Genomic DNA, 57671 nt, shown 5'->3' on the forward strand with positions numbered 1-57671 from the left:
TGGCCAGTGGCTTCTGAAAGGCCACATCAACAGGCCTTACAGAAGACCGCACACGATCACACGTCAATATGGGTCAGAAAACTCTTGCATAACGGACGGCAACCACAGAAGTCTTCCGGTTCATCCTGAACGATTTTCCGGGCATCACGATACCGGCTCAGCACACGAGAACTGACCGGCACGATAGCTGCATCAAGCTGCTGTTGCGTTGCTTTCGGATTTGTCAGGATACGGGCCACCCGATCCACTTCAGGCTGATCGTACAGCCCGGCATCATCCAGTTTGTGGCGCAGGTTCACCACACAGTTCGGATCACTGAGATCTGCTAGTTCGGCCTTCGTGTAATATTGCTGGAAAGCCTTGAGGATGTCTTCGGGATCATTCTCGAAGTCGACCACGAAGGTCATGTCCTTGCCCGGATAGCAGCGGTTCAGCCGCGAAAGCGTCTGCACGGCCTGAATCCCACCGAGCTTCCGGTCCACATACATGCCGCACAGCAATGGCTGATCGAAACCCGTCTGGAACTTGTTCGCCACGATCAGAATTCGCCACGGATCTTCGGCAAAAACCTCCCTCAGGTCGCGTCCTTTCAGCGCCGGATTGATGTTGCTTTCCGTAAATGGCTCCGGACCACTTTCCGGGTCATCTACCTCGCCCGAGAATGCTGCAAGAAGCCCGAATGGATAATGCTTTTCCTTCACGTAGCGATCCATGGCCAGCTTCCAGCGCACGGCCTCCTTGCGGCTGGCCGTCACGACCATAGCGCGCGCCTTACCACCAAGGAGAGGCTGCACATTCTGGCGGAAGTGCTCCACCACAATCTGCACCCGTGCCGCGATATTGGTGGGATGCAGGCGCACCCACTTCATCAGCGCCTTTTTTGCTTCCGAAGCCTCCACTTCCGTGTCATCCAGAATCTGTCCATCTTGGCTCAGGCGGAACGCCTGTTTCCAGGACACATAATTCTGCAAAACATCAAGAATGAAGCCTTCCTCGATAGCCTGCCGCATGGAATAGACATGGAACGCCTCAGGCTTGTTGTCCTCTCCTTTGGGCTGATCTGGATGCGGCAAACGCCCGAACAGTTCCAGTGTTTTGGCCTTTGGCGTAGCCGTGAAAGCAATAAAGGAAATGCCCGCGTCTGCGGCAGTCCTTTGCGCCATTTCCGCCGCCAGCAGGTCTTCCGTGCTGATCTCCCCACCATCTGCAAGTTCTGCCAGTTCACCGGATGAAAGGGCTGCCTTGAGCTTGCTGGCGGATGTCCCGGTCTGTGAGGAATGGGCCTCATCAGCAATCACGGCGAAATGCTTGCCCTCGGTTGCCGCAAGCTGGCGGATTTCCTTCAGCGCGAACGGGAAAGTCTGAATCGTGCAGATAATGATTTTCTTGCCCGTATGCAGGGCTGCTGCAAGTTCCTGGCTCTTGCTGCCACCATTGCCGGAGATCGATGCCACCACGCCGCGCGTACGCTCGAAACTTTCGATGGTTTCCGAAAGCTGCCGGTCCAGAACCGTACGGTCTGACACCACAATGACAGTATCGAACAGCTTGTGATTGTGCGCGTCATGTAGATCGGACAGAAAATGCGCCGTCCACGCGATGGAGTTTGTCTTGCCCGACCCGGCAGAGTGCTGGATCAGATAACGCTGCCCCGGCCCCTCCTTCAGAATGGTGGAGACCAGCAGCCGTGTGGCGGCAAGCTGATGATAGCGCGGAAAGATCCAGCCTGAGATCTTCCCCTTTTTCTTCACCGGAATGACGTAGCGGCCCAGAATATCCAGCCATGAGTCCGGCTGCCAGACCTCCTGCCACAGATATGCCGTGGTGCCGGGATTGCCCGCACCGCCAGCGTTCCCCTGATTGAACGGCAGAAAGCGGCTGTGCGCGCCATCCAGATGGGTGCACATCATCACGTCACTGTTGCTGACAGCAAAATGCACGACCGCCCCACCAGGCACCGAAAGCAGCGGCTCCGCAGGTTTGCCAGGCGGTTTCGGCAGCCGGTCGGTGCAATACTGCTCCACCGCATCCTGAACTGACTGCGTGTAGTTTGATTTCAGCTCGGCTGTCGCAACCGGCACGCCATTCAGAAATAGCACCAGATCCAGCTCATTGCCGTTACTGGCCGAATAACGCACCTGCCGGACAGCGCGCAGGCGATTGGCGTCATAACGGTGCTGCAAATGCGGATTCATCGTCAGGGTCGGGCGGAACTGACAGATCTTCAGCGTTTTTGTCAGCCCGATAATGTCCAGACCATCACGCAGGACGACGAGCGCACCCCGCGTGTTCAGCGCGTCCCTTACCCGTTGGCATAAAACTGCGCTAGCCGAGGCTCCATGCGTTTTTTCCAGCGTTTCCCACGCCTCGGGCTCGCATTCGCGCACCCACGCCAGCAGATCTTCGGGGAACAGGGCCTGCACCACGTCATACCGCGCGGCAGAGCCATCTTCATAAAGCCAGCCGGAACGTCCGAGGTAATCGCAGATTTCTGATTCCAGATGATACTCCTTGTGAAGATCGGTCATTCACCAGTGCCTTTTTCTGTTACGGCATCAAGCTGATGCGCCTGCCAGTCCCGAAACGAAATGTCCGGGTTGCTCTCCAGCTTCCACGCCGCAGGGCCACTTACGGAATGACCGAATACAACCGCAGCGGCTGCACTCGGACTTCTGAACGCGTAGTCCTTGGTAAACACACGATGCGTTCCCGCCATTTGCAGGATGCCGGATCGCACCAGTTCGTCATGCAGCGGCTTATAGGAACTTGCCTGTGCGCTGTCCTCTCTCTGCCAGTCACTCCGGGCCTGCGATCCGGCTTCAACAATAAATTCGCCGTCCTGAAAAACAGCTTTTGCCGTCAGATCAATGCGCGGCTTGTGCAGGACAAACCGAACAGTCTCCGGCGCCGCATCGGTCCTCTCTCCTTCCGACGCTTCAAAGACCGGAACAGGCCGCGATGACCCCGCCGGACGGCTGCGCTGGATGAACATATCCACCCGGATGGCGGGCAGAACCACCATCAGGCTGGCAAGAAACGCCTCCATCTTGGCAATATCCGCTTCCGTCAGACCCGGCAGCTTTGGGGAGTTGCCATTATGCAGCGGCGTATGCCCGATCTCCCGCGCCATGACGATCAGCCGCGCTTCCAGATACTTCACATGCGCCTTGTTGAGCCGGTTCGCGCTGGCGGAAACCAGAACAGCGGTTTCCCACCAGTCCTTGTCGCTCGCCGCCGCGTGCTGTTTCAGCCTGACACCAAGATCCTCGGCTTCCCCGATATAGGCGAAGTCCTGCCCGTCCTTCTCGCCCAGCAGTAGATAGACCCCGGCATAACCGGCCTCTTCCCGTCTGAGCGCTTCGGTCAGGCGCGTGCGCGGCGTGACGAACACATGCCCCGTCCAGTTGAAGAGTTCGGCGGTGATCATGCCGTCCGGATGACCGTCGATATAGAAAAGCTCCAGAGAGCGGCCCTTGGTGTCGATCATGCTGCGAGGGCCTTGCTCTGGGCACGAACGTCGATCTTGCCGGTGACGGCGGCGGAGATGAGTGCGGCACGGCGTTCTTTGAGCAGGGTAATAGCGTTAGTCGCTGTTAAAATAAGGCTTTCAAATTCGGTAATCGCTCTAGCTAGGTATGTAACAATTTCATCTTGAATTTTGCGAGAAGGAAGGCAAATGGGAAAAGATGCGATTTGCGAAGGGCTGATATGAGGAACGCTAACTCCTGTCATTTCCGGAGCAAGAAAATGCATAAATTTGGCAATGAATATTGATACATTAGAAAAGAACTATTTAAATATTTGCTTGATCGCAATAACCCTACCCGCTGCAAAAGCAAGCACGGTAAGTCTTTCTTATATATCTTTGAAATTCGTAGACCTGAAGAAATCCATGGGCGATCCATGCCAATTACAATATCACCCTCTTTTAATTCATAAATATCAAGTCCATCGTCAATTTGACGTTTCCAATATACTACATCGTCCCAACGTAATTTTCCAACTCCGACATTAACACCACGAAGTAGAGGTACGCCCTCGCCATATTTCAAAAACTTGTCAGATGGAAACGCAAAACCGGATATGACTCTCACCACACGGCCTGCTGTCACAACATCCCACCCTTCCGGCACCATCCCGATCCACGGGATGCCTGAGTCCTTCATGGGGGCGTTGGGATTCAGGCCTTTTGTGACGGCGTGGGAGATGACGGCTTGCCGCTTTTCCGCAAGGAGGGCAATCAGCCGCTCCTGTTCGGCGATCAGGGCGTCAATCTTCCCGCACTCACGGTCAAGAAAGCTGGCTATTGCCTGCTGTTCGGGGAGTGGTGGAAGCGCGAGATAGATCAATTTCATTTCATTATAATTAGTGCTCCAAAGGTCAGCGACGATGCCTTTTCCATATTTATAATACTCTTCCTGAAAGGCTGTTGATCTAAGAAGATAGTGACAAAAATGTCCATAAATTCTTTCAGAAGGGGAAATTACCGTATTTATTAAAGAGACAGACCCATCGTGGGGAGAAACTCCAGAGGAACCCCTTCTGTCTGATCTACTATTAATAACAAAATCTCCTGCAATTACACACTTTCTATTGTCATTATCATCAGTTTTAGCTGCAGTTTCTAACTGAGGCACAATACCATTTTTGGTTACAGACAACGGGGGATAGTCCGCATCACTGACCTTCTGTCGACGTTCTGCAAAACACGAACCGATACGAGAAAGTGTCCACTCCGCAGGAACTCTCCCAATCCATTCAACCCCACTGTCCTTATAAGCCGGATACTTTGGGAAACTCATGCCGAAAGCTCCCCAAGCACCCGCATGATTTTCGTAGTCACCTCTTTCAGATCCGCATCAATCTCCTCAAGCGGTCGCGGTGGCTCGAACACATAGAAATACCGGTTGAAAGGAATTTCGTAGCCAATCTTTGTCTTGTCCTCGTCAATCCACGCATCAGGGGCATGGGGCAGGACTTCGCGTTTGAAGTAGGTGTGAATATCCTCATTCAGCGGCACGTTTTCCGTGTCCCGCAGGCTGCTGTCAGGCACGGGCTTGCCCTTTGCCTTTCCGCGCTGACCGAGGACGATATTGCCGTCCTCATCACGCTGCGGACGCTCCACGGTGATGGTCTGGTAGCCAAACGCCTCATTGCGGAAGATGCGGCTCAACGGCGCAAGCCTGACTTTGCCGCTTTCAGGCCCTTCCGGTGGTTCCGCGCCCTTCATCACAACCTCACGCGTCTGCGTGCCATCGGCGGCGGTTATGGTGGCAAGCTGTGCTTCCTGCGCATCGCGGAACAGGCGCGTAACGAGGGTAATGTCGTCCTCCCCCATTTCCTTGCGCTTGGAGCCGAGGCTTTTCCGCATCTTCTGCCAGAAGGACGAGGCGTCGATCAGTTGCACCTTGCCCTTGCGGTTCTTTGGCTTGCGATTGGTGAGCACCCAGACATAGGTAGCGATGCCGGTGTTGAAGAACATATCGGTCGGCAGCGCGATGATAGCTTCGACCAGATCGTTTTCCAGCACAAAGCGCCGGATTTCGGACTCGCCGGATCCAGCTGCGCCCGTGAACAGGGGTGAGCCGTTCAGGACGATACCAAAGCGCGCGCTGCCATCCTTCGCCGGACGCATCTTGTGGACCAGGTGGAGCAGGAACAGCATGGAGCCGTCCGAGATGCGCGGCAGGCCGGGACCAAAGCGCCCATCATAGCCCAACTTGTCATGCTCAGCGCGGACGGCTTTCTCGACCTTCTTCCACTCCACGCCAAAAGGCGGGTTGGAGAGCATGTAATCGAATTTATAATCCGCCAGTTCATCATCGGACAGTGTGTTGCCAAGGCGGATGTTGCTGACGTCCTGATTGCGGATCAGCATGTCAGCCTTACAGATGGCATAGGATTCCGGGTTCAGTTCCTGCCCAAACATGGTCAGGCGGGCGTCCGGGTTGTGGTCAAGCAGGAACTCTTCCGCGACGGAGAGCATACCCCCGGTGCCAGCCGTCGGGTCATAGATGGTGCGAACGGCGGCATTACCGGGGGTCAGCAGGCTGTCATCCTCGGCAAAGATGAGGTTCACCATCAGCCTGATGACTTCACGCGGGGTGAAGTGCTCACCGGCTGTCTCGTTAGAGGCCTCGGAGAACTTGCGGATCAGTTCCTCGAACACCTGCCCCATCTGGTGGTTATCGACGGCTTTGTCGCTGAGGTCGAAGCTGATAAATTTTTCGAGCACCAGATAGAGCAGGTTGGCCTTTGCCAGACGGTCTGTCTGCTCGGTGAAGCGGAAGTGGTCGAAGATGTCACGGGCAGCGGGTGAGAAGGCGTTGATATAGGCGGAGAGGTTCTGGGTCAGGTTATCCGGATCGCCCAGCACGCCTTTCAGAGTGAAGTCGGATGTGTTCACGAACTTCAGACCAGCGGCTTTCTCCATGAAAGGCATGGGGTCGATGCCTTTACTCTCCCACTTCTCCTTTTCCTTTAGCACTTTGGCTCGGGTAGGAGCCAGAACGGCATCAAGGCGGCGCAGAACGGTAAAGGGCAGGATGATCCGACCGTATTCGGCTGGCTTGAAGTCGCCCCGCAGGAGATCGGCGACCTGCCAGATCATGGAGGACAGGGAGGCGGTCCGGGGTGTCGTGCTCATAAGAAAATCTGGTCCGATGTCGAAAATGTGGAATCACTGGTTTTGAAAATGTTGCCGGAGCCAAGCCGCGAACGCGTCTTCCTCCATTGCGCCAGACGCAAGAGCCACCATGGCTTCGACAGCTTCCGGAGCGCCGACCTGCACACGAGTGCCGTTCAGCCGCAGGAAAAGGACGCAGCAACTCCAGGCTGTCCGCTTGTTGGCGTCGTTGAAGGGATGATTGCGCGCGATGCCATAAGCGTAGGCCGCAGCCAGAGTCGCGGTGTCCGGCGGATCGGATTCCGCATAGTGCCAGCGGTTTTCTGCGCGGGCTAACGCGCTATGCAGCAGATCTTCGCTTTTGAGCCCGTGGGTTCCGCCGTATTCTTTCAGGACCTGATCGTGCATGAACAGCACCGCGTCAGGTTCCAGAAACTCAGGCACATCCGGCATCAGCGCTTGGCCAGTTCCTGAAGAACGTCTGCCTGCTCACGCAGTGTCTCACGCGCCATCTGCATCTGGCGCTCAAGCTTGAGATTGCGCTTCACCAGCTTGATTCCGTCGGCCATTTCGACCAGCGTGAGTTCCTGTCCGACCTCCAGACCAAGGCGGATACGTGTTTCCGCTGGAAGGGTAACACCGACAGAATTGCCCTGTTTGCGAACGACAACCGTTTCCATGGGCCCATCTCCATATTACATGTCGTAATACGTAACAGGACCGCATCAGGGGTGACAAGCGCAAATGCCCCTTTAGCAATGCTGATCAGACAGAATTGCGAGTCAGATGGTTCCCCAGCCTTTGATGATTTCGATCCACTCGCTTGGTGAAAGCTGGCTTGGACCATGCGGTTCCGGGTATCGACGCCCTGAAGGCAGCCGTTTCTCCTGAATATGTATATCTCTGGACGCCTTCTGCGCCATCCTGTCACTTACAACCTGCACACCACGGAAAATGGCGCGGGCCATATGCTTTCCGGCTGCGCGAACCTGATCGGTGGCCTTGATAAGCAGCCTGTAGGTATTGCTGGTTCTTACCCATCGACTACCAACCAGCTTCCTGCGGCAGGTCCGCTCGACCAGCCCGAGTTCGTAGGCACGTTCAAGCGCTCGGATGACCGTTCGCACGGAATACCGACAGGCCCGAGCAATGGCATCGTGGCTTGGATAGAGCCCATCCGCACCCAGAAAGGTGGCGAGCGTCATAAGCACAGATTTTTCGGATGGTTTCAGCTGGTGGTCAAAATAGAGCCCCAGAACCTGCTTGCGGAAAGCCGCCTTGACGGAAGCATGGCGGCTCATCGCTCTGCACTCCCGGTCGAAACCAGAATACGATGAAAAAAACTTGCCTGAAAGGTCCGGAGATCCGTGACAACAGAGTCAGTTTCTAGTACGCTGCTCACACGCATTGCACGATTTTTCCTTGATCGTGCGTGCCGTTTTTGAACGTGTTTGACTCTGTAAGTCTCTGATTTCGTTGGGGTCAGCCGGTTTTGACATGGTAGGGCTCACAGATTCAATCCCTGTTGCGCCCACCATCCGGTCGGTGGAATCTGTAAATTTTTTGTTCTGATGCCGGCTGGCTGGATTGTTTTTCCCAGAAGGCTTCGTCCTGTGCTTTTCGTATCCTGACAAACAGTGCGACAAGGGCCGCATTAATGGCTGTTACGATAACGGCGGTCGCCGCGCAGTAAGAGATGATTGCCGACATCAGAGGTATCTCTTTCTGTCGGCAATATTTGTTTCGGGCATAGCGACGCTTTCCTGTCTTCAGCTCTGACAGGATGATGTCATACGTGTCCTGAGGGATATTCAGGGATGAATACTCAGTCGCCTTTCGGGAGCACGAACAGATCCGGAGAGGCGCTGCCTCCGGAGACGAGCTGCGACAGTGTCACCTGTGTCTGACGCCCCTGCGCGTCCACAACGACCCAGCCACGCAATACAAGCGACTGCTCGTCAAACGCCATAACGAGCGTACCTTCTCCGGGTGACGCCGTTCTGACGGCTGCGATCTGGATGATGCCGTTTTCGTGGCGAAAACTGGTGACCGTTACATCGCCCGAGAGAGAGATGTGGGCGCCGAGCAGAAGGCTCAGAGGAGTCCGTTCGAGCGGAATTTCGGTTGTCTGATCCAGCTGCGAGTCACGAAACACGACTTTCCCGTCATTGGCGACAAGAAGAAGCGGGCTGGGTTTATCATACTGAAAACGCATACGGCCTGGTCTTACCAGCCAGACGTCTCCGGTTGTCTTCTGGCCATCAGCCGCGGTCTGTTCGAAGCGTCCACGCAGGGTCGTCACGGCATTCATTCTGTCCTGCACGCGATCGACCCAGCCCTGGTCCGCAGGAGAGAGAGCCGCTGCGGCCGCCTGCGTGGGTGATATCCCGTTACAGCCGGCGAAGAGAAGCAGGGCACCGACTGCCCATCTCCGGCAAACGGAAAAGCGGAAAAACATCCGGGAACCTTCCACGCAGACAAGAATGAAATGGTCGGGTCAGCCCATGACAGCCGCTGAAAAAATCAGCGGCCGGTCACGATCCGGTCGACCAGTTCTTTGACGGTGGGAACAAAACCGTTGGAATAGAAGGGATCCGTGGCGAACCGCCAGGCGTTTGTCCCGCCGAACATCAGATTATGATCCGCCACCGTTTCCTGATCGGGACCGTGGGCATGGGCGATGGTCTGAAGTGTTTTCTGGATACAGTATGACCGCGGATCCGCCTTATGCCCGTTACTGAAATCAGGCGGGTTCTGGCTCCAGTTCGAGAAGCGGCATTCCGACAGACAGCCCATGCAGGCGACCTGGTCGGTCAGAATCTCGCGTGAACGCTCGGGCGTCACGAAAATCAGCGTCGAATCCGGTGTCCGCATTGCTTCCGTGAAGCCTTCTGCTTCCCAGCCACGGGCACGAAGCAGATCGGCCTCAGTGACAAACACTTCCCGTTTACGGGCGCCGACGCCATAGGGTGCCGTATGCTCTCCTACAGGCTCGGGAGAAAACGCAATCTGCCGGTCCGACCGTTCGCGCAGTTCTTTCAGGAAACTGTTATTCACCGCGGAGGAATAAAATCCGGTGGGAGAGAACCGGTTGAGAAAAACGTCGCCTTTCTCAAGAGTTTTGAGGCGCTGTTTCCATGCCTCGGGGATCGGGCTCTCTTTTGTCAGCAGCGGCCGGGTTCCGAACTGAAAAACGACAGGCCCCAGCTCAGGGTTATCGATCCAGTCCTGCCACTCCTCCAGCCACCAGACACCGCCTGCCATGATAATCGGTGTATCGCCGAGGCCGAAACTGTTCATCAGTTTGCGCAGCGCGGCGACACGCGGATAAGGGTCTTCGGGCTTCAGGGGATTTTCCGTATTGGAAAGACCATTATGGCCGCCAGCACGCCATGGATCTTCATACACCACGCCGCCGAGAAGATTCGCTGTCTTGTGATAGGCGCGTTTCCACAGCGCATTGAAGGCGCGTGACGACGAGACAATCGGGTAATAGTGAACGCCGAATTTCGCGGCGATTTCTGACAGGCGATAGGGCATGCCGGCACCACAGGTCAGGCCGTGGATCAGTCCCTTCGCACCTTCCAGCACGCCGGTGATGACCCGTTCGGCGCCACCCATTTCCCACAGGATATTGGCATGAATGCGTCCGCGCCCGGACGCCGTCTCATGCGCTATCTCAGCCTGGGCGATTCCTCCGCGAACGGCGTAGTCGATCAGCTCTTCATGCCGCTCGCGGCGTGTTTTTCCGCGATAGATCTGCGGAACAACCTCACCGTTTGCGTCGTAACTGTCGGCGTTGACGATTGAGATTGTCCCGGCCCCTCCGGCCGCAGCCCAGGCGCCGGCGGACTGACCGGTCGAGACGGCGACGCCCTTGCCGCCCTCGACCAGCGGCAGGACTTCTGCGCCACTCAAACTTACTGCGTTAATCGCCTTCATGCCTGTCCTGTCGCCGTCACTGTTCCTGTGAATTCCGGTGCCTCTTAACGCGGCGCCGGAGCTTATGCCATACACAAACGGGCGTTGCGACCCTTTGTCGCAACGCCCGTTTGCTGACTCTCATTTAACCGATGTCAGTCTTCGCGGCGCGGTGCGCGGGCGGGACGTTCGCCCACCTCTGCCGTTATGTCGGCACCGGTTGCCTGATCTACAACCCTCATCGAGAGCTTTACCTTGCCGCGGTCATCGAAGCCGATGACCTTCACCTTCACGGCATCTCCCTGCTTCACGACGTCGGTGGTGCGGGCTACGCGTCCCTGAGCAAGCTCGGAGATGTGTACAAGACCGTCCTTAGCGCCCAGGAAATTCACAAAGGCTCCGAAATCGGCGGTTTTTACGACTTTACCGTCATAGATGCGACCGACCTCGGGTTCGGCGACGATGCCGTTGATCCTGTCGATGGCCTTCTTCGCCTGATCGTCGGATGAGGCGGCGATGGTGATCGTGCCGTCGTCACCGATATCGACCTTCGCCCCTGAATATTCGACGATCTCACGGATAACCTTGCCACCGGATCCGATCACGTCACGGATTTTTTCCTTCGGCACGCTCATCGTCGTGATTTTCGGCGCTGTGGACGAAACGTCGGTACGTCCTTCCGTGAGGGCTTTGGACATCTCACCGAGAATATGGAGACGACCGCCACGCGCCTGTTCAAGGGCGATTTCCATAATTTCCGGCGTGATGGACGTGATTTTGATGTCCATCTGCAGAGCCGTTACGCCTTTCTCGGTGCCGGCCACTTTGAAATCCATGTCGCCCAGATGGTCTTCATCGCCGAGAATATCGGAGAGCACCGCAAAGCCGCGATCTTCCTTGATCAGACCCATGGCGATACCGGCTACCGGGCGCTTCAGCGGCACACCGGCATCCATCAGCGCCAGCGATGTGCCGCAGACGGTTGCCATTGACGAGGAGCCGTTGCTCTCGGTGATCTCGGAGACCACGCGCATCGTGTACGGGAACTCAGCCTTCGTTGGCAGCAGCGGATGGACAGCGCGCCATGCCAGCTTGCCGTGACCGATCTCGCGACGTCCGGGCGATCCTACGCGACCGCATTCCCCGACAGAGAACGGAGGGAAGTTGTAGTGCAGCATGAAATTGGTGCGATATTCGCCGCCAAGTGCGTCGATGACCTGCTCGTCCTGACCTGTGCCGAGGGTAGCCACGACCAGCGCCTGCGTCTCGCCACGTGTGAACAGGGCAGAGCCATGAGCGCGCGGAAGGATACCGACTTCGGAGACAATCGGGCGGACCGTTACCAGATCGCGGCCATCGATGCGCAGGCCTGTGTCGAGCACGGAGCCACGGACGATGCTGGCCTCGAGATCCTTTAGCATCGGCTTCGCGGCTTCGGCGTCCAGCCCGGCATCCGTCAGTTTGTCGAGCACGGCTTTTTTGGCGGCCGCGATCTTTTCATATCGCGCCTGCTTAGCCTTTTCCTTGTAAGCCGCGGTCAGAAGCTTCCGGCCAAGGGTGTCGACCTTTTTACGAAGCGCGATGGCTTCCTTTGACGGGCCTTCCAGATCCCAGGGGGCCTTCGCCGCATGTTCGGCCAGAGCGATGATCGCCTCGATGACCGGCTGGAACGCTTTATGACCGAAAGTCACCGCGCCAAGCATGACGGCTTCGGATAACTCGCTGGCTTCGGATTCGACCATCAGAACACCTTCTGTGGTGCCTGCGACGACGAGATCAAGCTCGCTGTCTTTTGCCTCTTCAATGGTCGGGTTGAGGACATATTCGCCGTCAGTGTAACCGACGGAACAGGCGCCTACCGGTCCGAAGAACGGGATACCGGACAGGGTCAGCGCCGCCGAGCAGCCGATCAGCGCCGGGATCGCCGGATCGTTCTCCATGTCATGGCTGAGAACCGTGGCGATAATCTGAACTTCGTTGCGGAACCCTTCCGGAAACAGCGGACGCAGCGGACGGTCGATGAGGCGGGAGTTAAGCGTTTCCGCCTCGGAGGGGCGACCCTCGCGCTTGAAAAAGCCGCCCGGGATCTTGCCCGCTGCGTATGCTTTTTCCTGATAGTTCACGGTCAGGGGGAAGAAATCCTGCCCCGGCTTGACGCTCTTCGCGCCGACGGCGGTGCAGAGCACGACGGTGTCGCCGTAGGTGACGACAACGGCTCCGTCCGCCTGGCGGGCGATCTTACCGGTTTCGAGCACGAGCGTGCGACCGCCCCACTCGATCTCTTTACGGAAATAATTGAACATTCTGCATCAGACCTTTCGGGCCGACACCGCATCTCGCGTCCCGGAAACGGATCACGGATGTGATCCCGGTTCCGTCTGACAGGGGCCGGTGCAGACAGCGTCTCGGACGGCATGGTGACTGGCGAAAAACGCCAGGGCGCCATGTGGCCTGAAACGCCGTGGCTGGCCGGAGAGCCCCACGATAAGCCGGTTCGGCTCCAGATTCGTCCGGTATTTTCCGGACAACAAAAAAACCCGGGCACCTGCTGAACAGGTGTCCCGGGGGCATCCCTTACAGGATTACGGACAACGGGGAAACAGGCGGGGTGCCAGAGATGTGATCTCCCGCTCTTTCCACGTCATGCCGGTGATCAGCGACGCAGGCCCAGACGACCGATCAGCGTCTCGTAACGGGTCTGGCTCTTGCGCTTCAGATAGTCCAGGAGACCACGACGGTTTCCGACCATGACCAGCAGACCGCGGCGGGAATGGAAATCCTTCGCGTGGGTCTTGAGGTGTTCGGTCAGGTTGTTGATCCGCTCGGTGAGGATCGCGACCTGAACTTCCGGCGACCCGGTATCCGTCGGGTTCGTTTTGTATTCCTGAATCAGCGCCGTACGGCGTTCTGCGGTAATCGACATCGGTATCTCCCGAATAATGAGGTTCAGAGCAGACGGACGGGCTGCAGCCACCCCTCTTCGAGACGGCACAGACCCAGCACACGCTCACCGTCCATTGCACGAACGATGCTGTCCGGGCCGGTCTCAGGGATACGTCCCGTGAGATCCGACAGATCGAGCGCCTGTCCATGCAGCAGGAGAACTGTCTCGTCCGGGGTCAGGGCCAGCGCCGGGATGTCGGCCAGCGCGGTCGCGACCGGACGCAGAAGTTCCGGTGAAGCGGGTGCTTCTTCGGCGCTTGCGACGATTTTGTCCAGAGAAATTGCGTCTGCTTCCGTGAAGGGTCCGACCCGCAGGCGACGCAGGGCGGCGATATGCCCGACCGTGCCGCAGGCCAGAGCAACGTCGCGGGCCAGAGAGCGCATATAGACGCCCTTGCCCGATTCGACCTCGAAGACGGCGTGATCCGCGTCCGGCCGGCCGATCAGTTCGAAGCGGTCCACCCGTGCCGGGCGGGGTGGAAGTTCCGGAGGGCGCCCTTCGCGGGCCATATCGTAAGCGCGTTCACCCGCCACCTTGAGGGCGGAAAAAACCGGGGGCACCTGCATGATGTCGCCTGTCAGACCGGTTGTGGCGGCACGCAGTTCATCGTCCGAGGGACGGACGTCCGATGTCGCCGTCACATTTCCATCCGCATCGTCGCTGTCGCGGGCCTCGCCAAGACGCAGAGTGAACTGATACCGCTTTGTGCCGTCCATGATGTATGGCACCGTCTTGGTTGCCGCGCCCATTGCGATTGGCAGCAGGCCTGTCGCCAGCGGATCGAGTGTGCCGCCGTGGCCGACTTTCTGAGCGTCGAAGGCGCGTTTCACGATACTGACGACGGCTGTCGACGTGATACCTGAAGGCTTGTCGATGATCAGCCAGCCATTCAGAACGCGCCCTTTCCGGATGCGGTTACGTGCCATCTGTTCCTAGTCCCGGCTGTGCAGGGTCGCCTTCCGGCAGCCCGTGGAAAGGCGGGGGTCTAGCTGACGTCCGGGGTGGCGACAATGTCTGTTTTCAGACCTGCCACCGGTCAAATCGTAACGGGAACGGTAAAGCACGCGACAGAGTGGGTGTGCAGAACACGGCACGCCGCGGCTGCGTCCTGCGGACCGAATCCGACCAGGCGCGCCCGGTAGAGTGAATTCGCGGCAGGTGAAACCCGTGTCACGACAGCGCCCAGCCTGCCAGATGTGCCTCCGATAAAGGTCCGGGCCTGAGCGAGAGCAACACGGGCCTCATTTCCGCTGGAAAAGGCGCCGACCTGCACGGCCCAGGCGCGACCACCGGCTCCGGACTCACTGCTGCCCCCGGAATAGCTGCCTGAATAGCTGTATGTCGCGACCGCCGGATGGATGACTGGCCGGGCTGATGGTGAGGCAGGTTCAACGTAGCTGGCGAGTTCAGCCGGCAGTGGTTGTTGCGCGGACGCGACTGCGACAGGGGGCGCCATTGGCCGGGGTACGGGCGCCGGGTCGGCATGCGGCGTATCGTGATCGACGAGGCACCTGGACGGATCGTAAGCTGCGTCAGCGTCCCGGATACATCCGTCTGCGGTCCGCGTCATAGTGCTGACGTCAGGTCCGGCGGCTGCAGCCGGCATAACCGGTGTTGTAACGGGCATGGCCTGCGCCACACGCACCGGTGCGGTATCCATGTCAGTCGCGCCGGCTGCCGGAGGAACGTCACCAAGATGAGGAGCAATTGACGCGACGTAATTGACAGTCTCGTCGGGTAAGGCGTCGCCTGTCTGGAGATACTGTTCCAGACGGCCGGGTCCCGCATTATAGGCGGCGAGGAAGCCTGGCGATCCGAATCTGTCATAAAGCTGGCGGATGTAGCCTGTTCCGGCGACGATATTGTCGTGCGGTTCGTATGGATCGCCACCGAGACTGTATAATCCCGCGAGCTCGGCCCATGTGGCGGGCATCAGCTGCATGAGGCCGATTGCTCCGGAGCCGGAGCGTGTCAGCCGGCCGTTAATATATTCTTTTCCGCCGGATTCCTGATTCATGACCGCCCGGACCCATTGTTCCGGCACGGAGAACCGGCCTGCGGCTTCCCGGATATATGGTCCCCAGGGGTCGGATGCCGGTCCGGGCGCCCTGTAGTTTCCCCTGCCCCACTGTGACCGGTCGCCACCGGGAGGAACTGTGCTGCATGCCGCGAGAGCGGCGAGCAGACTGAGCGTAAAAGAGTGTAACAGGCAGCTGGACGACCTGCTCATCACATGGGCCTCTGACGAAAATGCCGCGTCCGGAACATGACGCAATTGTATGGCATTGGAAAATTAAGGCAGAAATGAGGTCAGGCCGCACATAGCAGACCGCTGCTCGCTCTGAACCGTGTGCTCATGTTTGACATGCCTCCCACAAGCTGGCATTTGGCCACGCCTTAACTGGATGCGCGTTTCGTACGGTGCTCCAGGCTCGCCGGGGAGTATCTCCCCAAACCATGATCACGACTGACAGGTTCACCATGGCCCAGCCTGAACTCGGTTCCAAACGCGTCTGTGTTTCTTGCGGGGCGCGTTTTTACGACCTTAACAAGGAACCTGCTGTTTGCCCGAAATGCGGCGCTGAACAGCCGGCCGAAGTCCCCCGGCTTAAAAGGGCCGGCGACAGTGTTCCGGCTTTGCCGGTTAAATCTGTTGCCAAGCCTGAAGACGAAAACGATGACATCGACATTGATACAGATGATGACGATGAAGATGCGGATGTCATGGAAGACACGGCTGATCTCGATGACGATGCCGACGATATCGGCACGGACATCGATGTAAACACCGATAAGGACGAGCACGACTCGTAAGAGTGGCTGTCGGGTTTTAGCGGGATCCGTCCCAGATGGGTCTGAGACGGACATTCTCGCTTATGATTATCGACGGATTACATTCTTCCACTGTGCCCGCTTTGCAGGCTGATGTCGCAGTCTGATATTGGCTCTGCAAGTTCCATACATCTGTCTGAATATTATACTATCGATGTGGCGCAGGCTCATCTGCGATAGTCTTCGGGTGCGTAAATCTTGTCCCTTTGTCATCTTCGGGCAACAGAATCAGGCAGAGCGGCCTGCTCCAAGCAATGCTTCCTCTTAATATTCTGATTTTTCCGAAACAGATTTTCTGTTCTCTCTCTTGCCATACAGAGTGATCACGATGATAAAAATTATCGTCGGGTGCGGCTTTGATCTTTTCGTCGAATATCCAGTAACAGGAATATCTGCAAAATCCGGGTAACAGATCAATATGCTTATCGTTGACGGGTATTTCCGGGCGGGTCAGTCTCTTTTGTTGCCGGCCAGACCATTCGGGATTTATCACTTTATTACCATGATGCTTTGCTTCTATGGCCGTTTCCGGTGCCCGATGCTGCCTGGCGCAGAAGAATTTGTAGCCGGCCAGGCATTGCGGATACCGCCCACTTTTACGCAAGAGTATTATGTCTCTGTTTTCCAGGTTTCGCAGACGAATAAAAAATTCGCAGGAATACCTGCCTGTATCTGACCATTGCCTGTATCAGGCAGCCGGAAACCGGACCCTGATTGAATTGTCGCCCCGGCGCAGGGGCATTTTCGCAGCAAACGGTCTGCTGGATGATGGTTCGGAAAGCCTGTTCCGTCACTGGGAGACCTCGACCACACCCATTTTCCGTTACAGTTTCGGACCGGCTGTATTCGACCCGGTGCTCACCATGTTCGGGTCTGATGGCAGGGCGATCCGGGATCTTCTTTACACTCAGCTCTACACTCAGCCGGAAAATGTTCTGAAGGCTTTCGATGCCGATCGGGAAACTCCGGTTGAAGTCAGCGATCTGACGGCCTGGGCCGGATTCGATCACTGGAATAGCAATTTTTACCACTGGTTCGCCCATACTCTGCCGGCGATCTGTCATTTTCGGAAAGCAGCCGGCCCCGATGATGTGTTTCTTCTGCCTGAACTGACATCGTGGCAGGCTAAGAGCATTGAACTGATGGGATTGCCCCGGGAGCGCTGGAAAATCACGCGACCCGGCCTGCGCTATAAATTTGCTCGTGTCATCTACACGGATTTCATCCGTGGAAAGACTGACTTCACGGTATCGGAGACACTGACGGAAACCAGTCGCATTCTTAAACGGGCTGCCGGCTGCGGCGAAACGCGCTCCGGCGAATATCCGCAGATGCGCCTGCTGTTCATTCAGCGTGGCTCTGCTGCCAATCGTAAAATTCCAAACGAAACGGATCTGGCGGCAGGTCTGGAAAGAGTCGGCTTCGAATGTGTCCGGCCGGAGAAACTCAGTCTTCGGGAGCAGATATGTCTGTTTTCCGAGGCCCGGATGGTCGTTGGTTTCCTGGGAGCGGGCCTGACGAACATTGCATGGTGCGCACCGGGCACGATTGTTTATGAGCTTGTTCCGAGCCATCATCAGAACCCGTGTTTTCTGCCCATCGCGATCCGCAACAACCTTTGCTACTGGGCTGATCTCGTGGAGACGGGAGTCATGCGGGAGGACCACACGAGCCAGTCTGTGCTGCCGGTCGATGTGGAACATGTGGTGAGACACGCGAAAGCTCTGCTGCATCTTACCGATGCGTAACAGGATGCGTGAACGCGGCCGAATGGTCTCAGATCAGGAGGCTGCCCATCGCTCGATCTCCACTCCGACAGAATCAAGATCAGAAAAAATATCCAGTTTTTCGACGCTGACGCGCACCACGTGAATGCGCTTATTCTTCAGAATCTCGATGGCAATCCGTTCGGCGAGCGTTTCGACCAGTTTGGTATGCTGCGCGGTCGCCAGCCTGCGGATGGTGAGCACGGCGTCTTCGTAAGAGACAGTGCGGCTCAGATCATCCGCACCCTCGACCAGGTTACGGATCTCTGAAACGCCGAATGATACATTAATGCGGACGCGCTGGGTAACGCCCTGCTCATGCGGGAATACGCCAATCTGAGCGTCGACGAGCATATCCTTCAGAAATACGCGCCGTAATGGGGGTTCGTTCGGCCATGGAGCAAGCGTCGTCATGTGTTTCATTCTTCCATCAGGGCGTCCGTATCGGGCGGACTGCTGTGCCACTGGAGGTGCTGTCCACCGTCCAGAGCCAGCATTTGCCCGGTCACGGATGGAAGTGCGAGAAGAGCGAGGGCTGCGTATGCGACCTCTTCCGGCGAAGTGCCGTGACCAAGTGGCACCGAGGCACATTGTCGCTGAAACTGGCCGGTAGTCTGCCGTGGGCTGGGGAGAGCAGGACCGGGTCCGATCGCGTTGACCCGAATCTGTTTCGGCGCCAGGGCCAGCGCCATTGTCTGTGTCAGCGTCCAGAGCGCCGATTTGGAGACTGTATAGCTGACGAAATGTGGAGTCAGCGACCAGACCCGTTCATCGAGCATATTGAGCACCATTCCGTGGCGCCCCTTCGGAAGGGTTCTGGCAAAATTCTGAATCAGCACCATCGGCGCCCGCAGGTTTGGCTCAAGATGATCCGTCCAGCTCTGCCTGGAGACCGTGTCCCACTCATCTCTCTCGAAGGTGGATGCGTTGTTAACAAGCACGCCCAGAGGACCAAGCGCTGCGGAGGCACGTTCCACGAGATGCCGCACCTGTTCCTCGTCGCCAAGATCGGCCTGCAGGAGGCAGCCACGGCCACCTGATGCTTCGATTTCCGTAAGGAGGGACCGGGCTTCCCCCTCGCTTGCGCGATAATGAATCGCGACGGCAAATCCGGCCTGAGCAAGCGCCTGTGCTATTGCCCGGCCGAGTCTGCGTCCCGCACCGGTTACAAGGGCGGCACGGGGAATATGCGGGCTGATCGGCGGCGTCAGTGCTGTTGCATTCAAGGCCGGTTCTCCACGTCAGACAGGGCGCCTGGCGCTGAGTGCAGCCGCCAGAGTTCCGTCATCAAGAACATCGAGTGTCCCGCCCATCGGGACGCCCTGCGCGACACGGGTGACTTCGACTCTGTACGGGCCGATCTTCTCCTGCAGCCAGTACATTGTCGTGGCGCCATCAACCGTTGCGCCGAGGGCGAGAATGACTTCTTTCACAGCGCCCTCCCGCAGGCGCTCGAAAAGCGGCCCGACATTCAGATCGGCCGGTCCGACCCCGCGCAATGCGGACAGAACCCCGCCCAGCACCAGATAGACACCACGATGTGCGCCGGCCCGCTCAAGAGCCCAGAGATCGTTGACCCCTTCCACGACACAGATAACGTCTTTCGCCCGTGCCGGGTCCCGGCAGATATGGCAGGGATCCTCGACATCCAGATTGCCGCAGGACGAACAGGTCCGCACGGACACGGCAGCGCTTTCCAGGGCGCGGGCCAGAGGAAGCAGTTTTCCGCGCGGGTCGCGCAGCAGCGCGAGCACTACCCGCCGCGCCGAGCGAGGACCGAGACCGGGCAGACGCGCGACCAGACCGACCAGATGATCGATATCGGGGATCGGCATCATTCGGATTTCCAGGGAGCCGCCAGAACAGTCTCTCAGAACGGAAGTTTGAGTCCCGGCGGCAGGTTCAGGCCACCTGTGACTTTCTGCATCTCTTCCGAGGCCCGTTTGTCGAGCTTTGTCCGGGCGTCTGCGCAGGCCGCCACGATCAGATCCTGCAGCATCTCCATTTCGGTCGGATCGGCCAGCTTGGGATCGATGCGGATGGAGCGCATATCGCCTTTACCGCTCAGCACGACTGTCACCATTCCGGCGCCTGCCGTCCCTTCAATCTGAATGTTTTCCAGACTTGCCTGCATTTCTTCCATTTTTGCCTGCATCTGGGATGCCTGCTTCATCAGGCCGGCGAGATTTTTCATGATGCTGTCCTTACTGTTTCGTTTCGAAGCGGAAAATGCGCTCCGGATATGTCATTCGTCTTCCGGGTCCGTCATGTCGTCGTCAAGCCCCGCGACCGGAGGTTCGCTGACCTCGATGGGCAGCCCATAGTGATCGTCGAAGGAATGATCTTTCACATCTCCCAGTTCGGCGCCTGGAAATGCGGTCAGAATGGCCTTTACGAGAGGATGATTTGCCGACCGGCGTTTATGAAGCTGGATGATGTCCGCACTCTGCTCCGCCAGGGTCGGTTCACCCGGGGCATCGACCTCCCGGACGATCCAGTCGGCGGAAAATCGTGAGCGGAGGAGGGCCTGCAGACGTTTTGTCAGATCTCCCGGCGCCTCGCCGTCCGTTCGCACCTCCACCAGAGGCGGAGCAAAAGTCACGAGATGCGTCGAATAGCGCAGATGGCCATGTAATGTGGCTTCCCGGCTGTTATCCTTCACAAACGCGACGAGTTCACGCCAGGATTTTGGCTCTTTTTCAGCGGAAATCTCCGCTGTTGCCTGGACAGGGACAGGCTCTCCGCCCGCTCCACTACGCCAGTCGCCATTAACCGCCTGCGGAAGACGCTCCACTACATCGCTAGGAGCAGGTTCACCTGCGCCGGACCGGAATCTGTTCTGATCCGGCTGGCCACGGGCTTCGATGCTGGCGGGCGTGGCTGATACTGACGGGAAGGTTTCTTTTGGGGCCGTCGTCTGCCGTACCGGGCCATCCTGATCCAGGCGCTTCAGGATGTCGGCTGGTGACGGCAGATTCGAGGCGTAGCACAGACGCACAAGCACCATTTCCGCTGCTTCCCGCCGCAGAGGAGCATCGTCAATTTCACCGATTCCCTTAAGCAGCATCTGCCACATGCGGGAAAGCGCAGAGATGGAAAGCGACGATGCAAAGGCGGCGCCCCTGGTCCGCTCGGACTCCGGCAGATCGAGCGCATCTTGCAGATTCTGAACGGTTTTCAGTCGAGTAACCGTATGGGTCAGTTCCGCGAGATCCCGCAGCATCAGCCCGAGATCGCCTCCCCGGTCGTAAATGGCGTCCGACAGAGCGATTGCAGCGGTAATATCGCCACGCATGACGGTATCGAAGAGATCGAAAACGACACCCCGGTCCGAGAGGCCCAGCATTCCGGTTACGAGTGCCGTGGAAATAATGGCATCGCCACTTCCCTGGGCGATAGCCTGATCCAGAAGGGAGAGCCCGTCGCGCACGGAACCGTCAGCGGCGCGCGCGATCAGCTTGAGAGCTTCGGGCTCGATTGCCACATGCTCGCGTTCGGCAATACCTGAGAAAAAAGTCGCCAGTTCCGACTGGGCAATACGGCGCAGGTCAAATCGCTGACAACGCGACAAGACTGTGACGGGAACCTTGCGCAGTTCAGTGGTCGCGAAGATGAACGTCACCTGCGACGGCGGTTCTTCCAGGGTTTTCAGCAGAGCATTGAATGCGTTTCTGGAAAGCATGTGAACTTCATCGACGATGAATACTTTCATGCGGCCCTGAATCGGCCTGAAATGGCAGGCCTCTATGATCTCACGCACGTCATCCACGCCCGTGCGTGAGGCCGCGTCCATTTCGAGGACATCCGGATGCCTGTCGGCCAGGATGGCAACGCAGTTAGAGCACACACCACAGGGATCCGCCGTGGCACCTCCTTTCCCGTCCGGTCCCGTGCAATTCAGTCCCCGCGCGATGATCCGCGCCGTGGTAGTCTTGCCCACACCACGTACACCGGTCAGCATGAAAGCGTGCGCAACGCGGCCCGTTGCGAAGGCATTGCGCAGGGTCCGGACCAGCGCGTCCTGCCCGATCAGCTCTTCTAAATTTACCGGACGATATTTGCGGGCGAGGACCCGGTAGCCGGCATCTCCCGAAGCCGGGGCAACGTCGGACGCATCGGGTCTGGTCGATACGATATCTTCGGTTACAGCCTGTACCAGCGGGGAAGATTCTTCTGCATCCCCGAACAGACCGGGGCCGCCACTCTCAGGCAACGGCAGATCGTCAGCCGGGCTTTCAGGATCAGACATATTTCCGGCAAGTCCAAACGAACCGCATAATGGTTCCTGGCAAAGCGACATGCCACAGGGCTGAACTGCCGACTTCACAAAAAATTGAGAGACCCGCCACAACCCGAGCGAAACTTACTGCGGCTGCTTCCTTCCGGACCTGACCGGGTTGGCAAGGTACCCGTCCGCAACGGATCTCCCGGCATTGTGGTAGCACACAACTCTGGTCAGGACAAAGCCCGGAAAGGGACGACCATCCGGAAAAATCTTTCCGGAGTTTCTCGCGTGAAATACATGCGCATTCCATGCAGCGCGGGTTGTCGCCGTCTTATTATGAGTGAGACGATTCTGCCGGTCGTTCAGTGCCGAAGTATAAATTTATCACGGATATGGCGGCCGGACGATCTGCTGACGGGCGATTTCAGTCACGTTCGATGGTGCACTGAAGCGGATGCTGATTCTGGCGTGCAAGATCCATAACCAGCGTTACCTTGCTTTCAGCGACTTCATACGTAAAGACGCCGCATACCCCTACGCCCTTCTTATGGACGTGGAGCATGATATTCGTCGCTTCATCACGTGTTTTATTAAAAAATCTTTCCAGAACATGCACCACAAATTCCATCGGCGTGTAGTCATCATTCAGCATGAGGACTTTGTACATAGATGGTTTTCGGGTCTTTGTTTTCGCCCTTACAAGGACACCCACATCTGAGGCGTTATCGTTATCTTTAGAATCATCTGTCATCGCGATACGCGCAGCACCTTTCGGAAGGCGACCTGGCCGCCCGCCGTTACAGCTGATATTGTTCTCTTCAACCGGCGATCTCATAATGCTCTCTGTAAACCGCAGCCGCACGTGTGAAAACATAATTCTGTCACCGCTGATCCGCTTACGTGACCCGCGTATGCACACAGGATATGGCCAGGACATAAAAATGTTCTTCCTGCCGGGCAGAACAACCTGCATTCCGCATGCGGCTCATTAGTAAATTTTTTCTGGACGGTCGAATCGGGACTGCTAAGCTTCTGAATCGACGGGACAGAGGGACTGCTGTAATCTTGGCCATACGAGACAACAGGAAACCGGACCTGGAGGCGAATGATCTCCCGGGGCCTGTTCGTGGCCGTTTTACAGGACGGGAAATGGGAGAGGCACGCGTGACAACTCGCCGGAACATCAGAGTGCCACGCATGGCGGTTGCCGCTCTTCTGATATCAGCTTTGACGCCGCGCCACGCTGCGCATGCCCAGTACGCGGGACGCATCAGTGCATTCGTATCTGACGCAAGGACTGGCGCCGTTCTTTCGCAGGTCAATCCGGATCTTCAGCGCTACCCGGCCAGTCTGACCAAGCTGATGACGCTCTATATGGCTTTCAGTGCCCTTCGCTCCGGTCAATTAAGTCTTGATCAGGCCGTTCCTGTATCCATTCACGCAGCGACTCGCGAGCCATCAAAACTTGGGCTGGTGCCTGGCTCTTACCTTACTGTCGAACAGGCAATTCTGGGGCTTGTGACGAAATCGGCGAATGATGCGGCCTGCGCACTGGGAGAACTTATTGGCGGGAATGAAGTGCAGTTCGCCGCCATGATGACCGCGCAGGCTCATAACCTCGGCATGTCACAGACGACTTTTCAGAATGCATCCGGTCTGCCTGATCCGGATCAGGTCACGACAGCCCGCGATCTTGCGACGCTTGCCCGGCGCCTTATTTCAGATTTCCCGGAAGATTATCATTACTTCTCTGTGAGTGTTTTTTATTATCACGGACATGAAATTCCGAACCACAATCCGATGCTGAGATACTACCCCGGCGCCGATGGAATGAAGACCGGCTATACAGCGCAGGCCGGACTGAACCTGGTGACGTCCGCCATGCGGGATAATGTACGTCTTGTCGGTGTTGTCATGGGGGCTTCCTCAAGCGCTGAACGCACGCGAACAATGGCCGCCCTGCTGGACCAGGGATTTTCTGATGAAGGAGTCGCTCCGGTCGAACGCAGTGTATCTCCGACCAGACCTTTCATCCTCGCACGGACAATGCGGCCGGGCCGCAGAACACTTACTTTCCTCGCTTCGTCGCATGATGCACGCCGGGCGCCGGTTCAGGTGGCTGAGGCCCCTCTTCGGCACAGCCAGAAACTCCATTCAAAATCCGGTATGGTCCGCTACGTTCTTGCTCGTGCGGCACAGCCAAAACACAGCAAATCGACGCATGCAGGGTCGCAGGCAAAACATCGCTCAAAAACATAACGGAAGATCGGCTTTAATATCTGAGCCGACAGGGTGTTTTGTTCCTGCATGATGCTTATCATGGAGGACAGAGCCACGAATGGTCATCTGTAGTTTGTCAGGGGTGACCTGAAACACACAGACCAGATGGCGGATGGGGTGGGATTCGAACCCACGGTACGCTTACACGCACGCTGGTTTTCAAGACCAGTGCCTTCAACCGCTCGGCCACCCATCCTGTTTCACGAAACAGTCTGTCTTTGCCCTGTTCCGGCACGGGTTCCTAGCGTGTTTTTTTCCGTGCGTCCATCCTTGGAAATAGCGTTATAATCACCAGATTGTCTGGTCGAGAGCTGGGGAGCCTTTCAAAACAAACTCAGAATATAACAGACGATATTCTTAAAAATCTATAAACGTCTCACTATATGTCACCTCAGTTCGCCTGCATATTCTCTTGCTATACCCCATAGTTTCAATGGCGCTTTCCATCCCGTTCACATCGGGACCGGATATCGGGGTTTTTACGAAATAATCCCGGCATAATCGGTCGGAATGTCGAATTTCCGTCTGAATTAAGCCCGTTTTTAACCAGTGCGCTGACAGGATTAACTGACTGAAAATTCGCAGGGTAATGCTGGTGTCGTTTATCCGCGGAGATTACGAAAAATTTTTCCGCCCGGTGCAGTCTTATGGCTGGCTTTTCTGACCAAAGCACCCAAATATGACGGAGTGAAAGGTCCCCTGCGGCGTGACCGGATACGCCAACCGAAGAAAGGAGTATCTTAATCATGTTGTCACGCAATCTTGAGCAGACACTGCACCGGGCGCTGACTCTCGCAGGTGAGCGACATCACGAATATGCTACTCTCGAGCATCTTCTGATTGCCCTGATCGATGACGCTGATGCGGTTACGGTGTTCCGTGCCTGCGGTGTTGATCTCGACAAGCTTCGTAGTGACCTTATGGAGTTCCTCGATAAAGACCTTGCTGGTCTCACATCGGAACGACCTACTGAGCCGAAACCGACGGCTGCGTTTCAGCGCGTTATTCAGCGTGCGGCAATTCATGTTCAGTCGACAGGACGGGATGAAGTGACCGGGGCGAATGTGCTTGTCGCCCTGTTTGCCGAGCGTGAAAGTCACGCTGTTTATTTCCTGCAGTTGCAGGACATGACGCGGCTGGATGCGGTAAATTTCATCTCGCACGGCATAGCAAAGGCACCTGACAGGACTGTCAGACGTACTGTTAGCGGCACGCAGCCTTCAGCGGAGAAAGAGGAAGGCGAGCGGGACGAGAAAGCGCGTGGCGCGCAGAAGACGGGTGACGCGCTGTCAACATACTGCATCGACCTGAACAAGAAAGCTGCGGAGGGAAAAATCGACTCCCTCATCGGTCGTGATGCTGAGGTTGAGCGGACCATCCAGATTCTGTGCCGCAGAACAAAAAATAACCCACTTTATGTGGGTGATCCTGGCGTCGGAAAGACTGCTATTGCGGAAGGGCTGGCCAAGCGCATCGTTGAGGGGGATGTCCCCGAAGTACTGCTGAACTCAACGATCTATTCGCTCGATATGGGAACGCTTCTTGCGGGGACTCGCTATCGGGGTGATTTCGAGGAACGTCTGAAAGCCGTTGTGACGGAACTCGACCAGAATCCCGGCGGGATTCTGTTTATCGACGAGATTCACACCGTTATCGGAGCTGGTGCGACATCTGGCGGGGCGATGGATGCCTCCAATCTGCTGAAGCCCGCTCTTGCGGCCGGAACCCTGCGCTGCATCGGATCGACAACGTATAAGGAATTCCGGCAGCATTTTGAGAAAGACCGGGCTCTTGTGCGGCGCTTCCAGAAGATCGATGTCGAAGAACCCAATCCTGATGATGCCATCAAGATTCTTCGTGGTCTGAAAACGAACTACGAGAAGCATCATAAGGTTCGGTACACCGATGACGCTCTGCGCGGTGCTGTGGAGCTTTCGATCAAATATGTCCACGATCGCAAGCTTCCTGATAAAGCGATCGACATCATTGATGAGGCGGGGGCATCCCGGATGCTTCTGCCCGAAAGCAAACGTCGCAAGACGGTGACGTTGCGCGATATTGAAGAGGTGATTGCGAAGATTGCGCGTATTCCGGCAAAGACGGTTTCCGCTGACGATAAGGAAGTTCTCAGAACGCTGGAACGCGATCTGAAAAATATGGTCTTTGGCCAGGACAGGGCGATTGAAGCGCTTTCCGACGCCATCAAGCTGTCGCGGGCCGGCCTGCGTGATCCGGAAAAACCGATTGGCAGTTATCTGTTCTCGGGTCCGACGGGTGTGGGTAAAACCGAAGTAGCCCGGCAGCTGGCCAGCACTCTGGGTATCGAACTCATCAGATTCGATATGTCTGAGTATATGGAACGGCATTCCGTTTCGCGGCTTCTCGGGGCGCCCCCAGGCTATGTCGGATTCGATCAGGGAGGACTTCTCACTGACGCCATCGATCAGCATCCGCATGCGGTTCTGCTGCTTGACGAGATTGAGAAGGCTCATCCCGATCTCTTTAATGTTCTGCTGCAGGTCATGGATCATGGTCAGCTGACGGATCATAACGGCAAGACTGTCGATTTCAGGAACGTGATCCTGATTATGACAACCAATGCCGGCGCGGCGGATCTCAGCAAGGAGGCGATCGGTTTCGGACGCGACCTGCGTGAAGGTGAGGATGAAGAGGCCATTAAGAGACTCTTCACCCCTGAATTCCGTAACCGTCTTGATGCGATCATTCCTTTCGGCAATCTTCTTCCCGAAACTGTGGGACGTGTTGTCGAGAAATTTGTTCTGCAGCTTGAGGCGCAGCTTGCGGATCGCAATGTCACCATTGAGATGTCTTCGGCGGCCAAGGAATGGCTGGCTGAACGTGGTTATGACAGGCTTTTCGGAGCAAGGCCTCTTGGCCGGGTGATCCAGGAATCGATCAAAAAGCCTCTTTCTGAGGAACTGCTTTTTGGCAGGCTGGCAAAAGGTGGTGCTGTTAAAATCTCAGTGAAGGACGGGAAACTGAATTTTGAGTTTCTCGAAACAGCACCGGTGGCTGCGGTCTCCGATGACGGGGATCGGGCTGAGCGCAGTGAGGAACAGGAGGAAGGGGCCGACCCAGGCAGCCTGCCTTCATAATGACGGCACCGGGGTGTCCTGGACGGACACCCCGGCTGTTTTTTAGTCACCTGAATTCACGTTTTTTACCATAGAATTATACAGTAATTCCGGGAACAGTTTCTTGTATTGATCTCTGTATCGGCCCCCTGTTTTGGAACCGGAATTCAAACTATTCTATAGCGATCTGATTCACTTATATAATATAAATACGTATGATTACATCCGGAACGAACCTAATCTTGCGTGGCAGGCGTAAACGCGGCAAGGTCTGTCTCCCTTAATTTCGTGAATGAGGACGATCATGGAAGGTGACACAGCGCGCGGCGGTGTTGTGCTTTATGATGAAGCAGACTTCGTCGGCCTGAGAGCTGCAGGCAGACTGGCTGCAATGACACTGGACATGATTTCTGATTATGTGCGTCCCGGCGTAACGACCGGTGAACTGGATGCCGTAATCCATAAGTTCATGACAGATCATGACTCTGTTCCGGCAACGCTGAACTACAGGGGTTATCCGAAGTCATCCTGTATTTCCCTCAACCATGTCGTCTGTCACGGAATACCCGGGGAGCGGGTTCTGGCTGATGGCGATATTCTGAACATTGATGTGACGTGCATTTTAAACGGCTGGTATGGTGACAGCAGCCGTATGTATACGGTTGGCAATGTGCCGATAAAGGCCAGGAAACTGATCGACGTAACGTATGACTGCATGATGGCCGGAATTTCGGTCGTCCGGCCTGGCGCTACTCTTGGAGACATTGGTTTCGCGATCCAGAAGCTGGCGGAAGCGAACCGGTTTTCTGTGGTAAGAGATTTTTGCGGACATGGCATCGGCCGGACATTCCACGCCCCTCCGAATATTCTTCACTACGGGAAACGTGGCGAGGGCATGGTTCTGAAGGCCGGAATGGTTTTTACCATTGAGCCTATGATCAATATTGGCAAACCCGATGTTAAAATACTTGACGATGGCTGGACTGCCGTAACGCGCGACCGGTCTTTGACCGCCCAGTTCGAACATATGCTGGCCGTCACTGAAACGGGCTATGAAATCTTTACGCTCTCTCCGAAGGGTTATACCCGGCCACCCTACTCAGAGAACTGACTGATCTGATAAGCGGGATTACAGCTTTAATATTCTGTTGCGACTGTAATCCCGCGCGATCTCCGGGTCCGGGTCAAAGGCCCTGCATTATACATGCTGACAGATTGCTTTACCCGGCATCGGATCATACCGGTGATTACAGAGACCGGTCATTTTTCTCCCTGATTGATATAGAACTCGACCGGCACCGTGAGAGTAATTGTCTCTCCGGCGATGGCATCAGGCGGAGACGGCAAAGGTTCGGCGCGATGCACGAGGGCCAGGGTTTCGTCGTCAAGAAGTGCGTGACCAGAACTTCCTGCAATGCTGGCCGATAAAACATGTCCCTTACGGTCCATTCGGAAACGCAGCATTGCGGTACCCTCCTGATGCTGGCCCTGAGCCACAGCGGGATAGCGTTTGTAACGTTCCAGTCGCGCGAGCAATGCGCTTTGCCACGTCAACGGATCATGAGACTGATTTGCGGAAGAGGCTCCCGGTGCTGAAGCCGTCTGAACGGACGATGGAGGCGCATCGGTCGACGGCGGAGCAGTGGTCTGCTGCGCCGGCGGCGTTTTATCCGGAAGAACTTTCCTGACCGCCGGAACAGATCTGGTTTTATGCCTTACCACAGGGTGCACATCCTGCTTCGGCACAGGAACAGGCGGATTTGGAGCTGGCGATAAGGGCGCAGTAACAGGAGGTGGTGTTTCCGCAGCAGCTACAGGCTGAGACTGTATCTGTTGCGGCCCGGGAGGACTGTCGGTCGGGGTTGAAGACGTTGCGGCGAGTTCGGGAGCGAGGTCAATCGCGATTGCTGCGGGCGGGGGCGCCGGAACGGGAATGACAGGCTGCGGCAGACCGACGTACCAGACGATCACCAGGGCAGAGATGGCGACGCCCGCAAAGGAAGCCCCCCAAAGCTGTCTTGCCTGGCGCTCTTCATGCCGAAGTCCGGTTACGCACCTGGTCCGAAATGACTGAATACCATCCGAAGGGAGCGCGTCAGCCAGTGACGCCGGAAGCGCCGTGCTGTTCACGGCACGCTTCCCTCTTCCTGATTTTGCAGATTAACAAGGGCGACCTTGACATAACCGGCACTGCGCAGCCTGTCCATGACGCCCATCAGGGAACCGTAGTCGACGGTTTTGTCGGCACGAAGGAAGATCCGTTCGTCTTTATTTCCCTTTGTCGCGGTGGCGAGAGCCGGGGAAAGGCCGTCTGCTGTGACCGTATCCTCACCAAGCGCCAGCGTCCGGTCCGCCTTTATCGTAACGAAAACAGGGGCATCCGGAGGAGGCACCGGCGTCGCCTTTGACGATGGCAGATCCACGGGCACGCTGACCGTTGTCAGAGGGGCGGTAACCATGAAGATCACCAGAAGGACCAGCATAACGTCAATAAAAGGTGTGACGTTAATATCATGTACTTCTTTGACGGTTTCAGATGCGTGACGGATACGGATAGCCATGACCGCTCCTTATTCCGCCGGAATTCGCTGATCGTGCGCCGCTACGAGGCGAACGACATGCCCCGGTCCCTGCCCTGCGCACTGGCGCCCCAGATCACGCGAGACCAGCCGCATGACCAGGGCCGTGAGATCGGCCACACTTTCCCGGCACCCCCCGCACTGCCGCGCCAGGTGGTTGTAAATCACTACGGCAGGAATCGCAGCCACCAGGCCCAGCGCCGTCGCGAGAAGGGCTTCCGCAATACCTGGGGCAACCACTGCCAGACTGGTCGCCTTCGTCGCGGCGATACCGGTGAAGGAGGTCATAATTCCCCATACGGTCCCGAAAAGACCGACGAACGGTGCGGTGGCGCCGATCGTTGCGAGAAGACCGGTCCCGCGCATAAGCCGGCGTGCTTCCGTAGCTTCCAGTCGTTCCAGATGCAGGGCAATGCGCTCTTTGAGTCCTTCCCCGTCTTCAGGGATGTCATATGATCGCTGGCGTTCAAGTTCTGCGGCCGCGACCAGTGTGTGGGCAATACGGCAGCCACGAGTCAGTTCCTCACCTCCGTCGAGGCTCTCAGCCTGATCGAGAGATGCTTCCGCATTCAGAAGTTTTCGCTTAATCCTGAACAGCTCGAAGCTTTTCGCAATCAGAACGGTCCATGTGACCAGGCTTGCCAGCGTGAGAATAATCATCACGCAGCGCACTACAGGACCCGCGCCAAGAAACATGTTCCACGGGGAAAACGCGGCGGCTGAAAGCGCCGGAAGATCAGCAGACATTCGCAGTTCTACGCCTTTGCGTATTGGTCAGTTTCAGCGCTCTTCAGATCGACGTTTACAAGAAAACGATATTTTCTCATCCGACCAGAGGCAGCGCCATCCGGATATTTCCGGAATAACGCAACATTATGTTACAAACACAGGTAAAAACACATATCCGGGCGGTTCGCACCCTTCTCTCTTGGCTTTATGGCAAACCCGCGTTAATTACGCAACTAAGAATCAGTCGCACATTAAATTGCTGCCGGTTTTCCCTTCATCATGAGAAAGGCCCGTTCGTGCTTGTACATATCCCCGGCATACTGACGTCGGATGAGATCAGCTTCTGCCGTGGAAAACTGATCGAGTCCGAATGGATCGACGGAAAAGTCACGGCGGGAGAACAGTCGGCGAAGGCGAAGCGCAATCTTCAGATTCCCCAGGATTCGGAGGCTGGCAGGGAACTGGGTGAACTCGTCCTGCATGCGCTCGGCAGAAATCCGACATTCACAAGTGCGGCGCTGCCTCTTCGGGTCTTCCCTCCCCTGTTCAACCGCTACGATACCGGCATGCATTTCCATGCCCATGTGGACAATGCCATTCGTCCTATTCCCGGCTCCGGTTTCAGGATCAGAACGGACGTTTCCTCGACACTTTTTCTTACCTCTCCCGAAGATTACGATGGTGGCGAGCTCATCATTCAGGACACGTTCGGCACACAGAACGTCAAGCTCGCCGCGGGTGATCTCGTATTGTACCCTTCGACGAGTCTCCACAGTGTCCGGCCTGTTACCCGTGGCAGCCGGTGGGCATCCTTTTTCTGGACCCAGTCTATGGTGAAAGACGACACGAAGCGCGCGCTTCTCTATGAGTTTGATCGCTCCATCATTGAAGCCCGCAAGATTCTTCCGGATGATCACGCGGCAATTCTGGGCCTGACGGCGACTTATCATAACCTCGTCCGGCAGTGGGCAGAATTATGAAATTTTCATTCTGATAAGACATATTTCGTCATAATAACGTTGCGTCATATTTATCGAGAATAATTATTGTTTTCATATAAGGAGGGGCTTATGAGAAGCCAATCATTCTTTTTGTGAAACAGGTGAATGCAGTTGCGGTGTGTCAGAAACATTTTTTGAGCCGATCTGCTCAGAGCCGAAAGCCATGTATGGTGCGATTGATGTGAAAATCTGCGGATAAGCGGCGGTCGACTGTGTTCCACATTACCATCGAATTATCGGCAGTCCGGGTTCATGGAAGGACGTTGCCGATGGTGGAACACTGCGAGCATTCCTTCATATGATCATTGTATCTCCGGACCGACGAAATACAGAATTACTTCTTCACCCGGCAGCCAGAGTCTGGTTTCACATTGTAACGATAATTCTGTTCTTGTAAAAAATAGATTATTTCCCCCTTAATTCTCTTTATTTTCAGTCATACTATATTCTTTATGGCACTTTGAGTTTCCTCAGGTGACCAGAAACCTTGCTTTATCAGGATATCTACTGTGCAGTCCTTCCTCAGGAAATATGCAACACCGCTGACCACAGGTCTGTTTTTCGTATCATCTGTTTCAGGAGTGGCGCTTTTCTTCCACTGGATGCCAGGAATGTTTCATTCCATGCACATCTGGCTCAGCATGGTATTGCTTTTGCCGTTTTTCCTTCATCTCTGGAGAAACTGGTCCCAGTTTCTCATATATTTTCGCAACAGAAATTTCTTCCTGCCTTTTGCCGTATCAATACTGGCTGCCGTGGCTTTCATGATGACGACAGGCCATAAAGGCGGCAATCCCGCCGCGCGCATTTTTCCCTTACTTACGCATGCGACCATCGATGAACTTGCGCCATTATTTCACGTATCTCCCGAACAACTGACTGCCCGTATTACGCATAAAGGGTATCAGGTGACTTCCACCGGCGAGACTCTTGAGGAGATTGCCGATGCCGCGAAGAAACAATCATCTGAGCTTTTGATGGATATTATGTCCCGGCAGGAGCATCCCGGCGGCACACCGCATCAGCATTGAGAGTGCGTGCAGGTGACACGGTCTGGGAGTATGATTCACCATTTTAAATGATGGCCTGAAGAACGACACAAGCATCACATAACGATCCTGGAGTGCGCGTTTCGAAAGCCGGGCCGTCAGAGCATTCGGCCGCAGACCTGTTAGCAGGGATCGTTATTTCGATGGCGATCCTTCGAACACGGATATGAGTGCGAGGCAGATGAACCCTGGGCCTGAGAAAGTTATTTCCGGCTGGGTTGAAATCCGGGCTGCAGTGCGGAAGAAACAGGAAGCTTGCGCCGACGGTCAGGATTGTAACCCGCACGCTGGCCCCTTGCGGGGGACCGGGGATTGTCCATCACGATAACATCACCCGGTTGCACGTCCGGCACGGGGATGCACTCGACATAAGTCTGGAAACTCCGGTCGTTGATCATCGGCTGGTCCAGTATCTTCGGCGCGACCAGGCCGGTCAGCCTCAGGCCCGCGATCAAGGTGGCTTTTTCTATTACCCGTGAGGAACGGCCGAGTAACAAACGCTGGCCGCGTGGAGTACGACCGCAGAGCACGACCGTAGTGTCGTGCTATATTGGTCGACGCCCAGGTCTCATCAATGAACATAAGGCGTCGGATCGGAAGCAGGCCGGGCGTCGAACCAGTCCTGCCAACGCTTCAGGGCGTCCGGTCGGTCCTGCCCCGCCGCATGGGCGGTCTTTTTTATGTGATCCATTGGCGGCACAGAAACACCTCAATGTGCCGACGCTGAAATGATGCCCTTCTATCAGCCAGTTGCGCATAGATTTCGGTCAGCATCAGATCATTCTTTTCGTCGATCAGGACCCGAACACGCATAGCCTGCGCCTCATCCGACCTGATAAGCGGATCGCCATAGTGCGGCTTCGGCGAGGCGCTGTCGGTCTCCCAAGCCTACAGGATGCACCAATGGATTGTACCAGCCGGGCTGATACCAAACTGTTCGATGCTCTGACGGCGAGACAGGTTATCGGCCTGAGGCACCACCACACGTTCGCAAAGATCAGGAAACAGAGTACGTGACGAATTCAGGCCGGCGTCCAACCCTCGCCAGCAGCCTGGAACAGGTCGGACCAGAGATGGGAATTCAAATGAGTCAAATCGGCGAGAAACGCTCTGGTGGCCGGTCGGGGCCATTTTCACTGCCGCTCAGACACCGCTCGTTTCGAGTTACACCTCTGTTTTAAAAAGAAAGTCATTACCTCTGCGCGGATATGACATTTTATAACATAATGCGGAAACTTATTCCTCGCTCACGCGTATCAGCGCAGGGCAGAACTCAAAAAATAATCTGTCCTGCTTATTAAAAATAATAATAACGAAGCACAGGATGGATGAAAGCGAGGCTGCACACCACGGCGTGTGACATGTGCGTCCCTACCGCAACACCCGGAATCTGCCTTTGCTGTTCCACCCTGACTCAGCAGGCATCACTTTCCGATCGTTCTGAACGCCGCTCCCAATCCGAAAGCTGGCAGCCGCCCGCTTTCCGGTTCGTCGTGGTCTTTCCGCAGGGTTTACGATATGCGTGTTTCCTCAGAACCAGAAAACCAGATATCCGATGCGAGAAATCGCCGCGGACTCAGACAATATTTCCGCTCGCAATATCTGCTCCGGATAACAGTACTCGCCGGCTCACTTTTGTTTCACGTCGCCACCGCTACCGCCCAAAATGCCGCACAAGGCCAGGCGACCGCAGTCCAGGCCTCAACTTCGGCCCAGACTACGCCGTCTCCGCCAGCTGCAACCATACAAAACTCCGATTTGCCGGCATGGCTTCAGAGCATTATCGGCAACGCCAATAAAACCGAGATGCCACCCACCGTATCGAACCCGACTCCCTTCGGTGAGACACAGCCGACAATCCCCCTTTATGAAGAAATCCCTGGATTTCTGCAGGCCTCGTACGGCCCGCCATCTTTCGGACCGCCTTACGGCACCACCCATATGCTCGGAGACTGGGGCGGTGTTCAGCCCTGGCTTCAGAAAAGGGGGCTTTATCTGGCTCTCGATGACTACGAAGACATCGCAGGCAATGTCTCAGGCGGCAAAAGACGCGCCTACAGCGATGCAGGGCAGCTCGGTTCCACTCTGGACGCCGATCTGCAGAAACTTATGAACGCCGGTTCCTGGTCGGACGATTTCTGGATGCACCTGCTCGTCGTTAACGGACACGGCACCAATCTGAGCCGTCTGTATGGCGATAATGCCAACCAGGTGCAGCAGATTTACGGCAGTCGCGGAAATGTCGTGACCCATCTTGTCTGGGCTTATTTTGAAAAAGCCTGGCTGCACAGGAAAATCGATCTTGCCGTTGGCTGGTTTCCGTCCGGCACTTTTTTTCAGAACTCTCCCTGGGTCTGTAACTTCATGAATGTCTGGCTCTGCGGCGGGGAATCTCCGACAAAATTCCTTCCCGGCAGTCGCGGATGGCCCTCCGGTAATATCGGTGGCGTTCTTCGCGTCATGCCGATAAGACAGTTCTATCTCTTGGGTGGTCTCTTCGCTGTCTCGCCGCATTCTTATAACGGCGGCATCTCCGGCTGGGCGTGGGCGCAGGATAATCTCGGAAAACTCTCTACCCAGGTTGAGGCCGGGTGGATTCCGTCATTCGGCCGGGATCATCTTATCGGTCATTACAAAGTCGGTGTCATGTACGACAATTCGCGCTACAGCGATCTCTATCAGGATATCAACGGAAATTCCTGGGTTCTGAGCGGACTTCCCGTCCGCAGACAAAGCGGTCAGACCTCCGTCTGGGCGCTGGCGGACCAGATGCTTATCCGGCATGGTACCGGCGAACTGAACGGCCTGGTCCTGGGTGGCTATTTTGGCTGGGGATCGGGCCAGACGTCACAGATCAGTCAGAGCTTCACCGCGATCCTTATGGACACGGGCGCATGGTGGAAACGTCCGCTGGACAGCGTCGGTATTGCATTTCTTTGGTCGAAATTCAGCCGCTCTGCCATCCTGTCTCAGGAAGCGGCCGCAGCCAGCGGTCTCGCCCTTCCGGGAGGCAATTACGGCACTCCTTATGGCATCCAGGGACACGAGGCCATTTACGAAGCCTATTATGGCTTCCACATCGTGGATGGCTTCACAATCAAGCCTGACTTTCAGTATGTAAATCATGTTGGTGGAACAACTGTTTTCAGGGATGCTGTTGTCCTGAGCACTGCGATCAATGTGGCTTTCTGACACAGACTCAGAGATGAGATGGAACCAGGAGCGAGAAAAGACGAGAGGCGTAGAGACTCTGTGGTGTCGGACTGTCACTCGTGGTGCAGGTTTCAATCGATAGGTCATAGAGTTTTCAGTTCCGTGGCCTTTTTTCTGACTATTTTTCCGCTCTGGAAGGTTCCTGCATCGAAATTCTTTGTTAGTCGGAGGCCTGGTAAGGGTTTCACGTCGCTGTCTCTGAAGGGTGCATTGCGGGACACAGCCGGATCAGAGTTTAGCGCCTTCATTTCTGACGAGCACGCCAGTTTCTTCACCGATGCAGAACATGGATCGGTGAAGGAGCCGTATCTGCTTTAAAATGACGATTATTCTGCAGCGTGCCGACGAATTTCTTCCGAATAGTCAGGACCCGGGACGGCACCGCTTTTTCTCCGGATACGACTCTGGTCCCGAAGTGCCGGAAAAGTCATGGTATTATCCAGAAGCCCGAGGTCATAAGCCAGGGACGCTGTATGGCCACTCAGAAGCACGCGCCAGTCCAGTCGGTAGCGGAGCTGAGCTCCCGCACGGGCAAGGATTCCTGTGGTGCAGTTATCCGTGAGCGTATTGTACCATTGTGGGCGACTGTTCAGGGTGTGAATCTCGTTAACATAACTCAGAAACAGTCTTTCGCGTACGGCAGGCGTCAGTTTCAGACGATAGAGGTAAACGCGCTCGCGTCTGATATCCGTGCGAACACCGATCAGATCCCGTTCATCCGCCGTGACGTAGATAAGTTCGTAATGGTGGAAAAAACCCGCTATCGTCGAATAGGGAAATGTTTCCTGTCTTCGGGTTTCTATGGAAACAGCGAGATGTTGTCCCCCTTCGAATGAAAAGCTCAGAAAAACATGTGCGATATTATCGCCCGCCCAGTAGGAGGTAATGAGATCGACACCGTCCAGCCTGTCCAGATTAAAATCTGCGTCGTAATAACGCGGAATATAATCCTGCTCGGTTTTATAGATGAAATTTCGAATATGCTTCAGATGAACAATGCGTCCGTTAACACCGGCATCTGCAAGAACCTTATACTCGCCGGCCCAGTTCCTGTTGTTTTTCGGCGGATCGGTAAGGTACCACACACAGAAAGATAAGCTCAGTCCGGCGAGACAAAGACGACCGGGATATGTGTGTCGCGCGACATAACAGGCGACCATGGCGCCTGCAAAACAAGCAGCCAGACTACAGCGCAGTGCGGATGGGGTTATTGTCGAGTAATACAATGCCAGAGCACCCGCCGTCGTGAACACGACGAGCGCAATCAGGACCGTTATATGACGGAGCCGTCCTGGCACCCTGTGTTTCGTGTCCGGCACGGTATTTACGTGACCAGCGTTATCCATTCGCAGCTTTTGCTATTTCTGTGCTGCGAGCAGACATATCATGGAGAACTGTATTCTGGTGAACAGCGGCAGCCGGTCTATGTGTGTCGTCATTCTCCCCGGCTGGCGCCTTTTCCGCTGACCTGATCTGTTCATGCAGGATGCGTCTGACCTCTGCGATTGTGACCGGATCGGATTGCGTCGAATGACCTGAATGACGAACAACCAGTTCCGAATCAACACCGGAGATATGTGCGCTTTCATACGAGACGACGCCGTCATCGGCCTTTTGCAGAGGACCGTCGCCCAGAACCGGAATGATCGAATGAGCGTGGACGGCCGGTGACACCGGAATTTCTGAAAGTGCCCTGATGAAAGGGCTGCGGGGCGACATGCCGTAGACGCTTCCGGCTCTCCATGATTCAAATCGCGTTCCTGAATTCGGTGCATTACCTGAGAGGACCTGTTGCAGGATATCTGTGACGGTCGCGGGAAAGCTGACAAGACGCCCGGCCAGGCGAGCGATGGAGTAGCCAGCCAGGTAGCTGCCGTGTTGCGGTGTGGAGATAAAGATCACTCTGTTAACTTCCGGCATGGGTGTCGGAAACATGGCTTCTTCAAGCAGATGGCGATCCCGTGCCGGGAGATCCAGGGTGTCCAGGGGACGTTTCGTTATGCCGCTCCAGAGACGATTTCCGGCTTGTATAACAAGCATTTTTGCGAGCAGGCCGCCCTGGCTATGCCCGATGAGCGTAATCTGACCGAGAGCCGGATCAGCGCCTGCTCCGCCAAGCTGGCTGACAGCCTGCTGAATCGAGCGCCTGAGTTCGAGCGCTGAATAGGGAATCGGATTTCCGGTCGCATAGGAAAAAAGCCAGAATTCAAAGTGACTCCGGATAGCCGGGTCTTCCAGGAGATCGTTGATCATGCTGGCCCATCTGGCCGGTCCGGATGCTGTTCCGTGCACGAAGACGACCGGCATATGCCCGTACTGATGGGGCGCCACAGCGATCAGGCTGGGACTTCGTTCATCGAGAAAAAGACTGCCGTCCAGAAAACCCCGATATTCGCTTGACCAGTCGACTGAGTCCTGAAGACTGATGGCGCGCGCCGCTGTCTGGTCATATTGCAACGGCGCAGAATTGCGTCCGATAACGCGATCACTCTCTTCATCAACGGACGAAACAATAAACTTGGCACTGATCCTGTCAGAAAATATCTGTGACCGGGGATGCTCAAAAATCAGCAGCAGATTGGCCGGAACACGAAGCTTGTCGGCGATCTGAAAAGAACGACCCTCCGCCCCTGAAAGCTGAGGTAGCGCCGCCAGAGGTTCACCGAGCCCCGCATGGCGATAGACATTTCTGACGCCGTCAACTGAAAGTCTGGCGGTTGGCCGAAAGTCGGTCAGCGGGTGGCCGTGCCATGTAAAGTTATCGGGAATGACGTCGATATCGAGAGCACCGGTGGGTAACTGCCAGTGCTGCCGGCTGATCTGAACCGGCGATCCCAGCGCTTCCGTCAGCCCCAGCATGTAAATGTCGCCAGCCTGACGAAACCGTACGTCATATTCATTCGGACGCACATTCTCCGGTTCTCCCGGAGCCAGATAGGCATATGCATATAATGCCGCCGCCATGAAATCAGCCCGGACGTGAGTCCGGCGGCCGCGCAGATAGCTCAGTTCAGCGAGTGCAAACAGTCTGTCACTGAACTCCGGCGCATCCGGGTGTGCGGCCGTGACAGAACGGAGGGCCGCGATGGCTGCATCGGGATGATCCTGCCACAACTGGCGCAGATTTTCTCTCTCAAGAACGATCCGGGTTGGATTACTGAGGATACATCCCGAGAGAGCGCTGCGAGTTTCGTTCCGGTAAGCCTGAGTGAGGCTGAGGCTGTGCACCGATACGGGAGATGTGCAGCCGGAGAGTAAAATCGTTACGAGTGATGCGGCAAAGAGACGGGTGTCGGTGAAGAAACGAAGATACATCATTGCGGGACGCACCTTACCCGCCGCGCCCTCCGGTGTCATTCCTCAGTCTGGTAAAGTATTACGCCATGGTCAGCCGGCTATCGGGTGAATATTTTTGGGGCGATCATGCTTCCGCGATGAGACATTCCACTGGAACCATATCTGGGCTGCACAGGCTGACCGGTTCCTCTGAGACTATCATCTGACGTCCAGGACGGATAACACTCCGCCAGAGACCGCGGCAGACATCCGGAAGCCGGACCGGCGCCGGTAACGTTGCCGGCACGAGCGTCACAGCATCAGGATTTAGCCGGAACATGTGCCGGGGCGCTGCGACCAGGAGCTGTGTTTTCTGATACGCGCGGCGGAATACGATCAGATGTTCATCGGATGTTTCCACCGGTTCGTATGAGCCACGTGCGAAAAGAAGGGGGTGTTGTGCCCGGCACCGCAGCAGGGCGCGGATCAGTTCCAGTTTGATGACCCCATCCTTCCATCGGGTGGCTGTCTCGTCAAAATCGTTTTCCTGCTGAAGCAGGTCTTCGCGACGCTGGTAATCAACGGCACGTCGGTTGTCCGGGTCGACCAGACTGAAATCCCAGAGTTCACATCCCTGATAAAGATCAGGCACGCCGGGCGTCGTGAGCCGCAGCAGAGTCTGTGACAGACTGTTCAGCGCCGCAGCCGGGGCTACGTCTTCAGCGAAGGCAGTCATCTCCATGAAGAACGCGGCTGATCGTTTCGGATCAAGAAGCGCTGCAAGATAATCCTGACATGCCGTTTCATAGACTTCGTCCGGGTCCAGCCAGTTCGTATGACGCTTTCCCTCGCGCAGAGCTTTTGTAAGCCAGGCTGAAACCCGCGCGTTCAGGCCTTCGAACTGCCCATCAGGCGGCCAGACGCCAAGCAAGGTCTGAAACAGCATCAGCGCGTCAACACGATCCGGGCCGGCACGGTCGTCAGAAGCAGGCAACCAGCGTTGCATCAGTGTACGCCACTCGTCGGCGGCTTCGCTGATAACGGCAATCCGCATCCGGGCGTCTTCCCCACGTTTGTGATCATGGGTCGCCGTGGTGAGCATCGTGTCCGGAAAGTCCTGCAGCCGCTGTGCACATGCCGCGTGGAAATCCGGAACTGAGAGGGCCAGCCTGTCCGGATCGCTGCCGACTTCATTGCGAGATATGAGCCTCACATACCGATAGAAAGCGGTGTCTTCGAGGGATTTCGCTGCCAGAGGGGCTGTCAGATGCTCGAACGCACGCTGCGTTTCCCGGATGGTAACGGAGGGAACGTCCTCCGGACGTGATGAGAGCAACGTGGTGACACGGCGAAGAAGATCATGTCGTGACGGCAGAAGATCCTGACGGGCCTTCTGTCCGGCGTCGCGCAGTGCCACAAAATCGGCGCTGTGATCCAGCAACATGCCGTCCGCGTAATATGTCCGGTATCGGTTAAAATGCCTGAGCAACGCTTTTATGACGCCTGCGATCGCGGCTTCCGTGTCATCATGACCGCTGTATCCATCATTATCTTCCCTGCCCTCTTCTTCCGCCAGAGCTTTCACGAACAGATCCACGAGACGAGTGAACTCCGCAGTGAACAGCCCGGGCAGAATTTCGTCGCGGGCATTCAGTTCAGTGGCCGCCATAGTCGGCTGGTCGCCGTGACAGTCGCGCCAGAGCGCGTTCAGGCTGGCTTCACCGCTCTGATCATGCAGCACTGCGGAGACCTGATCCATGAAATCATAACCGGTGGTGCCATCGACATGCCATTTGACGGGAAGTTTTTCCGTACCAGCAAGGATCTTCTCTACATAAACCGGAGCCCGGTCTGGTGCATCGGCAGGTCGGCAGGGTGCCATCTTCTGGAAACGCTCACGTAACCTGTTGCAGTAGACTGCAGGAGCGGCAAGACCATCGATATGATCCACCCTGACGCCGTCGATCAGTCCACGCGCATAAAGCGACGTGACGTACGCATGTGTTACGTCAAACACGCTCTCGCGTTCGACGGCGACGGCACCAAGTTCAGTGTTATCAAAAAACCGCCGCCAGTTGATGATATCGTTTGCGGTTCTCCACCATGTCGCGATCCAGTGCTGCTTTCTGATCAGATTATGAAGCCTTTCTCTTCCATCCTGCGTTGCCGGATCATGTAACGCGAAAAGCCGGTTCAGAACTTCTTCTCCACCGGCAGTTCTGCTCCATGAAGAACCTTCCTGAAGAACAGAGGTAATTTCAGAATCCGGAGATGCACGTTCTGCGACTGCGCAGAATGCGGCACATAAGAGTTGCGGCGCTTCTGCCAGTTTTAACAGCGGTCCGTAATGCGCCGGACATACGGTAAATCTGTGCTGATAATGATAAATGAAAAACAGTCCGGTTTTATAATCATATTTTAAAGATAATAAGCCGTCACAAAGTGCTGCGCCATAAGCGCGATCCAGAAAAGGAAGGATAATCTTTCCATGATTCTCCGGAGAACCTGATTTCCATGAAATATCAAAAAAACTGGCGTATAAACTGTTTTTTCCCCAGGCGAGCACATCTTCCCACCAGACATTTCCCTCGCCGCCAACTGCCATGTGGTTAGGAACGATATCGAGAATCAGCCCCATCCGGTGGAGGCGTAAAGCATCTGCCAGACGTCGCAGTGCGTCTTCTCCGCCGAGTTCCGGATCGATGCATCCGCAATCAAGGATATCATAACCGTGAGATGAACCGGGACGACTTCTGAACAACGGTGATGCATAAAGATGGCTGACGCCGAGTTTCGCAAAATACGGTACCAGCCCGGCTGCATCGTCGAGGGTAAAACCCTGCCTGAACTGCAGACGCACGGTCGCGCGAACCGGGTCGCCATATCCGCCCCTGCGCGATGCTTCTTCCGTGATTGTCATACCCCCGGTCTTTCCGCGCGTAACAACGCCAGTCGTCTCGCGACCGCCGCACGGACAAGAAGAGTTTTTGTGACCTGCGGATAACGCCGGCACCAGTTCGGATGCCCGCTGATGGTTCCGGGAATATTGGGCTGTCCGGTAAGCCCGAGAAGATCCTCCATGGCTATGATCGCCAGAGGACAATTCGTATCTGCCACGAACCGGATCGCCATATTCACAACTGTTCCGGCTCCTTTGTCAGAAGGAGCCGGCTGCTTCGCATTGTCTGCGTCTCTGTTTCCATCCAGCCTGTCCATTTCCGCTTTCAGCGACGACCAGAGAGCTAAACGATCCCTGGCCCTTTCCTCCCCGGCCTGTTCCAGTCCGGACCCGGAACTGAACTGACCAAGCCTTTTCCGCCATGCGATATCGCAACCCTGCCACCAGCCGGCGATGGTCGGCAGATCGTGCGTGGTCGTCAGGGCCACTGAAGTTTCCGACCATTTTGACGGAGCCAGAAAAGAGCCCGTCTCATCACGCTGAAAAGGAAGCACATTCATACCGAAAATGCCTCGCCGTTTCGCTGCCTTGCGGAAATCCGGCTCAACAGTACCCAGATCTTCTCCGATCACCACCGCCTCCGCTCTGCTCGCCTCCAGCGCCACAAGCCTGAGCATATCTTCTCGGGGATATGACAAATACGCTCCGTCATTCGGGCCACCGCCGTCAGGTATGACCCAGAGCCTCTCCATGCCCATCACGTGATCAATGCGAAGACCGCCCGTGTGCGAAAAACAGGCCCGGAGAGTTCGGATAAACGCTCTGTAGCCAGTTTCTTTGAGCGCACGCGGCGAATATGTCGTCAGCCCCCAGTTCTGGCCTGACCGGCTCAGCGCATCGGGAGGGGCTCCGATCGACAGACCTATGAGATAATCATGCTGATTCGACCAGCATTCACTGCCGGCAGGATCAACACCGACAGCAAGGTCACCAATAAGACCGATCTTCATACCGGCTTTTACAGCGTCTGTATTCGCCGCCTGGAGACTGCGCGATGCAAGCCACTGCAGAAACTGGTGGAAACTGACGTCCTGCGCCATGTCGCGGGCAAAACGATCGACTTCTGGCGTACCAGGGCGACGGACAGGCTTTGGCCAGAGCCGCCAGTCCCTGCCTCCCGGGCCGCGCTGCGCTTCACGGGCATGAAGTGCCTCGAACACAGCGTGATCATGCAGAGCTTTTCCCTGAGCCTGTATAAAGGCTGCAAAGTCATCTGGCTCCTGTTTAAAAATATGGTCGTCAAATAACGTCCGCAGCAATTTCAGACGGCATTTTGCAGCTGCCGGCCAGTCCACGAATTCCAGCGCTTCCAGCCGTTCAGGTGTCTTCTGAGCCAGCCGGGTCCTCCGCGTTGCTGCCCGGATTGCAGCTGCATCGAAAACAGCTCCGGGATCGGCAAGCAACACATTCAGGAACAGGCGGCTGGATGGCGAATAGGGGCTGTATTGCTCTGGCTGAGCTGCGAACATCGCGTGAACAGGACTAAGCATTAACGCTTCCGCGCCGGCCCGTGCGATTGTGCGTGCCAGTTCGCCAGCGGCTCCGAGATGACCTATGCCGCCGTCCCCTTTCTGTCGCAAAGCATAAATCTGTGCGGCGAGCCCCCAGTATCGCGATTTCCCGTGACCGGAAGAAGCGAACGGATCGGGGCATCTGCGTGGCGCAACGGCCAGAACCATCTTCTGCTCTGCGATAAATAATTCATGATATCCTGTTTCTCTGACAGGAGGTATGATCAGGGAACCGTCCTTTCCAGTCTTCAGCCTGCCGGTCTTTTCAGTGCCGTTTTCAAGCCTCAGAACGAAACGCTCTGCCGTTCCCGGTATCCCGTCATCCCGGCAACTGTCTGCTTTTAAGGAAGCAAGACGCGTGCTGGAGCCCGCTTCCGTCACGATCATCGGGGGCATTCCATTGACCGGCAGCCTGTCGGCCGGCGTCTCCAGCACTTTCAGGAGGCACTGCAGATTGTCGTGAGAGACGCGCCGGACCTCTCCCCCGGCATCCCGCCAGCGCACTTTCAGACCAGCCGTTATGGCCCTTCTGATGAGAGCCTGATCAGACATGGCTTTCGTCCTTTAGCCATACTGCGATACTATTTGATTCTATCGTTGAGTTTCCTGTCGATGTGTTCCGCGCGTAAATCAGCTTTCCTTCAGGATTAAATATGAGCAGGGCGGGCGTCTTATCGAAATTGACAGCGATGGAAAGCATCGCGCCGTCATTCATTCGCCATTGCGCGACAAGCGCAACAGCGAGATCGGAACCTGTCCCATCATTCACTCTGGGCAGTATCGTTACTCCCGCGCTGTGTGCACCTTTCAGACGTGGAATAATAAGGTGATGGCGCAACGTGAGCAGTTCGTCAGTGAGAGAGAGCCATGCGCCCTGATCCGCATCGTCTTTCCGGAACCCTTCGGGACGTGAACGCCTGAACGTGTCCGGATCGTTGGGATCCGGAATTAACTTTCGCTGCTCCGGGTCGTGGAACCGGCTGAATGAAGCAAATTCGCTGCGGCGGCCTTCCCTGACAATCGCCGCAAGCTCATTTTTATGACTGGTAAAAAAGAAAAACGGATTACGGCATCCCCACTCCTCTCCAAAAAACAGCATTGGAATCTGAGGTGAGAGCAGCATCAATGCATACGCCGCTTTCAGTGCATCGGGATCAGCCAGCACTGTCAGGCGTTCTCCCATGGCCCGGTTACCGGTCTGATCGTGATTCTGCAGAAAGAAAATAAACTTATCCGCCGGAAGATCGCTGCTCGCCGACCCACGCGGTTTGCCGGTTACGGAAGACAACTGCCCCTGGAAGAAGAAACCTTCTTCCAGAACTGCGGCAAGAGCCATAATCGGATCGGAGGAAAAGTTTCCGTAATAGCCCTCGTTTTCCCCTGTAAGAATAACGTGCAGTGCATTATGCGCGTCATCATTCCACTGAGCTGTAAATCCGTCCCGAAGCAGGCCGGCGTCATTGTTTTCATTTTCCAGAATCAGATGAACAAACCGACCGCTTTCTGTTGTCTCCGATACGACATGACGCAGCTCTTCAAGCCAGCTCCGGTCATCGATCGCCTGAACAGCATCAAGCCGGAGACCATCAAACCGGAACTCCATGATCCATGTCAGGGCATTATCCAGGAAAAATTCACGCACCTCTCTTCGGGTAAAATCAATCGCTTTTCCCCATGGGGTGAGGCTGTCCCGGGCAAAGAACTCCTCTGCGTAAAGCCCCATGTAATTTCCATCCGGTCCGAAATGATTATAAACCACATCAAGAAAAATCATCATTCCGTGACCGTGGGCCTGATCAACGAGGTATTTGAGATCGTCAGGCGTGCCGTATGATGACTCTGGTGCAAAGGGAAAGACGCCGTCATATCCCCAGTTTCTGCTGCCTGGGAACTCCGAAAGCGGCATCAGTTCAATGGCGGTGATGCCGAGCCCGGCCAGGCGCGCCAGATCATCAGCAAGTTTCCGGTAGCCCCCTGCCAGCCCCGCATGCACCTCCCAGATCACTGTCTCTTCCCACGGACGTCCGTGCCATGAGTCATTTACCCATCGGTAAGACAGTGGATCTGTCACTTCGCTTGGACCATGCACATCATCCGGCTGCGAACATGATGCGGGATCCGGAACCGCCAGGTCTTCGGAAATACGATAACGATAACGCACTCCGGCTCCGCTTTGGGTCTCGCACTGAAACCAGCCATCAGGCTCGCGGCTCATGGGGACAGCAGGCAGTCCTTCACGTTCAAGAGTCACGGAGGAACATGATGGCGCCCACAGTCGAAAGCGGGTGTGATCCGGTCCGGTCAGGGTCGCGCCCTGTCGCCGCTGATATCGGAAAAAACCTGACATCGTGACCACCTCTCCTTCACGCATTCCGCGTGCTGGTGTCAGTTCCCGCGAGATTCAGTCTGAACAGAGCCACGGAATGTGCCGCGACCAGTACAACGCTGCGTCCGCCAGGTGATTTCGTCACCTGCACCTCGTCTGAATTTTCTTCAGCACTGCTGATCAGCAGTACCCACTCGCCATCTGGTCCGGGAAGAACACATGACACGTCATTGCTTCCCGGATTCAGAAACAGACATGTTATATCAAGTTCTTCTCCTTTTCCCGCTGCGCGCCTTACGCCCACGACCCGAAGATCGTCGCTGTTCCAGTCATCGACAGACATCGGCTCCCCGGAAACGTTAAACCAGGCGATGTCCGGCAGATCGGGCCGTAACTTATGACGTCCATGCATGTATCGTGATGTACGAAGCGAAGGATGCGTCTTTCTCAGCGATGTTAGACGCGTGGTAAAATCGTACATGGCACGCCCGCGGGGAGTTTTCAGGAGAGACCAGTCCAGCCATGATATATCGTTATCCTGGCAATAGACATTGTTATTTCCATTCTGTGTCTGCCCGAATTCGTCACCTGCGAGCAACATGGGGGTGCCGTGCGATAACAGCATCGTGGCCATAATGGACCGCCGTATGCGATCACGCGTCGCGACAATTCCTGTGTCGTCCGTCGGTCCTTCGGTTCCCCAGTCACTGCTGTAATTTTCCTGTGCTCCGTCCCGGCCATCTTCCATATTGGCTTCATTGTGGCGCTGCGCGTAGCTGACAAGGTCCATCAGCGTGAAACCGTCATGGGCCGTTACGAAATTGACGCTCGCCCAGGGACGGCGGCCACTTTTGTCGAACAGATCTCCTGAACCGGCCAGCCGGGCCGCCATGTCCCCCTGCATTTTGGCGTCACCCCGCCAGAAACGGCGCGTCGTGTCACGGAATTTGTCGTTCCACTCCATAAATCCAGGTGGAAAATTTCCGGTCTGATAGCCGCCTGGTCCGGGGTCCCAGGGTTCCGCGATCAGCTTTCGGGTCGAAAGAACCGGATCCTGCATGATTGCGTCGAGAAAACCGGATCTCTGATCGTAGCCGTAATTTTCACGTGCCAGGATAACAGCAAGATCGAATCTGAAGCCGTCGATGCCGAATTCCGTTACCCAGTAGCGCAGGGAGTCGAGAACCATCTGCAGCACCCGCGGATGAGACAGGTTCAGCGTATTTCCACATCCTGTATCGTTAATGTAATGACGTTCATTTCCGGGAACCAGTCTGTAATAACTGGCATTATCCAGACCGCGATAACAGAATACCGGACCGAGTTCATTCCCTTCGCAGGTATGATTATAGACAACATCCATAATCACTTCGATACCGGCTCTGTGCAGCTTCCTGACCGCCGCACTGAAATCGTCTGCCCGGCCCCGACCGACATAGGAAAGCTGCGGAGCAAAGAAGGAAAGAGTATTATACCCCCAGTAATTCGTTACTCCGCGCTCAATCAGAAAACGATCTGTCACGAACGACTGTACAGGCAGAAGTTCAAGCGTGGTGACACCCAGTCTGACGAGATATTCAATGAAACGTGGATCTGACATTGCACGAAATGTTCCGCGCTGGATTTCCGGCACACCGGAACGCTTCATTGAAAGACCGCGCACGTGAGCTTCCACCACGATCATATCTTCCGGAGCGATGTCGGGACTGACATCCGCCATCCGACGTCTTCCCTCAACCACACGGCATTTCGGCATTGCGGAAGCGCTGTCACGTCTGTCAAACGACAGATCAGCACGCGGTGAATGGACCCTGTAGCCGAACAGCGCATCTGTCCAGCGGATGTCATTACTGAGTTCACGCGCGTAAGGGTCGATCAGAAGTTTATGCGGATTGAACCGGTGCCCGCGGAGCGGTTCATAGGGGCCGAAGGCACGGAATCCATACAGCAGACCGGGCTCCGCTTCAGGCAGATAACCGTGCCAGATTTCATCCGTGTATTCCGGCAGTTGCAGACGGGCGGTTTCTCTTCGTCCTGCTTCATCGAAGAGACACAGGTCGATGCGCGTCGCATTCGCGGAAAAAACCGCGAAATTTACTCCATAACCATCATAGGTCGCTCCGAGTGGCCACGGTTTTCCGGGCATGAGAGACGGCGGCATCACACCTCCGTGCGGGCAGATGAGAGAACGATGACCGCGAGGGGCGGTAATGTCAGTTCACAGGACCAGTCCTGACCGTGTGCTGGCCGACTTTGTGCATTGACTCCACCGCCATTCCCGACATTGCTTCCGCCATAGATGCCCGCATCGGTATTGAGAATTTCGTGCCAGTATCCGCCTGAAGGGAGGCCTGTCCAGTAATTTTCTCTGATGACCGGCGTTGTGTTCCATACAATGACAACCGGCGATCCGCTCACCGCGAAACGTATCCACGCGAAAACGGCGTTGCTGACATCGTCACCGATAAGCCACGAAAAGCCGGCCGGATCGCAATCCAGTTCGTGCAGCGCCGGATACAGACGCATGGTCCGGTTCAGATCTCTGACAAGAACCTGCATCCCTGCTTTCAGCGGGTCTCCGGTTGCCGCCCAGTCCACTTCGCCGTCGTGATTCCATTCATGCGCCTGGGCGAGTTCACATCCCATGAAAAGCAGTTTCTTGCCTGGGTGACACCACATGAACGCCAGATAGGAACGCAGACTGGCATGTTTCTGCCAGTGATCGCCGGGCATCCGTGCAATAAGAGATCCTTTTCCGTGTGTGACCTCGTCATGTGACAGGCTGAGGACGAAACGTTCTGAAAATCCGTAGTGCATTCCGAACAGGATTTCAGACAGGTGATGTCCTCTCCAGAGCGGATCACGCTGAATGAATGAGAGCGTGTCGTGCATCCAGCCCATATTCCATTTGAAGGAAAAGCCCAGTCCTCCTTCAGATGTTGCACGCGTGACACCCGGCCATGCGGTAGATTCTTCTGCTATGATGACTGCGTCAGGAACTTCCCGGGAAATGGCATCGGTGAGTTCACGAATGAAACTCACGGCTTCCAGATTTTCCCGTCCGCCGTGAATATTTGGGACCCAGTCTCCTTCCTGCCGGCTGTAATCGCGATAGAGCATGGAGGCGACCGCGTCGACGCGCAGACCGTCAACGTGGTAATGCTGCAGCCACATCAGAGCACTGGATATCAGAAACTCCCTTACCTCATGGCGCCCGAAATTATAAATCAGGGTGTTCCAGTCGCGGTGGATGCCCTCACGCGGGTCGCTGTGTTCGAAAAGAGCCGTACCGTCGAAGCACGCGAGGCCATGAACATCGTTGGGAAAATGTGCGGGCACCCAGTCCAGGATGACACCGAGACCGGCGGCGTGGCATGCATTCATAAAGGCGGCGAATTCGGCAGGGGTGCCGTGCCGGGCTGACGGTGCGAAAAGACCCAGTGACTGATAACCCCACGATCCTCCGAACGGGTGCTCCATGATGGGCAGCAGTTCGATGTGGGTAAAACCAGCCTGTGTCACATAGGGAATCAGTTCGCGTGTGAGGTCACCCCATGTCGCCGTGCGATCAGGGTCGCCGCCAGGGCGGCGCCACGATGCTATATGCACCTCATAGATCGAGATAGAGGAACCGGGCGCCTGCCGGGCGCCACGTGTGTCCATCCAGGCGTCATCGTCCCACGCATAGCGGACGCCGGAGGTGACAATGGACGCCGTGGCGGGTGGGCGTTCTGAAAATCTGGCAAAGGGATCTGCTTTTTGCGGAAGCAGCGTTTCGTTTTTCGCCATGATTTCGAATTTATATCGCTCGCCCGGTGAGATGCCGGGAAGAAAAATTTCCCATATACCGGCTGTGTGTCGCAACCGCATTGAATGACGCCTGCCGTCCCATATGTTGAAGTCGCCAATCACCGACACCCGGAGCGCGTTGGGCGCCCATACCGCGAACAGGACACCGTCAACGCCATGAAGTGTTACAGGATGAGCACCCAGCATTGCGTCAGCATGGAAACTGCGTCCCTCCGCGAATAACCGAAGGTCGTGTTCGTCGATTACAGGACCAAACGAATATGGGTCGGCCGCTTCTTCGACCGCGTCCGCCCATGTAACACGGAAGTGGTACCGGGCTCCCTGCGGAACTGTGCCGATATACAGGCCGGTGTCATCGATCTGGCGCATTGCCCGCTCAGCGGGTGCCGATCTGGGTCTTTCCACCACCAGTCTTACCTTCGCCGCATCAGGATAAAATGCACGGATAATATCGACTTTACCCGCATTATGACGGCCAAGAATCGAAAACGGATCCGGACATCGTCCGGCCAGAAGATCTCTGGCGTGTTCCGGGACGATATAGAGAGACTCATCCTGTCTGCGCGTCACCCACCAGCCTCCCCGTCCGTCAGTATCGTTCGCGATGGTCCCGCACCTCATGTTTCCGGGGCGGTGGCCCTGATCTTCAGACTCTTGTTCTCAGTGTCTGACCCGAGGCTGCGGGTTTTCTCGCTATTCGTCTTTTTGGATTTGCCTGCTTCACATATTTCAGCCCCGCGCTGCCTGCGGGCGGCAGACGAACGATATTCCGGCCGCTCTGATCAACGATTTCGACGCCGGATAGTTTTGCGAAAAGTCTCACATATTGTCCGGCTTTTCCGCGCCAGGATACATCCGTCATGGCTCCGTTCCTTTGCAGGGCCATCCAGGCTTCACGGTCTTCTCTGAACAGGGCTCTTGCCCGCTCCGTCGCCGCAACAAGAGAGGCCGGATCGACCGGCGAGAAAAGGAACCCGGTTGCAACGCCCCGGCTTACGGCGGCCTCATTGGCGTCCACGATCGTGTCCGCGAGTCCTCCCACACGGGATGCGACAGGCACTGCGCCATAGCGCAGAGCGCAGAGCTGCGTCAGTCCGCATGGTTCAAATCGTGACGGAATCAGTAACGCGTCAACAGATGCCTGCATGCGGTGGCCGAGCTCTTCACTATAGCCAAGATGACAGGCGAAACGTCGGGGAAATTTGCGCTGGAGCCCTGACAGGATACGATGGATTGCTCTGTCGCCCTCGCCAACCACGACAATCTGCGTATTGAATCTCAGAAGACGGTCCATAATTTCGGGAAGAAGGTCGATCCCTTTCTGTCTGGTCAGCCGGCTGACAACTCCGACGAGAAAAGCGTTCCGGTCCTGAGGAAGTCCGAATTCCGATTGAAAGTTCAGTTTGTTCGAAAGACGGGAAATCACGTCTCCCGTCATGTAAGGAAATCTGACGACAGGGTCCCGCGCGGGATTCCAGATAGATGTGTCTATTCCGTTCAGAATACCGCTCACGCAGTCAGCCCGTGAACGAAGCAGGCCGTCGAGACCCATACCCCATTCAGCACCCTGTATTTCATGCGCGTAGGTCGGAGAAACCGTAGTGATCCAGTCGCAAAAAAAGAGTCCGGCCTTTAAAAAACTGATGTTGCCGTAGAACTCGCAGCCGTCGATCGACATGGCTGCGTCAGGCAGACCGAAGAGAGAGCGATGTTCCGCCGGGAAACTGCCGTGAAAAGCGAGATTATGAATTGTCTGAACGACCTTCGGACGACCAGACATTCCATGGGTCCGGCATACGCTCTCGCCATCGTAGTGAATGTAGGCTGCCGTAAGACCAGCCTGCCAGTCATGCGCCTGAATGATATCGGGATGATATCCTTCAATAAAACCCTGCCCGATAAAGGCGGCGGCACGTGCAAGTCCGGCAAACCGGATACCGTTATCGGCCCAGTCGCTTCCGTCCGGACCGAGATAAGGATTTCCGGAGCGATCATACAGTTCCGGAATATCGAGAATCAGGAGCTCGTTTTCTCCGGCTGTGCATGACCATATCGCCGCCTGATGACCCAGTATTTCCGGAAGAAACGGTATTCTTCTGGCCGTTTCATTCATGGCGGAGAGCACGGCGGGATAGCCCGGGAGAAGGGTCCGCACTTCAATGCCGTAATTCGACAACGCTTCCGGCAACGATGCCACAACGTCTCCGAGGCCTCCCGTCTTTACGAATGGAAACATCTCGGATGCGACCGATAACACGCGGATCGGACGAGAAAGTATCGAGGCTGCATGAACCATCGTCCCGTTTTCCTTCTGCGCAGACGTACCGGGGCACGACGCAGTCGCTAAATTGCCTTTTTTCTGTGAACGACTCAGAGCGGCTGTACGGCAACGCTCACGAGTAAGTGATATCCGGAAATCTGCTCAGACGTCGGCCTGGCTCCGAAGCGAAACTGACGTGAGATCAGCGGAGAGTTTTATATCCCGGACATATTCCGGAATAAGAATTAAGGTGTTCTGCCTCAAAATAACCAGAAGGCGTTTATATATTTTGCGGACAGAAGACTGAGCAGGTTCTTGCCTACGCCGGCAAGGATCGCGCCGCCATTCATCTCATTATGTCTGACGTGATCTGGCTCAAAGGGGCCTGATCCATTTGCGGGTTCGGGGTAAAGCTCCGAAAATCGCTCCGAATGTATGTGCAAAATATATAAGCGTCGGGAAAACCCGATCCAGATTCAGCGAATTTAGCTTCAGGACATCGGTTCAGCCGTTCGGACGTCTGCGCCCGCTTCTCCGGCCACCTTCATAAATGAGGCTTCCGGCCAGCATGTGAGCCGAGTGAACAAGGGCGAAGTGACTGAATGCCTGCGGAAAATTCCCGAGTTGCCGATGTGTGACAGGATCATATTCTTCCGCGAGCAGTCCCAGATCGTTGGCGCAGGCAATCAGCTGCTCGAACATCTGTTGCGCCTCGGTCCGTCGCCCGCTCATAACCCATGCATCGCAGAGCCAGAAGCTGCATGCCAGAAATGAGCCCTCTTCACCTGCGAGACCATCCGCGCTTTCGCCATCGGGCGGATACCGCCAGACGAACCCATTGCGAAGAAGATCGCGCTCTATTCGTGCGATGGTTCCCTGCACGCGCGGATCACTGGTCGGCAGGAAGCCAAGCTGGGCAATGTGGAGGAGCGAGGCGTCCACTCTGTCCGCGCCATAGAACTGCACAAAGCTGTTGGTTTCCCGGTCGAACCCCTTTTCGCAAATTTCAGCATGAATTTCGTCGCGCGTCGCCTTCCAGAGTTCGACATCTCCATCGAGATTGAAATCTGTTGCACTGGCAATCATGCGGTCGAAGGCAAACCAGCACATCATTTTCGAATAGACAAAGTGACGTGTACCGCCCCGGACTTCCCACAGACCGGAATCCGGTTCACGCCACAGTCCAAGCAGCCGCTGCGCGATGGAGCGCTGCAGTGGCCACACTGTATCCAGACCGGGAAGTCCGTCCCGCCGCGCGGCGTCGAATCCACCGATCACCGATCCGTAAACATCGAGCTGGAGCTGATCATGCGCTCCGTTGCCGATGCGGACCGGCCGGCTGTTCTCATAGCCGCACAAATGCGTCAGCTCGACTTCCGTCAGCCTGCGTTCACCATGCAGACCATACATAATCTGCAGCCCGTCGACCGCGCCGGCGGTTGCGCGCATCAGCCACTGATGCCAGGCGCTGGCCTCGTCGACGTAGCCGGATATCGCCAGAGCATGAATTGTCCACGCCGCATCGCGAAGCCAGCAGTAACGGTAATCCCAGTTCCTCACGCCGCCGGGCATTTCGGGTAAAGATGTGGTCGGGGCAGCGACGATGCCCCCGGTGGGCTGATAGGTCAGCGCCTTCAGTGTCAGCAATGACCGTCTGACAATGCCTTCGTACGGTCCGTCATAGAGGCAGTGGGATGACCATTCCCGTCCTCTCGCGATCGTATGACGTAACAGGGCGTAGGGATCGCGCGGCAGTGGCGGTGAGATATGGGACGGGAACCATTCCAGGGTCGCGAAACCACTCTGTCCGGCGGAGACTTCGAACTCACCTTCTGTCGAAAAATCGACATTGGTGAGATCAGCACTGCTGCTCAGTCTTACGGCGTCGGGTCCGGCGAACGCATAGAGAGCTCCTTCACGGCGCTGCATCCAGGGAATTCGCTCGCCATAACCGAATCTGAGCCTGAGATTGGAACGAAAGGCGACCGTACCTTTGTCACCGCGAACGATGCGGACCAGTTCATGAAGATCGCTGTCACCTGGAGGTGGCAGAAAATCGAGAACAATCGCGCGGCCGGATGCTGTCTCCCATGCTGTTTCCAGAACCATCGTATCAGGAAGATAACGACGCGAAACAACTGCATCCGGATCGGCCGGACACAACGCCCATTCTCCGTTTTCGGGTGTGCCTAACAGGGAAGCAAAGATCGCTTCCGAGTCAAAGCGCGGCATGCAAAGCCACTCGATCGTTCCGCCGCGATGAACAAGGCCGGCCCCGCGAGCGGAACTGACAAGAGCGTAATCCTCAATCAGACGATCCATTCAGCGTTCTGCTCCAGGCTGTCGAAAAGCCGCTGTGCACAGGGAATTACGTCCGTGCGGCTTACGATCATCGCCAGACGATAATGTCCGGCGGAGAAGCAAGTTTCTCGCTGGAGGACGGAAGCCATGTATCAGAATGTACACAGATAAAGGTGTTACCGGAGGCAGGGCGAAAATACGCTCCGGACCGGCATCTTTTATCCGGAATGCGCAGGGTCAGACAGGATTTTTCTTACAGGGCAATGATATCTCTGTCAGAACGCGTCGCTGCTGTGTCGAAAAAAACTGGCGGGTCCGATGAAGGCAAGCAGAAGCTTATCGTATTCGCGGGCCATGAGCCGGAAGGTCTTTCGATCGAACGGTCGTCTCAGTGCGGGTGGCTGCACGGCATAGGCATGAAGAGCGACATCCGGCAAAGAGCGGGACATTTCCAGCATCGCACGGCGGATATGATATCCGGCGGTCACGACAATCAGACTGTGTATCTCATTGTCACGGACCCACATCGTGGTTTCCACGGCATTTCCGGCTGTCGAGGTGGCACGGCGTCCAAGGGTCACACGTCTCGCGAGAGCCGGAGGCAGTTCCGGCTCAAGGGCGGACAGTGTGACATGAGGATCAACCCCTGAAATAAGCAAAAGTTTTCCGGAACCGTTCCTGAGCAGACCGAGAGAAGCTTCAATGCGTCCGTTTCCGCCTGTCAGGGCCACAATTCCGTCGGATGGCGGAGGCTGTCGTGGCGGATGTCGGGCATCCAGAACAAACCAGGCAAATCCTGTGATCCAGAGCGTCATAATACTGACGATAAATAAAATGGCGAAGAACCATGATCTGTGGCGCGCAGGCCCGGTCATGGCAGGCGACGCAGCCATACCCGAACGATGACCTGCGCGGTGAGCAGAGCGGTAAGCATTGCACACAGAGGAACGCAGGCGAGCCCGATCATAAGATCGCCGGGTACGCTGCCGTCTGTAAAAGCTGCAAAAGCTTCCGGAAGAATGGTCGAATAACCCTGCTCCGGCATTGTCACCGCCTGGGGACCGGAAAGCGGAGCCATAAATCGGACCACAATCGCAATCGGGGGAACCGCCAGCAAGGTCCCCGCTATGCCTCCCGCCAGAGAAAGCCAGGCGACGCGTCTGCCAAACCGGCTTGCGACATAGCCGTCTGCGGCGCCCAGACCGTGCAGAATCGCAATGCTTTCACGGCGAGCACCCAGGCCGAGACGGGTGGCCATCCCGATGACTGCCACACCGATTCCGCCAACCAGCACGATGGCCAGTGCCGCGCAGGCCAGAAGACTTCGCGCAACCATCTGAAGGCGGCTCCGCCAGTCATCATTTCGTTCCACCAGTGTGCCGGGCGCCAGACCGGCCAGACGGGATGAAAGGCCGTCCGTCAGACTCGCACCCGGAGCGAGATGAAGCTCTATCACGCCAGGAAGAGGAAGCGCCGCCACTCCGGACGTGCCAAGCCAGGGTCTGAGAATCTGATCCAGTTCCCGTGCGTCAAGCCGATGGATTTCAGACAGCGCAGACTGCGCCCGCAGAACGTCCATCACGGCATCAATACGCGATCGCTGATGATCAGTCTGATTTTCTTTAACCGGAACCTGCGCCGTGGCGTCGTCCGAGGGAAGCGATGCGGGTCTGTCCGGGTCCGGGACCTGAATCGTCACGAGATTTGCCGCGCCATGCGCCCATCGGGCGGACAGCGACCACGCGCCGAAGGCTCCCGCCCATGTCAGAGCCGCCAGCAGGCTCATGGCGGCGACCATTGCGACGAGGCTGCGGTCCGGGAGGGCATGGGACAAAGCGAGGCCATCACGTACCCGCCGCCCCCGGCGGTCACTCATTGCTCACCAGGCGACCATGTTCCAGACGCAGAGCCTGGGCGGGAAAACGACGCACCAGGGCGTCATTGTGAGTCGCGACGATGACGGTGGTACCCATTGCCGAAATTTCCCGAAGCATGGCTATGACCCGGCTCGCCTGAGATTCTTCGAGAGCATTTGTCGGCTCATCCGCGAGTACCAGATCCGGACGGGCGACGACCGCGCGGGCTATCGCCGTACGCTGCTGTTCACCGCCCGAGAGTTCTGCCGGACGGGCGCCTTTCCGCGCAGCAAGATCCACCCAGTTCAGAATCGCATCGACTTCCGTGGAGACGTCCGTCTCATGACGTCGCTGAAGCCGCAGCGGCAGGGCCACATTATCAGCGACTGAAAGCGTTGGCATGAGACGAAAATCCTGATGCACCATACCGATTCGCTGTCTCAGACGGGCCAGAACCGAGCGTCCGACCGCCGGCCGTATATCGACACCAAGCAGTTCGAACTCGCCGGAAGCAGGCAGTGTCTCAAGATGCAGCAGACGAAGGAGCGAGGATTTTCCGGCGCCTGACGGTCCCAGCAGCCAGCGAAACTCGCCCTGTGGCACGGTGAAGCTGATCGACGTGAGCGCGGACAGCGTCTCCCCCCGCCTGCCACGCATCTGTCCAGCGTGACGCCACGTGACGTTGTGAAGTCGGATCATAACGACACGCGCGAAGCCGGTCTGGTGAAAGCTGGGGTATTCACGAACACGAACCAGCATAGCGCACCGTGAAGAGAGGTGTCGATGTCCGTCTGCCGGAGCCTTTCCCGATTGCGCCATCACGTTTAGGAATTAGGAACCGATCAGAGGCATACTGTTAACAAAGATTTGAGTGCATCATGGAGAGAGTATCTCCGTGACCCAGTTGAGGAAGCCGGATGCTAATCGTTTGTCCGTCCTGCGGCATTAAATATAATGTGCCGGCGTCGTATCTGAAAAAGGACCGCGTGCTTAAATGCGCGAGTTGCGGCACGAGCTGGATTGTCCCGGCGATCACTGCGAAAAGCGTCGAGACCGCAACATCCGGCTCTCTGGCGGAAAGCCCTGCTCCGGCCGCAACCGCAGAAGACAGTA

The 57671-nt window shown here is 56.3% G+C and carries 46 protein-coding genes, 1 tRNA gene and 1 other RNA gene (1 of these 48 running past the window's edge); 9 read left to right on the forward strand and 39 right to left on the reverse strand.

The window, feature by feature from the left end; all coding sequences use genetic code 11:
• Positions 1 to 56 precede the first annotated feature (56 nt).
• The 15 genes from GOB93_RS11800 to GOB93_RS11870 all read right to left on the reverse strand — a co-directional run bounded on the left by GOB93_RS11800 (position 57) and on the right by GOB93_RS11870 (position 15720).
• The gene (locus GOB93_RS11800) at positions 57 to 2528 is read right to left on the reverse strand and encodes a type I restriction endonuclease subunit R (protein ID WP_242010735.1); all 2472 of its coding nucleotides are present in this window, start codon (positions 2526 to 2528) and stop codon (positions 57 to 59) included.
• The gene (locus GOB93_RS11805; protein ID WP_173583711.1) at positions 2525 to 3487 is read right to left on the reverse strand and encodes a GIY-YIG nuclease family protein; all 963 of its coding nucleotides are present in this window, start codon (positions 3485 to 3487) and stop codon (positions 2525 to 2527) included. The genes GOB93_RS11800 and GOB93_RS11805 overlap by 4 nt, the downstream gene beginning before the upstream one ends.
• Positions 3484 to 3753: a restriction endonuclease subunit S gene (locus GOB93_RS11810; RefSeq protein WP_173583712.1), complete on the reverse strand. Its 270-nt coding sequence runs from the start codon at positions 3751 to 3753 to the stop codon at positions 3484 to 3486. The genes GOB93_RS11805 and GOB93_RS11810 overlap by 4 nt, the downstream gene beginning before the upstream one ends.
• Positions 3729 to 4802 carry a restriction endonuclease subunit S domain-containing protein gene (locus GOB93_RS11815; RefSeq protein WP_173583713.1) on the reverse strand — a complete coding sequence of 358 codons (1074 nt, stop codon included), beginning with the start codon at positions 4800 to 4802 and terminating at the stop codon, positions 3729 to 3731. Before GOB93_RS11815 ends, GOB93_RS11810 begins: the two co-directional genes overlap by 25 nt.
• Positions 4799 to 6646, reverse strand: coding sequence for a type I restriction-modification system subunit M (locus tag GOB93_RS11820; RefSeq protein ID WP_242010736.1), 1848 nt, complete (start codon positions 6644 to 6646; stop codon positions 4799 to 4801). Before GOB93_RS11820 ends, GOB93_RS11815 begins: the two co-directional genes overlap by 4 nt.
• Before the next feature lie 33 nt (positions 6647 to 6679).
• Positions 6680 to 7078, reverse strand: a complete 399-nt coding sequence (locus GOB93_RS11825) for a type II toxin-antitoxin system death-on-curing family toxin (RefSeq protein ID WP_173583714.1) — start codon at positions 7076 to 7078, stop codon at positions 6680 to 6682.
• A complete protein-coding gene (locus GOB93_RS11830) occupies positions 7078 to 7305 on the reverse strand; it encodes an AbrB/MazE/SpoVT family DNA-binding domain-containing protein (RefSeq protein WP_035382081.1) in 228 nt (75 codons plus the stop codon). Before GOB93_RS11830 ends, GOB93_RS11825 begins: the two co-directional genes overlap by 1 nt.
• Before the next feature lie 102 nt (positions 7306 to 7407).
• Positions 7408 to 7926, reverse strand: coding sequence for a helix-turn-helix domain-containing protein (locus GOB93_RS11835; RefSeq protein WP_173583715.1), 519 nt, complete (start codon positions 7924 to 7926; stop codon positions 7408 to 7410).
• A 214-nt stretch (positions 7927 to 8140) separates the two neighbouring features.
• Positions 8141 to 8335, reverse strand: coding sequence for a hypothetical protein (locus GOB93_RS11840; protein ID WP_173583716.1), 195 nt, complete (start codon positions 8333 to 8335; stop codon positions 8141 to 8143).
• A gap of 115 nt (positions 8336 to 8450) precedes the next feature.
• Entirely contained in the window at positions 8451 to 8927 is a 477-nt protein-coding gene (locus tag GOB93_RS11845; RefSeq protein WP_338422362.1) for a LolA family protein, read from the reverse strand.
• Positions 8928 to 9148: 221 nt separating this feature from the next.
• The gene (locus tag GOB93_RS11850; protein ID WP_173583718.1) at positions 9149 to 10567 is read right to left on the reverse strand and encodes an NAD(P)H-dependent flavin oxidoreductase; all 1419 of its coding nucleotides are present in this window, start codon (positions 10565 to 10567) and stop codon (positions 9149 to 9151) included.
• A 134-nt stretch (positions 10568 to 10701) separates the two neighbouring features.
• The gene (pnp, locus tag GOB93_RS11855; RefSeq protein ID WP_173583719.1) at positions 10702 to 12849 is read right to left on the reverse strand and encodes a polyribonucleotide nucleotidyltransferase; all 2148 of its coding nucleotides are present in this window, start codon (positions 12847 to 12849) and stop codon (positions 10702 to 10704) included.
• 350 nt (positions 12850 to 13199) lie between these two features.
• Complete coding sequence (gene rpsO, locus GOB93_RS11860; protein WP_173583720.1) at positions 13200 to 13469, reverse strand: 30S ribosomal protein S15; 270 nt, start codon at positions 13467 to 13469, stop codon at positions 13200 to 13202.
• A 23-nt stretch (positions 13470 to 13492) separates the two neighbouring features.
• On the reverse strand, positions 13493 to 14416 hold the full coding sequence (truB, locus tag GOB93_RS11865; RefSeq protein WP_173583721.1) for a tRNA pseudouridine(55) synthase TruB: 924 nt from the start codon (positions 14414 to 14416) through the stop codon (positions 13493 to 13495).
• A gap of 110 nt (positions 14417 to 14526) precedes the next feature.
• On the reverse strand, positions 14527 to 15720 hold the full coding sequence (locus tag GOB93_RS11870; RefSeq protein WP_173583722.1) for a transglycosylase SLT domain-containing protein: 1194 nt from the start codon (positions 15718 to 15720) through the stop codon (positions 14527 to 14529).
• A 251-nt stretch (positions 15721 to 15971) separates the two neighbouring features.
• On the opposite strand from GOB93_RS11870, the gene GOB93_RS11875 reads away from it, so the two are divergent.
• Positions 15972 to 16304 carry a TIGR02300 family protein gene (locus GOB93_RS11875; protein ID WP_173583798.1) on the forward strand — a complete coding sequence of 111 codons (333 nt, stop codon included), beginning with the start codon at positions 15972 to 15974 and terminating at the stop codon, positions 16302 to 16304.
• Between the two features lie 166 nt (positions 16305 to 16470).
• Here the strand turns inward: GOB93_RS11875 and GOB93_RS11880 are convergent, their stop codons facing one another.
• A complete protein-coding gene (locus tag GOB93_RS11880; protein ID WP_173583723.1) occupies positions 16471 to 16926 on the reverse strand; it encodes a hypothetical protein in 456 nt (151 codons plus the stop codon).
• 115 nt (positions 16927 to 17041) lie between these two features.
• Here GOB93_RS11880 and GOB93_RS11885 point away from each other — a divergent pair, with 115 nt between their 5' ends.
• Positions 17042 to 18070 (forward strand): glycosyltransferase family 61 protein, encoded by a 1029-nt coding sequence (locus GOB93_RS11885; protein WP_242010737.1) that lies wholly within the window; start codon positions 17042 to 17044, stop codon positions 18068 to 18070.
• Between the two features lie 33 nt (positions 18071 to 18103).
• Here the strand turns inward: GOB93_RS11885 and folB are convergent, their stop codons facing one another.
• From folB to clpS, 7 genes are all read right to left on the reverse strand, one after another.
• The gene (gene folB / locus GOB93_RS11890) at positions 18104 to 18502 is read right to left on the reverse strand and encodes a dihydroneopterin aldolase (protein ID WP_173583725.1); all 399 of its coding nucleotides are present in this window, start codon (positions 18500 to 18502) and stop codon (positions 18104 to 18106) included.
• A 5-nt stretch (positions 18503 to 18507) separates the two neighbouring features.
• The gene (locus GOB93_RS11895; protein WP_173583726.1) at positions 18508 to 19314 is read right to left on the reverse strand and encodes an SDR family oxidoreductase; all 807 of its coding nucleotides are present in this window, start codon (positions 19312 to 19314) and stop codon (positions 18508 to 18510) included.
• 15 nt (positions 19315 to 19329) lie between these two features.
• Complete coding sequence (gene recR / locus GOB93_RS11900; protein WP_408742393.1) at positions 19330 to 19926, reverse strand: recombination mediator RecR; 597 nt, start codon at positions 19924 to 19926, stop codon at positions 19330 to 19332.
• Positions 19927 to 19958: 32 nt separating this feature from the next.
• On the reverse strand, positions 19959 to 20282 hold the full coding sequence (locus GOB93_RS11905) for a YbaB/EbfC family nucleoid-associated protein (RefSeq protein ID WP_173583727.1): 324 nt from the start codon (positions 20280 to 20282) through the stop codon (positions 19959 to 19961).
• Between the two features lie 51 nt (positions 20283 to 20333).
• Entirely contained in the window at positions 20334 to 22337 is a 2004-nt protein-coding gene (locus GOB93_RS11910) for a DNA polymerase III subunit gamma/tau (RefSeq protein ID WP_173583728.1), read from the reverse strand.
• An 80-nt stretch (positions 22338 to 22417) separates the two neighbouring features.
• Positions 22418 to 22518, reverse strand: an RNA gene (ffs, locus tag GOB93_RS11915) — signal recognition particle sRNA small type.
• Positions 22519 to 22737: 219 nt separating this feature from the next.
• Positions 22738 to 23064 (reverse strand): ATP-dependent Clp protease adapter ClpS, encoded by a 327-nt coding sequence (gene clpS / locus GOB93_RS11920; RefSeq protein ID WP_194300051.1) that lies wholly within the window; start codon positions 23062 to 23064, stop codon positions 22738 to 22740.
• A 446-nt stretch (positions 23065 to 23510) separates the two neighbouring features.
• On the opposite strand from clpS, the gene GOB93_RS11925 reads away from it, so the two are divergent.
• On the forward strand, positions 23511 to 24572 hold the full coding sequence (locus tag GOB93_RS11925; protein WP_242010742.1) for a D-alanyl-D-alanine carboxypeptidase family protein: 1062 nt from the start codon (positions 23511 to 23513) through the stop codon (positions 24570 to 24572).
• A gap of 127 nt (positions 24573 to 24699) precedes the next feature.
• On the opposite strand, the gene GOB93_RS11930 is transcribed toward GOB93_RS11925, so the two are convergent.
• Positions 24700 to 24789, reverse strand: a tRNA-Ser gene (locus GOB93_RS11930).
• Between the two features lie 550 nt (positions 24790 to 25339).
• Here GOB93_RS11930 and clpA point away from each other — a divergent pair.
• Entirely contained in the window at positions 25340 to 27709 is a 2370-nt protein-coding gene (gene clpA / locus GOB93_RS11935) for an ATP-dependent Clp protease ATP-binding subunit ClpA (RefSeq protein ID WP_173583731.1), read from the forward strand.
• 283 nt (positions 27710 to 27992) lie between these two features.
• Positions 27993 to 28799, forward strand: a complete 807-nt coding sequence (gene map, locus GOB93_RS11940) for a type I methionyl aminopeptidase (protein ID WP_173583732.1) — start codon at positions 27993 to 27995, stop codon at positions 28797 to 28799.
• 149 nt (positions 28800 to 28948) lie between these two features.
• On the opposite strand, the gene GOB93_RS11945 is transcribed toward map, so the two are convergent.
• The 3 genes from GOB93_RS11945 to exbB are packed head-to-tail and all read right to left on the reverse strand — an operon-like array spanning position 28949 to position 31014.
• Positions 28949 to 29818 carry an energy transducer TonB family protein gene (locus GOB93_RS11945; RefSeq protein ID WP_338422363.1) on the reverse strand — a complete coding sequence of 290 codons (870 nt, stop codon included), beginning with the start codon at positions 29816 to 29818 and terminating at the stop codon, positions 28949 to 28951.
• Positions 29815 to 30249 carry a TonB system transport protein ExbD gene (gene exbD / locus GOB93_RS11950; protein WP_173583733.1) on the reverse strand — a complete coding sequence of 145 codons (435 nt, stop codon included), beginning with the start codon at positions 30247 to 30249 and terminating at the stop codon, positions 29815 to 29817. Before exbD ends, GOB93_RS11945 begins: the two co-directional genes overlap by 4 nt.
• A gap of 9 nt (positions 30250 to 30258) precedes the next feature.
• Positions 30259 to 31014: a tonB-system energizer ExbB gene (gene exbB / locus GOB93_RS11955; protein ID WP_173583734.1), complete on the reverse strand. Its 756-nt coding sequence runs from the start codon at positions 31012 to 31014 to the stop codon at positions 30259 to 30261.
• A gap of 278 nt (positions 31015 to 31292) precedes the next feature.
• On the opposite strand from exbB, the gene GOB93_RS11960 reads away from it, so the two are divergent.
• The 3 genes from GOB93_RS11960 (at position 31293) to GOB93_RS11970 (ending at position 36238) form a co-directional block, all read left to right on the forward strand.
• On the forward strand, positions 31293 to 31976 hold the full coding sequence (locus tag GOB93_RS11960; protein WP_173583735.1) for a Fe2+-dependent dioxygenase: 684 nt from the start codon (positions 31293 to 31295) through the stop codon (positions 31974 to 31976).
• A 530-nt stretch (positions 31977 to 32506) separates the two neighbouring features.
• Positions 32507 to 33028 (forward strand): hypothetical protein, encoded by a 522-nt coding sequence (locus GOB93_RS11965; protein WP_173583736.1) that lies wholly within the window; start codon positions 32507 to 32509, stop codon positions 33026 to 33028.
• Between the two features lie 1776 nt (positions 33029 to 34804).
• Entirely contained in the window at positions 34805 to 36238 is a 1434-nt protein-coding gene (locus GOB93_RS11970) for a carbohydrate porin (protein WP_242010738.1), read from the forward strand.
• Between the two features lie 347 nt (positions 36239 to 36585).
• On the opposite strand, the gene GOB93_RS11975 is transcribed toward GOB93_RS11970, so the two are convergent.
• The 12 genes from GOB93_RS11975 to GOB93_RS12030 form a co-directional block, all read right to left on the reverse strand.
• Positions 36586 to 37557, reverse strand: a complete 972-nt coding sequence (locus tag GOB93_RS11975) for an Lnb N-terminal periplasmic domain-containing protein (protein ID WP_338422364.1) — start codon at positions 37555 to 37557, stop codon at positions 36586 to 36588.
• Positions 37558 to 37597: 40 nt separating this feature from the next.
• Entirely contained in the window at positions 37598 to 39616 is a 2019-nt protein-coding gene (locus GOB93_RS11980; protein WP_242010739.1) for an esterase/lipase family protein, read from the reverse strand.
• A 64-nt stretch (positions 39617 to 39680) separates the two neighbouring features.
• Positions 39681 to 42455: a malto-oligosyltrehalose synthase gene (gene treY / locus GOB93_RS11985; protein WP_173583738.1), complete on the reverse strand. Its 2775-nt coding sequence runs from the start codon at positions 42453 to 42455 to the stop codon at positions 39681 to 39683.
• Positions 42452 to 44557 carry a 4-alpha-glucanotransferase gene (malQ, locus tag GOB93_RS11990; protein WP_173583739.1) on the reverse strand — a complete coding sequence of 702 codons (2106 nt, stop codon included), beginning with the start codon at positions 44555 to 44557 and terminating at the stop codon, positions 42452 to 42454. Before malQ ends, treY begins: the two co-directional genes overlap by 4 nt.
• Positions 44550 to 46352, reverse strand: coding sequence for a malto-oligosyltrehalose trehalohydrolase (gene treZ / locus GOB93_RS11995; protein WP_173583740.1), 1803 nt, complete (start codon positions 46350 to 46352; stop codon positions 44550 to 44552). Before treZ ends, malQ begins: the two co-directional genes overlap by 8 nt.
• A gap of 16 nt (positions 46353 to 46368) precedes the next feature.
• Positions 46369 to 48492, reverse strand: coding sequence for a glycogen debranching protein GlgX (gene glgX / locus GOB93_RS12000; RefSeq protein WP_194300049.1), 2124 nt, complete (start codon positions 48490 to 48492; stop codon positions 46369 to 46371).
• Positions 48492 to 50711, reverse strand: a complete 2220-nt coding sequence (glgB, locus tag GOB93_RS12005; RefSeq protein ID WP_173583742.1) for a 1,4-alpha-glucan branching protein GlgB — start codon at positions 50709 to 50711, stop codon at positions 48492 to 48494. Before glgB ends, glgX begins: the two co-directional genes overlap by 1 nt.
• 76 nt (positions 50712 to 50787) lie before the next feature.
• Complete coding sequence (gene glgA / locus GOB93_RS12010) at positions 50788 to 52437, reverse strand: glycogen synthase GlgA (protein WP_173583743.1); 1650 nt, start codon at positions 52435 to 52437, stop codon at positions 50788 to 50790.
• 468 nt (positions 52438 to 52905) lie between these two features.
• Positions 52906 to 54723, reverse strand: coding sequence for a glycoside hydrolase family 15 protein (locus tag GOB93_RS12015; RefSeq protein ID WP_173583744.1), 1818 nt, complete (start codon positions 54721 to 54723; stop codon positions 52906 to 52908).
• Between the two features lie 254 nt (positions 54724 to 54977).
• A complete protein-coding gene (locus tag GOB93_RS12020) occupies positions 54978 to 55595 on the reverse strand; it encodes a YdcF family protein (protein ID WP_173583745.1) in 618 nt (205 codons plus the stop codon).
• Complete coding sequence (locus GOB93_RS12025; RefSeq protein WP_173583746.1) at positions 55574 to 56578, reverse strand: cell division protein FtsX; 1005 nt, start codon at positions 56576 to 56578, stop codon at positions 55574 to 55576. Before GOB93_RS12025 ends, GOB93_RS12020 begins: the two co-directional genes overlap by 22 nt.
• The gene (locus GOB93_RS12030; RefSeq protein WP_173583803.1) at positions 56571 to 57257 is read right to left on the reverse strand and encodes a cell division ATP-binding protein FtsE; all 687 of its coding nucleotides are present in this window, start codon (positions 57255 to 57257) and stop codon (positions 56571 to 56573) included. The genes GOB93_RS12025 and GOB93_RS12030 overlap by 8 nt, the downstream gene beginning before the upstream one ends.
• Before the next feature lie 218 nt (positions 57258 to 57475).
• On the opposite strand from GOB93_RS12030, the gene GOB93_RS12035 reads away from it, so the two are divergent.
• On the forward strand, positions 57476 to 57671 hold the 5' end (the start) of the coding sequence (locus tag GOB93_RS12035) for a zinc-ribbon domain-containing protein (RefSeq protein ID WP_173583747.1). 1346 nt of this gene lie beyond the right edge of the window; 196 of the gene's 1542 nt are visible here — the first part of the coding sequence; its start codon is at positions 57476 to 57478; its stop codon lies beyond the right edge, outside the window.

The organism is Acetobacter musti, assembly GCF_011516835.1.
Lineage (GTDB): Bacteria > Pseudomonadota > Alphaproteobacteria > Acetobacterales > Acetobacteraceae > Acetobacter > Acetobacter musti.

Coding starts and splice junctions, on each gene's coding strand:
- GOB93_RS11800 (WP_242010735.1), bottom strand. CDS start 2,528: ATGACCGATCTTCACAAGGAGTATCATCTGGAATCAGAAATCTGCGAT.
- GOB93_RS11805 (WP_173583711.1), bottom strand. CDS start 3,487: ATGATCGACACCAAGGGCCGCTCTCTGGAGCTTTTCTATATCGACGGT.
- GOB93_RS11810 (WP_173583712.1), bottom strand. CDS start 3,753: ATGCATTTTCTTGCTCCGGAAATGACAGGAGTTAGCGTTCCTCATATC.
- GOB93_RS11815 (WP_173583713.1), bottom strand. CDS start 4,802: ATGAGTTTCCCAAAGTATCCGGCTTATAAGGACAGTGGGGTTGAATGG.
- GOB93_RS11820 (WP_242010736.1), bottom strand. CDS start 6,646: ATGAGCACGACACCCCGGACCGCCTCCCTGTCCTCCATGATCTGGCAG.
- GOB93_RS11825 (WP_173583714.1), bottom strand. CDS start 7,078: ATGCCGGATGTGCCTGAGTTTCTGGAACCTGACGCGGTGCTGTTCATG.
- GOB93_RS11830 (WP_035382081.1), bottom strand. CDS start 7,305: ATGGAAACGGTTGTCGTTCGCAAACAGGGCAATTCTGTCGGTGTTACC.
- GOB93_RS11835 (WP_173583715.1), bottom strand. CDS start 7,926: ATGAGCCGCCATGCTTCCGTCAAGGCGGCTTTCCGCAAGCAGGTTCTG.
- GOB93_RS11840 (WP_173583716.1), bottom strand. CDS start 8,335: ATGTCGGCAATCATCTCTTACTGCGCGGCGACCGCCGTTATCGTAACA.
- GOB93_RS11850 (WP_173583718.1), bottom strand. CDS start 10,567: ATGAAGGCGATTAACGCAGTAAGTTTGAGTGGCGCAGAAGTCCTGCCG.
- pnp (WP_173583719.1), bottom strand. CDS start 12,849: ATGTTCAATTATTTCCGTAAAGAGATCGAGTGGGGCGGTCGCACGCTC.
- rpsO (WP_173583720.1), bottom strand. CDS start 13,469: ATGTCGATTACCGCAGAACGCCGTACGGCGCTGATTCAGGAATACAAA.
- truB (WP_173583721.1), bottom strand. CDS start 14,416: ATGGCACGTAACCGCATCCGGAAAGGGCGCGTTCTGAATGGCTGGCTG.
- GOB93_RS11870 (WP_173583722.1), bottom strand. CDS start 15,720: ATGAGCAGGTCGTCCAGCTGCCTGTTACACTCTTTTACGCTCAGTCTG.
- GOB93_RS11875 (WP_173583798.1), top strand. CDS start 15,972: ATGGCCCAGCCTGAACTCGGTTCCAAACGCGTCTGTGTTTCTTGCGGG.
- folB (WP_173583725.1), bottom strand. CDS start 18,502: ATGACGACGCTTGCTCCATGGCCGAACGAACCCCCATTACGGCGCGTA.
- recR (WP_408742393.1), bottom strand. CDS start 19,926: ATGATGCCGATCCCCGATATCGATCATCTGGTCGGTCTGGTCGCGCGT.
- GOB93_RS11905 (WP_173583727.1), bottom strand. CDS start 20,282: ATGAAAAATCTCGCCGGCCTGATGAAGCAGGCATCCCAGATGCAGGCA.
- GOB93_RS11910 (WP_173583728.1), bottom strand. CDS start 22,337: ATGTCTGATCCTGAAAGCCCGGCTGACGATCTGCCGTTGCCTGAGAGT.
- clpS (WP_194300051.1), bottom strand. CDS start 23,064: ATGACAGATGATTCTAAAGATAACGATAACGCCTCAGATGTGGGTGTC.
- GOB93_RS11925 (WP_242010742.1), top strand. CDS start 23,511: ATGGCGGTTGCCGCTCTTCTGATATCAGCTTTGACGCCGCGCCACGCT.
- clpA (WP_173583731.1), top strand. CDS start 25,340: ATGTTGTCACGCAATCTTGAGCAGACACTGCACCGGGCGCTGACTCTC.
- map (WP_173583732.1), top strand. CDS start 27,993: ATGGAAGGTGACACAGCGCGCGGCGGTGTTGTGCTTTATGATGAAGCA.
- exbD (WP_173583733.1), bottom strand. CDS start 30,249: ATGGCTATCCGTATCCGTCACGCATCTGAAACCGTCAAAGAAGTACAT.
- exbB (WP_173583734.1), bottom strand. CDS start 31,014: ATGTCTGCTGATCTTCCGGCGCTTTCAGCCGCCGCGTTTTCCCCGTGG.
- GOB93_RS11980 (WP_242010739.1), bottom strand. CDS start 39,616: ATGACACCGGAGGGCGCGGCGGGTAAGGTGCGTCCCGCAATGATGTAT.
- treY (WP_173583738.1), bottom strand. CDS start 42,455: ATGACAATCACGGAAGAAGCATCGCGCAGGGGCGGATATGGCGACCCG.
- malQ (WP_173583739.1), bottom strand. CDS start 44,557: ATGTCTGATCAGGCTCTCATCAGAAGGGCCATAACGGCTGGTCTGAAA.
- treZ (WP_173583740.1), bottom strand. CDS start 46,352: ATGTCAGGTTTTTTCCGATATCAGCGGCGACAGGGCGCGACCCTGACC.
- glgX (WP_194300049.1), bottom strand. CDS start 48,492: ATGCCGCCGTCTCTCATGCCCGGAAAACCGTGGCCACTCGGAGCGACC.
- glgA (WP_173583743.1), bottom strand. CDS start 52,437: ATGGTTCATGCAGCCTCGATACTTTCTCGTCCGATCCGCGTGTTATCG.
- GOB93_RS12015 (WP_173583744.1), bottom strand. CDS start 54,723: ATGGATCGTCTGATTGAGGATTACGCTCTTGTCAGTTCCGCTCGCGGG.
- GOB93_RS12020 (WP_173583745.1), bottom strand. CDS start 55,595: ATGGCTGCGTCGCCTGCCATGACCGGGCCTGCGCGCCACAGATCATGG.
- GOB93_RS12025 (WP_173583746.1), bottom strand. CDS start 56,578: ATGAGTGACCGCCGGGGGCGGCGGGTACGTGATGGCCTCGCTTTGTCC.
- GOB93_RS12030 (WP_173583803.1), bottom strand. CDS start 57,257: ATGATCCGACTTCACAACGTCACGTGGCGTCACGCTGGACAGATGCGT.